The sequence below is a fragment of the Psychroflexus salarius genome (assembly GCF_900129035.1).
Lineage (GTDB): Bacteria > Bacteroidota > Bacteroidia > Flavobacteriales > Flavobacteriaceae > Psychroflexus > Psychroflexus salarius.
Window position 1 is genome coordinate 1 of the sequence record NZ_FQTW01000009.1, and the last position, 57,671, is coordinate 57,671.

Below are 57,671 nucleotides of genomic sequence, written 5' to 3' on the forward strand. Positions count from 1 at the left end.
AAAAAGTACCTCAGGCTCATAATTGTCCAATAGAATTATGAAAATAATCAAATAGTATATTAACCAAAACGGTCAACGCTATTTAGGGAAGGTCAAACTTCCAACTACCAACTACCAACTACCAACTTTAATTTTAATTTTTTTTCTGCCTTTTCTTACATTTTCTCAAGATGATATTTGTGGTATAAGTATCGTGAATGTTCAAAGTCATTCAAGCTCAGATATCAACTGCAATGAGTTTTATCCTTCTAACCAACCATTCTTAACTGACACTAAAAACTCATTAAAAACTAAGCATCATGAAAACCATTATTAAACTATTAATTATTTGCCTGCTTGGGCAAAGCTTGACCAGCTTAGCCCAAACCACTGCGATTCCTGATGAAAATTTTGAACAAGCTCTGATTGATCTTAATATCGATTCAGATGGTATGATTAATGGGCAAGTTTTGACCGCTGATATAGAAACGATTGTAGAATTAGATTTTTCAATTTTGTACGATTCATTTTCTAGTAGTACCATAACAGATTTTACAGGTATTGAGGCGTTTTCAGCACTAGAAATTCTTAACCTATCTAATTTAACTGTTATTCTTTCTGAAGAACAGGCCGGCGTCTTCAATTCAAACTTAAATCTTAGAGAGTTTATAGCCGATACGCAGAGTGCTGATGTTGGCCCATATATTAGCATTGCCTACCTAGATTTTAGTAATCTTAATCATCTAGAATATATTAGTTTAGAGACTAGTTTTCAGCTTAATTCCATCAACCTAAATAACCCTAATTCTTCTTATGAAAACTTAACCATAGATTTAGATCACGAATATTGGGATCCGCCAAACACTTATTCGGTTTGTATCAATGTTAGTGATGCCCAAGCGGCTTCGTCAAATCAGTTTCCATATAATACTTGGACCATAATTACACCTGCACCAGATGTGAATGGCTATGTTTTTAGGGATTATAATTTTTCATCGACTTGTAATTTATCGACAACAGCTTTTGAGCGTTTAAGTGCGCTATCGGTTTATCCCAACCCTGTGCAAGATCAATTATGGCTAAAGAACCCTACAAATCTAGACATCAATAAAGCTGAAATTTATACTATTTCAGGACAAATGATTAAAAAAGTTGAAGTCGTAGATAGGTTTATAGATGTAGAGTTATTAGATACAGGTGTTTATTTTGTAAAGCTTTATAGTGCTCAAACTTCAAAGACATTTAAAGTCTTAAAACAATAGCCATTATTCCAATCTATTAAAGCAGTAGTGCTAAAAGCTTAGTTCACCACTAATTGTACGGTTTCTCGCGTTACTTGTTTTAAGAGCACAGATTTATCTTTTTCAATCCGTTGTATGGCGGCATCATTAAAATGTCTAATGGTAAATAACGATACGTCTTTATTGTAAGTCACTTTAAACTTAGCTTTTAATTCTCCAATTAATTTATCGACATTATTAAATTTATTATCCACGCAAACCGAAAATGAAATGGCTGAATTCTGAATTAAATCGACTTTAATTTGATAACGGTGGAACAAGGCAAAAATTTCAGAAATATTTTCTTCCACAAAAAATGAAAAATCTAAACTAGATAGCGATAATAACACCAAATTAGGCTTGACGATATAACACGGGACTAAAGGTTGAATTTGCTCTCCTTTTTGAACGCAAGTTCCTTTATCTGTTGGATTGAAAAATGATTTAACCAACAAAGGAATTTCTTTTTTCTGCAAGGGTTGAAGTGTTTTCGGGTGAATGACCGATGCCCCATAAAACGCAAGTTCAATCGCTTCTTCGTAAGAAATTTGATGTAAAAGTTGTGTGTTGTTAAATACATTTGGGTCACCATTAAGCACGCCAGGCACATCTTTCCAAATCGTTACACTTTCAGCATTTAAACAGTATGCAAAAATCGCTGCCGTATAGTCACTACCTTCACGACCTAAAGTTGTGGTAAAGTTATGTTGGTCTGAGCCAATAAAACCTTGTGTAATATTTAATTCACTCGTATCTACATGAGCATTAATTTTTTCTTGGGTGCGTTCCCAATTTACGCCTGCATCGCGATAAACACTTGTCGTATCAATTAAATTTCTGCAGTCGTGCCAAGTGTTGGCAATGCTAAGACTATTTAAAAATTGACTCACAATACTCGTGCTAATTAATTCGCCAAAACTTACGACTTGATCATATACAAAATCATAATTAGGCGATTTATTGCGATCTAAAAAAATGCGCAATTCATCAAAAAAATAATTCACTTTGGTGTAAGCTGGGTGCGACTTAGATTCAAATAAATCATTTAAAATTTGGTGATGTTTCTGCTTTAAGTCTGTGATGGCTTGGTCAAGTTTTTGATCATGATCAAAATACAGTTTAACAATATGTTCTAAGGCGTTAGTGGTTTTTCCCATCGCCGAAACCACCAATAACTTTTGGTCGGTTCCTGTAAGTTTTAAAACTTCAGCGACATTTCTAACACCTGCAGCATCTTTTACCGATGCGCCACCAAACTTAAAAATTTGCATAATTATGATTTAATAGACTATAAGTTAATATTTTTAATTTGAGCTTCATCTAATTGAACCGTTCGCCACTCTTTAAACACGGTTGCTCCATAAGACTCATAAAATTCGATAGCGTTTGAATTCCAATCTAAAACAACCCATTCTACACGTTTAATAGCATTGGTTTTAGCATGTAAAATAAGCGCTTCAAGCAAAGCCTTGCCGATGCCTTTACCGCGTTGAGATTGCGTCACAATTAAATCTTCTAAATGATAAGTTTCGCCTTTCCAAGTTGAAAATCTGGGATAAAATAAAGCCATTCCTACAATAGTGGCATCAATTTCAGCTACAAAACATTTAAATAACGCATCTTTACCGAAGCCGTAGGTTTTTAAATCATCTACACTAACTTCAACGGCATTGGGTTCGTTTTCAAATTCAGCTAACTCTTTAATTAAATTCAGCACTTGTGGCATGTCTTCAGCTGTTGCAAGTCGTATTTGAAATTCCATCTAACTTATTTTCAAGCAAAAATACGTTGTGTGAAATAAAAACATTCTTAAATCGGATATAAAAGCGGTTTTTTCCTATTTTTGCTGAAACTACAACGTTTTCGTAATGAAAAAAGCTAACCAAACCCTCGGTGAATTTATCATCGAAAATCAAAAGTCATTTAAGTACACTTCGGGCGAATTATCCCGATTAATCAACTCCATTAGGCTCGCCGCTAAAGTGGTGAATCACGAAGTTAATAAAGCCGGATTGGTCGATATTACAGGCAATGCAGGTGAAACCAATGTACAAGGTGAAGACCAGCAAAAGCTTGACGTTTATGCCAACGAACGCTTTATACAAACCTTAATTAACCGTGAAATTGTTTGTGGTATTGCTTCTGAAGAAAACGACGATTATATTACGATTCAAGGTCAAAATGAAGCGCACGATAACAAGTATGTTGTTTTGATGGATCCGCTTGATGGTAGCTCTAATATTGATGTTAATGTGTCGGTAGGCACTATTTTTTCAATTTATCGCCGTAAATCACCAGTTGGCCAACCCGTTGAAATAGACGATTTTCTTCAGCCAGGTAACCAACAAGTGGCGGCTGGCTATATTATTTATGGCACTTCAACCATGTTAGTGTACACGACTGGTCATGGTGTTAATGGGTTTACTTTAAACCCAGCGATTGGAACTTACTATTTGTCACATCCTAACATGCAATTTCCAAAAGAAGGCAATATCTATTCGATTAACGAAGGTAATTATGTGCATTTTCCACAAGGTGTTAAAGATTATATTAAATATTGCCAAGCTGAAGTTGAGTCTGACAACAGACCTTACACTTCGCGCTACATAGGAAGTTTAGTGTCCGATTTTCATCGAAATATGATTAAAGGTGGCATTTATATGTATCCAAAAACAGCTAAAGCGCCACAGGGTAAGTTACGCTTATTGTATGAGTGTAATCCTATGGCTTTTATTGCTGAGCAAGCTGGCGGTAAAGCTTCTGATGGTTATCAACGTATTTTAGATATACAACCGACTAAACTACATGAGCGTGTGCCCTTTTTCTGTGGAACGCAATCGATGGTCAATAAAGCAGAAGAATTTATGGCTAACTATAAAAACGATTAGTTTTTCGATTGAGATCAAGTTTCAGTTGAAGTTTTTGGACTAGGGTTTAACATCGCAAGTGCTTAAAAAAGCTTAATTTAACACAAAGCGAAAATTAAGCACTAATTTAAAAATTCCTACTGAAGTTTTAATTCAGGATTACTAACAAACTTACTGAAAGCACTATATGCGCTGTTAGCCACTTCCTTTCAAATATGTTTCTGGTGTCAATACTGCTAAACCACTATTTTTAAAATCTTTTATATTTCTAGTCAGAATAATATTGATCTTTCCATTTTGGATAGCAGAAAAATTTTGTAAAGCATCTTCAAAATCTTTAAACTTTGAATTAAGAGCATCCAAAACAACTTCCTTGTTCATTTCTGTAATTTCAATTATGTTTAAAAGCTGTTTTATTTTTTCTATTATCAATTGATGGCTTGCCGTCTTTCTTAACAGATAATAAACATTACAGATTATAACTGGTGTTGTAAATCCGTTTACTTTTTTCTCTTCGCATCGATTTAAAATTTCTGTGGCAAATTCAGCAAAAGGTTCACGGTCAAAGAAAAAATCCAATATTACATCGGTATCAATTAAAACCTTATCCATTACAAATATTTTTCTTCTAATCGGTTTCTGAGATCTTTTTTATAATCCATATTTTTAGGCATTTTAAAAGAGCCTTTTAAAGATTTTACGATAGGATTTAATTTTTTTAGTTCCTTAGCTTTTTCTTCTTTTGTTAGGATTTTAAGATAGTTTTCTATAATATCAGATAAACTCCTGTTTTTATTCTTAGCATATTCTTTTGCTCTTTGGATAATTTCTTGCTCTATTGTCAAAGTGAGTTTTGTGTTCATTTTTGATAACTTGAAATGATTAATAAAACAAAGATAAGAATTTACTTTATTGTACGTGTTATTTTTTATTATTTTACACGTTTATATCATCTTGTGGCTAACGATAAAAAATAATTATCTTATTTAGACTATTTGGTATAACTAGGGTTTAACATCGCAAGTGATTAAAAAAGCTTAATTTAGCGATATGCGAAATTTAAGCTTCATATTATTACTTTTTTTAGTCAATCTAGCTTGGACTCAAAATGCTAATTTGGCTCAAAATTATTTAGACCAAGGTCAATATGAAAAAGCCTTAGCTGTATACGAACAACTTCTTGAAGAAAATCCTAGAAATCAAAAATTTCTGTTAGGATTAGTCGAGGCTCATAAAAATTTAGAACAACTTCAAGCCGCCAAAAAAGCGCTTAAAACTTACCTCAATCGGCCAGGTAATTATCCTAATATAGAAGTTGAACTCGGCTATTTGTTCGATCAAGAACAACAAATCGATTCGGCAAAAATATATTACCAATCAGCTTTAGCTAAGGTCTCTGAGCGTCCTAATTATGCTTATATTGTTGGAAAAGCCTTTCAAAATTACGGACTTTTAAAATATGCTGAAGAAACCTACGAAATTGCTCAGAGCATTCGGCCATCAACTAATTTTTCAATTCAATTAGCACGCATCTATGGTGAGCAAAGCAAGTTTGAGAAAATGTTTACAAGTTATGTTGATATAATTGAAAAAAATGCGCGTTATTTTAAAATGCTAAGCCCAAGGTTTTCTGATTTTATCACCAAAGACCCTAACAATAAAGCCAATTTAGCCTTTAAAACCGTTTTATTACAACGTAACCAAAATGAACCTAGAAAGCTGTATAACGAAATGTTAAGCTGGCTGTTTGTGCAACAAGGCGATTTAAATTTAGCATTTTTACAAGAAAAAGCCATTTATGCCAGAAGCCAAACCAAACAGCTCAATAATATTTTTGAACTTGGACAAATTGCTTTTGAACAAGAAGATTACAGTCTAGCCAAACAAATTTTTAAAGAAGTTCAAGCCAAAACCAATCAACCTGTTTTGTTTTACCGCAGCGCTAGGTATTTATTAAAATTACTTCAATTTAACCCAGAAAATTCAGCTGAAACTATCAACCAAGCTTATCAAGATTTTTTTACAGCTGAGAAAATTTCAGCTTTAACACATGCCATTTATCTCGATTGGGCCAAATTCATAGCTAATCAATTACAAAATCCGGTACGTGCCATTAATTTACTAGATGAGGTTATTTCGTCACAAATTCGCCCTTCACAAATGGCATCAACAAAATTGTTAAAAGGTGATTTGTTACGCTTAGAAGGGCAATTTAATCAAGCTTTATTGCTGTATGCACAAGTAGAAAAATTAGTACCTAACTCAGATGAAGCTCGAGAGGCTAAGTTTAAAACTGCTCAAACCAGTTACTTTCAAGGCGATTTTGATTGGGCTTTAACGCAACTCGATGTCTTAAAACAATCAGTATCGCAACGCATGGCGAATGATGCCTTAGAGTTGGCCTTGCATATTCGCGAAAATTCTTATTTAGATTCTACCCAAACCGATTTAAAGCGCGTCGCTCAAGCCGATTTGTTAAGAAGTCAACAGCGCTACAAAAGTGCCATTGATACCTTGCAAAAGGTTCTAGAATCTTATAAAGATGTCGCTATAGCAGATGAAGCCTTGTATCGATTGGGTTTAAATTTTGAAAGTTTGTTTAACTTTGAAGCCGCTGCAGAAGCTTACAACCAATTGGTGACCGATTATCCTGATAGTATTTTAGCTGATAATGCCTTATTTGCACTAGGTTTAATTTATCGCGATCAGCTTAACGCGACTGAAAAGGCTAAATCAAAATTTGAACAAATTATTTTTAATCATCCCGATAGTATTTACTTTGTTGAAGCTAGAGAAATTTTTAGAACTTTGCGCGGCGATAAAATTGAATAATGATGTTTATTTACAATATTACAATGCAGGTTGAAGCTTCTGTACATCAAGATTGGTATAACTGGGTAAACACCAGTTTTATCCCTGAAATGCTATCGACTAAAAAATTTACCAAAGCGGTTTTAAGCGAGGTTTTACAAGATGAAAATCAGGATAGCTTTACTTATTCAGTGCAGTTTTTTGTGCCAACTGAAACACATTTAGAAGCGTATAAACAGGCTTACGCCTCAAAAATTGAAGCCAAAATTAGCTTGTTTAAAACACGCGTTGTTAGTTTTAGCTCAACTCTAAAAATTATAGACCAACATTAAGTTTATGCAAGTAAAAGCAAAAAAACACCTCGGGCAACATTTTTTAAAAGATCTAAATATTGCTCAACAAATCGCCGATAGCTTGAGTTATTCGGGTTATAAACATTTGGTTGAAATTGGTCCTGGTATGGGTGTTTTAACACAGTTTTTACTTTCAAAACCAGTGAACTTAGTGGCAATGGATGTCGATCGTGAATCAATTGCCTATCTTAATACTAATTTCAGAGCACAATTTTCTAAAGCTGAAATTAATCAGGATTTTGAAGTTGTAAATGCTGATTTCTTAAATGATGACTTAGTTGAGCGTTTTCAAGCTGAAGAATTTGCGGTTATTGGGAATTTTCCTTACAACATTTCAACACAAATTGTATTTAAAACTATAGAGTTACATGCTTATATTCCAGAGTTTGCTGGCATGTTTCAAAAAGAAGTCGCACAACGCATTTGTGCTGGTCCAGGAAGTAAAACCTATGGGATTACTTCAGTTTTAACGCAGGCCTTTTACGATACAGAATATTTATTTACTGTAAAGCCTAATGTTTTTAATCCGCCACCAAAAGTCGATTCAGGCGTACTTCGACTTGTCAGAAAAGCAAATTATCAACTTGAATGTGATCAAAAGTTGTTGTTTAAGGTGGTTAAAACCGCTTTCAATCAGCGCCGAAAAACAATCCGAAACAGTTTAAAAACACTTCAATTATCAGCGGATTTGACTTCAAACCCTATATTTAATAAACGCCCAGAACAGCTTAGTGTTTCAGAATTTATAGAATTAACAAAAAAAATCGACGAAGATGCAGTTTCAAATCAGTAAAGACTTTGTTGAAAAAATTCAACTTCTTGTTGAAGAGCATAATAATGATGAACTATTACTGCATTTAGAAGAATTACACCACGCCGATATTGCCGAAATTTTAGATGAATTAAGTCTTGATGAAGCAACTTATATCATTAAACTATTAGATTCAGATAAAACGGCTGAAGTCTTAATGGAAATTGATGAAGATGATCGGGAAAAAGTGCTTCAAAACTTAAATGCGCAAGAAATTGCCGATGAGATTGAAGAAATGGATACCGATGATGCAGCCGATATTATTGCCGAGCTTGACCGCGATATTCAGCAAGAAGTCATTAACAATATTACAGACCGAGACCACGCTAAAGATATTATTGAGCTATTGCGTTATGATGAAGACTCAGCAGGTGGTTTAATGGCTAAAGAGTTAATTAAAGTTAATGAAAATTGGAGCGTTACTGGTTGTATGGAAGAAATGCGCTCTCAAGGAGAGAATGTAACTCGTGTCCATTCAATTTACGTCGTTGATAATAAAGGTAAACTTAAAGGCCGACTGTCTTTAAAAGATTTAATCACCGCTCCAAAAGATGCTCATATAGCTGACGTTTATATTACAAAAGTAGATTATGTAAATGTGCATACAACTGGTGAAGAAGTTGCCAGAATCATGCAAAAATATGACTTAGAAGCGATTCCTGTTGTAGATGAATTAGGAAGGTTAGTTGGTCGTGTTACCATTGATGACATTGTTGATTTTATTCGAGAAGAAGCTGAAAAAGATTACCAAATGGCTGCTGGTATTTCTGAAGATGTTCAAGCCGATGATGGTTTAATACAACTTACACGCGCACGTTTACCTTGGTTAATTTTAGGCTTATTAGGTGGTTTAGGTGCTGTTTATGTGATGCAAGGTTTTGATGAAGCTTTAAAAGATTATCAGGTTCTATTTTTCTTTACACCTTTAATTGCAGCGATGGCTGGTAATGTTGGCGTACAATCTAGTGCAATAATTGTTCAAGGTTTAGCCAACGATTCTTTGAAAGAAAGCTTATTTAGTCGATTATTAAAAGAGGTTAGCTTGGGCTTAATAAATGGTATTGCTTTAGGCTTATTGGTTATGGTTTTTGGGTTTATAACAGCTTTACCACAATTAGTTAGTATTACTGTTGCAGTTTCTATTTTATCAGTGATTTTAGTGGCGGCTTTAATTGGAACTTTTGTCCCTATTATTTTACATAAGCGCGGTATTGACCCAGCTATTGCAACAGGACCTTTTATTACGACTAGTAATGATATTTTCGGTATTTTTTTATTCTTCTATATCTCAAAACTCATACTTGGTTTTTAGGTGAAGGCTAAAAAATTCACATACAACTATCAAATTACTTCTACTGACTTAGATGAACTCAATCACTTAAATAATATTCGGTCGATTGAGCTAATTTTAGATGCAGCAAAGCAACATTGGGAGCAGTTAGCTTCAACTAAGCTGAAGTCAGAGTTTGCCTGGTTTTTAGTTGAACACCACATCAAGTATAAATCTCAAGGTTTTTTAGGTGATCAATTAAAGCTTGTGACTTGGGTTGAAAACACATCTGCTATAAAATCAGTTAGAATTGTTGAAGTTTATCGTGATGATACACTTCTAACAACTTCAACCACAACTTGGTGTTTGGTTAATCAAGCAACTAAAACTTTAAGTAAAATTCCACCTGAGATTTTAAGCTTGTTCGATTAAACCTCATAAGCTTTCTTTAAAATGAAATCTAAACTCAATTTAAGATACTTACCTTTGTACTTCAATTTTAGTTATGAGTAAAGATGTCATTTTTCAAGATTTAGCATTACGTGATTATAAAGAAACTTGGGACTACCAAGAAGATTTATTTCAGCAGATACTTGATATAAAAATTAAAAATAGGCGAGAAAATACGCAATTACCTACTCAAAATCACCTGTTATTTGTTGAGCATCCGCATGTGTACACTTTAGGTAAAAGTGGCGATTTAAAAAATTTGCTTTTAAACGAAGCTCAGCTCAAAGAAAAAAACGCAACATTTTATAAAATTAATCGCGGAGGCGACATCACTTATCACGGTCCAGGACAATTGGTAGGTTACCCTATTTTAGATCTTGAAAACTTTTTTACTGATATACATCGCTACTTAAGAACTTTAGAAGAAGTGATTATTTTAACACTAAAAGATTATGGTTTAAAAGCCGAACGAAGTAAAGGTGAAACAGGCGTTTGGCTTGATGTAGGAACACCATTTGCGCGTAAAATTTGCGCTATGGGTGTTCGCGCATCTCGTTGGGTTACCATGCATGGTTTTGCGCTTAATGCTAATGCTGATTTAGGTTATTTTGATAATATTGTGCCTTGCGGAATTCAAGATAAAGCGGTTACTTCATTAAACGTAGAGCTTGGTGAAAAAGAGGTAAACATCAATGAAGTTAAAACTAAAGTTAAGCATTATTTTGAAGATTTATTTGAAGCTCAATTAACCCGAAAAACTTCAACTAATCGCTAAATTGATAAACTAAAATTGATTGCTCGTCACCTTGAGTTATAAATTCGTATTGATTTGGTGCTAGTTCACGTAATTCAATTTCAGAAGTAGCATAAATAGGGAAGCCATCTATTAATTCGCCCTCACTATTTAGTAAATATAGTTGCTGGCTCTGCTCATCAACCACCGAAATAAAAACAGTATTGCGCATTTCATGTAGCTTAGGCCTGAGATACAAGCCATAATCTAACTGAACTTCTTCTGTGTTAATTTGAAGTTTATTTTCAGACAAACTCACATAATGCTGTTTATTGGCAGTAAAATAGTGATTACTAAACCAATTTTGAGGACTCAAATTAACTTTGCCATCAGTCTCTATAGTGACCAATTCACTATTATTTGATGTTCCTATAAATTGGTTACCAAATTTATAAAAAGCATTGTTACTTGGTACAAACTTTTGGTTTGGTTTAACGCGAATGTCTCCGGTTCGATCTAAAATAAAAAGCTGATTTTCAGTTTGGGCTAAAATATAGTCTTTTGAATCAATTCTAATGTGTTTTGGTGCTTGTGTAATATTTGATTTAGGAACTTTAAACTCAAAACCTTTCACAAGTTTAGCATCTTTATTATATATTTTTATTTGGCTACCTTGTGTCACCACAAATCGGTGGCGACCATTATTGCTGTAATCAAATAATTGTAATCCTTTTGTGATGGGTTGTTTAAAACTTATAGGAAAACGACTAACCTCATTGCCATTTTTATCTAAAACATAAAGCTTATTTTGGGTTGTGAAAGCCAGTTGTAAACGTGTATTTTTATAAATATCAAGGCTTTTAATTTTGCCAACAATTTTACTGTCGAGTTGTTTTTGCCAAATTTCACGACCTTTAGAGTCAATAAGATGCAACACATTAGCTTGATCTTGGTATACAATGTCATGTTGTTGTGTACGCCAGTTAACAAAGTATTGCGGTGGCATTGCTAAGTTGTGCTGCTGTTTTAATCGATTAACCTTTAAACTAGTTTTAGAAGAATTTACCGCAGATTGACTGTAAGCATTGACTAAAGTATACTGGTCTTGGAGGTCTAGCTGAATTAAACTTAAATTAAAACCCTTAGGTTGAAGTTGTTTCCATGCGTTTGGGTGTTCTTGACTAATTGAAGCTAAATGCGGTAATAAATTTTCATTTAAGCTGCCCAGTTGAAGTGTGTAAGAAGATTTTAATTGATCGCGGCTGTCTTTAAAGTAATCGGTTTCAGCTAAAGTGGCATTATTTTTTATATTGACTAAGGTATTTTCTAAGGTTTCTAGATCTTTGCTAAATAAAAAATGTCCTTTAAATTTGGTTACAAATTTTGGTGTAAAATTTTTAATTAATGGGCTAAAGTGGGTGAATGCATCAAACTTATCTAATTCATAAATTTGTTCACCTCTAAAACCTTCATTAGGTTTTAAGTCATTTAAAAACTGCTCTTCAAAGCCAAGTACATCTTTTGGCATATAATCTATACAAATCGATGTATTAGTATAAGTAACACTTAGATCAGCCGGAAAATCTTCAATGGGGTGAGAGATGATTTCGCTTGTATAGCCTAGGTTTCTTCGGCGGTCTTGAAAACTTTTAAAATCAGATATGCTAAAATTGTAAAAATAAGTTGAATTTAACGGGATAGCTTCAGCAAATTTTGTGCTATTGTTAAGCTCATCACCTAAAACTTCAATTAAAACTTGTTGACCATCAGAAGGTAAAATAACACCATTAGCCATGATATCTTCAGTGTTAATTTCTAAATCTAAAACAGCCCATTCACCTAATTCACCATAAACTGAAGCAGAGCTTTTAAACAGATGTTGGTGGAGTTGTGGGAGTCGCGTTAGGTTTACAAACAGAGAATGTTGACTATTGCTACTTGCTTTTAAGGCTTTATAAAAACTCGCTTCTAGCTTAATATTATTATTGTGACTGCGAATAATATTTTCTAGCGTTAAACGCGAACTACTTATAAGTTTTATGTTATTAAGTTGCGTACTATAAAATGAGTCATTATCAATGCTAATTTCATTTAAATTAGTTCCGTCGTACTTTAAACTTTTTTGGTTGTTAATCAAACCTGTTTTAACGAGTGTTTCGGTTGAGTTGGTTATAAATGTATAGGCAAAACTATCACTGCCAATGCTAGAAATGCTTAACATTCCACCTAAACCTGAATTAACATGAGACAACAATTGAAGTTGTTGCTGAAGGTCAATAATCAATTTATTGTCAAGATTTTGCTTAATGAAGCTGTTAGTCGACAAATCGGTTTGAAGCTGCTTAACCGTTTCAAATTCAAAAACCAAGATACTTTTTGGTGGTAATGCATCAGCTAAAGCAATGGTTTTTGTAGATGTTGAGTTGCTACAACTTATTAAAAGTATAACTAGAATTAATTGAAAAAGCCTTAACATAATACTTATAATTAATCAACAAATTTACACATTCAAATTGCAATTTGGTCTGATATTAAACAGCATTTTAAGTCAACTTTTTTAAAAATCAAGACTCAATTGTTCCGGTAATAACTTAAAGCTTTTTCTGTGGTAGTCAGTTACGCCAAACTGCCTTATAGCATCGCGATGTGATTTTGTAGGGTAACCCATATTTTGTTGCCAAGCGTATTCAGGATGTTGCTGACCGATGTTTAGCATGTAGGCATCACGTGCGGTCTTAGCTAATACTGAAGCCGCAGCAATGTTTAAATATTTTCCATCACCTTTAATTACACATTGATGCATGATGTTTTTATAAGCTTTAAATTTATTTCCATCTACAGCAATAAATTCAGGTTGAGGTTGAAGTTGTTCAATTGCGCGATGCATAGCTAAAATTGAAGCATTTAAAATGTTGATTTCGTCAATTTCAGCCATCATCACATGAGCTATACCATAACTTATGGCTTCTTGTTTTATAAGAGGCTCAAGCTGTTCGCGCTTGGTTTTGCTTAGTTGCTTAGAATCGTTAAGCCATTCGTGTTTAAAATGTTTCGGTAAAATAACAGCAGCTGCAGTTACAGGACCAGCTAGGCAACCACGACCAGCCTCATCGGTACCACATTCAAGCAATTGCTGTTGATATTGAAGTTTAAGCATGATACAAAAATACATTTTATTCTATTTTTATAGCTTGTAAAACAAATCCCAAATGCATTCGTTAAAAATTGGTACTTTTGCGCTTTAATTTTTAATGATGAGGTTACTCTTTTTAGCTGTTTTACTTTTTATCGTAGCTCAAACTTCTGCCCAACGTAAGCTAGGTGGTAACGCTCAAGGAAAAACACCTGTTAAAGGACTTGATATTAATGAGAAAAAGGATGATGATAAAAATAAAAAAGAAATTAAAGATATTGACGTTAGTGTAAGCGATTACAAACAAATTTTAGCCAATGGCGATACGATTAGTTTAGATACGACATTAACTATTCGCAAGTACTATAAATATAATTATTTACGTCGTGATGACTTTGGTTTGTTGCCTTTTCAGAACATTGGGCGCCAATTTAATGCGCTTACTCGTGATTTTAGCACAGTGACACAAAACCCAGAATTCGGCGCCAGTGCAAAGCATTTCAACTTTATGGAAGCTCGTGATATTAGCTATTACCACGTACCAACACCACTTACCGAATTTTATTTTAAAACCGTATTTCAGCAAGGTCAAAATGTTGATGCCTTTTTTACAACTAACATTAAGCCTGAACTTAATTTATCAATCGCCTACAAAGGTTTAAGATCCTTAGGTAATTACCAAAACAGTTTAACGAGTACCGGAAATTTACGGATGACTTTGAGTTATCAATCTAAAGATGAACGTTATTTTGCACGAACACATTTTGTTTCTCAAGATTTAATGAATCAAGAAAATGGTGGAATGACAGCTGAAGCAGTTCAATTTTATATAGATCAGTTGCCTGAATATGATAACCGTTCTTCGGTAGCTATGCAATATGAAAATGCAGAATCAACTTTGTACGGAAAACGCTTCTACGTAGACCAAGCTTATAAATTGAAACCAAGTCTTGACTCGACGTCTTCAGCTGAAGTTACTGCGTTTCATAAGTTGAATTTTTCAGATAAGGAATATCAGTTCCAACAAACAGAAGCCACATCAATTTATGGTGAAGCTTTCGAAAACTCCAATCTTTACGATGAAGTTGAATATCAATATGTTCGCAATCAGTTAGGTCTGAGTTACCAACAGAAATTTTTAGGCAAACTCAGCGGATTTATAGAGCATACCAATTACAATTATGGGTTTAATTCTATTGTACTTCAAGATAACAGCAATATAATACCCAACCGAATTAATGAAGATGTTTTGGCAATAGGTGGCGACTATTTTACACAGTTTGGCAACTTCAATTTTAAGACCAATGCCACACTTAATTTACATGACACCTTCAAAGGTTATGATGTAAATGTATCCTCCAGTTATCAATTAGATTCAACATCTACTGTTTCAGCACGACTAAAAATAAATTCAGCATTGCCAAATTTCAATTTTTTATTGTATCAAAGTGATTATAAAAATTACAATTGGTACAATCCTAATTTTGATAATCAAAACTTACAGCAGTTACAACTTCAGCTTGCATCTGAACGTCTTGGAACTTATAAATTAAGCTATCAGCGCATTGATAATTATACTTATTTCGGATTGATAGATAATCCAGATGCCACAGCAAGTGCAGATACGCTGGTACGGCCAATGCAAAGTGAGGCACAAGTTCAATACCTTAAATTTAAGGTACAAAAAGACTTTAAAGTTGGTAAGTTTGGGTTAGCTAACGATGTGATTTACCAACAAGTTTTGTCTGGCGAATCGGCTTTTCGGGTTCCTGAATTAGTGACACGCCAATCTTTATACTACCAAGATTATTGGTTTAAAAAGGCCTTGTTTTTGCAAACTGGAATCACATTTAATTATTTCACAGATTTTCAATCTAATGCTTACGACCCGATTTTGTCTGAATTTTTTGTCAATAATCAAGATTTTAAAAGCTTTTATACAGCAGACATCTTTTTTAATGCAAAAGTAAGAACGGCAAGAATCTATTTCAAGTTTGAAAATTTTCCAACCATATTTCAAGGAAACACCAACTTTGCAGCACCAAATTATGCCTACCGCGATTTTGTTATACGGTTTGGTTTGGTATGGAATTTATTTTTGTGATAACACTAATTTAATATACTGCGTTACTGAAGTGTTTTGTGCTATGAGACCTAAAGCTTAATTTTACAAAAAAAAGCTTCAATGCCGCAAAAGCAACTTTTAATAATTGGTTATGTTTGGCCAGAACCGAATTCATCTGCGGCCGGAAGTCGCATGATGCAGCTGATTAGCTTATTTTTGAGCAAAGGCTTTAAAATAACTTACGCATCACCAGCAAAAACCACAGATTATACCGAAGATTTAACAAAGCTTGGTGTTGAGATTGCCAATATTAAAGCCAATGATTCTAGTGTAGATCAATTTTTAAAAGCTTTACAACCAACTCATGTATTGTTTGACCGATTTATGATGGAAGAGCAATTTGGATGGCGAGTAGCTGAAGTTGTCCCGGAAGCCATTCGAATTTTAGATACTGAAGATTTACATTTTTTTAGACGAGCAAGACAACAAGCATATAAGTCAAAACAAAGTTTTAAAACCAATTTTTTATTTACAGCTGAAGCTAAACGAGAAATCGCTTCAATTTATCGTTGTGACCTTAGTTTAATTATTTCTCAAGCCGAGTTAAACCTTTTAAAAACACAATTTAAAATAGATAAGCGCTTGTTGTTATACCTTCCTTTTTTAGTAGATTATAAGCGTTTAAAAGAACGAGATTTACCATTATTTCAAGAACGGCAAGATTTTATAAGCATTGGTAATTTTTTACATCCGCCGAATTACGACCAAGTATTATATTTAAAAGAAGATATTTGGCCTTTAATTAAGGCTGAGTTACCTGAAGCAAAGTTGCACGTTTATGGTGCGTACACCTCGCAAAAAGTAGAGCAATTGCACCAAGCATCAGAGGGTTTTTTAATTCATGGTCGCGCTGAACATGCCATAAACACAGTCAAGCATGCTAAAGTATTGCTAGCGCCATTACGATTTGGTGCGGGCTTAAAAGGAAAATTTATTGATAGTATGCGTGCTGGAACGCCTGCAGTAACTACAACCATTGGTGCAGAAGGTTTGTGCGGCGATTTACCTTGGTGTGGCGAAATAGCTAATGAAGCTAAAAGCTTTGCGGAACAAGCAGTAAAATTATATCAAAACGAAAAGCGTTGGCATAAAACACAGTCTAATGGATTTAAATTACTGGAAGAACGCTTTAGGTTGCAAAAATTTAAACCAACCGTGTTTAAACGCTTACAAAAAATTGAAGCAGAATTACATAAACATCGTCAGAATAACTTTGTCGGTCAAATGTTGATGCATCATAGCTTACAAAGTACAAAATATATGTCGCGCTGGATTGAGCTTAAATCTCAAACTTAAGTGAGATTTATTTACGCTTACATGTTTTTACACCTAGAATTGTATAAAGTGGACAAAAACTAATAATGCTCGTCAATACAAATACACCTGCAAAAACAAGTAAAATAACACCTAGCGTTCCAGAAATAATATCCTGCGTAAATAAACCAATAATCACAGCCGCAATTAAAAAGCGCACCAACTTATCGGCAGTTCCCATATTCTTATTCATATTAATTCAATTTAGATTTATAACTAAAGATACGAAAAAATGATAACTTCAGTTTAGATAGCTTTCAGTTGACTAAATACTTCTAAAATCAGCTATTTATTTTTATTTGAAAACTTCTGTTCTGAGTATTGTCCTAAAAAATAAAATCCTAACAAAGGCACAAACATATATTTAGCTGATGCTTCAAGTAAATTTAGCTCGTTTAAGCTTAATAATATAATTGCTATTAAAACAATGGCGATGCTGTTAAAAATGGTTTTGTTCATGATTGTGCTGTTTTTTGAGGAGTTCTATTTAATTTGATTCTTTTTTTTTGAAAAATAAAGCAATAATAGCCGACCAAAATACGCCAGTTGCTAAATTACCAAACATGGCTTGTCTTGTAAACGCTCCCATATTATATAAAGTCTCGGCTGAAGATTGTTCAGTTCCATTTTCAACAGCTGTAATTACGGCTTTATTAAAAAATTCTGGTGATACATATTCACCTAAAACAAAAACGGGAACAGGAGAAAACCCAGCTACAATTCCAGAAAAAATGGCACCTGAAATAAAGGCTTTTCGCCAATCGATTTTGTGATGATATATTTTTTCATTCTTCTCACGAATGCACAGATAAACGATGGCAATAAGTGGTAGGCTTAAAGCCATGGAGTAAATACTGTACATGCCAATACTTTCATCATGCCAACCTAAAGCTTTTTCAGCATAAAGCCAAAGTAAATTGAGCAATGTAAAAAACATTGCCCATTTAAACTCTATTTTAAAATTCTTTATCATTTTGATTTATGCTTTGCCTTTAAGCACCCATTCACCACGGTCAAGCAGTGGTGCAGCTTGTTTAAACTTTACTGTTTTTTCTTCACCATTAATAACATTTTTAATCACAACACGATCGTTACGGCCAATTTTTGGCTGTTCTCTTACAATGGTTTCTGTTACTTGTTGTTGCTGACTCGCTGATTCGCCTGCTTGACGGTTTTGCATGGCTTGTTCGTCAAGGTTTGGAATACTGTCTTTTTGAGTAGTTAGATTAGTCTCTTGTCGGCGTGTTTGCTTAGCTTCTTGAATATTGCTCGCATCGTTTTGAGGAATTTCACCTTTGAATAAGAAACTAATAACATCTTTATTAACCTCTTCGAGCATAACTTTGAATAATTCAAACGCTTCAAATTTGTAAATTAGAAGTGGGTCTTTTTGTTCATGGACAGCTAATTGAACGCTTTGCTTCAACTCATCCATCTTACGAAGATGGTTTTTCCAAGCTTCATCAATTATAGCTAAGCTGATGTTTTTTTCAAAATCAGTGACCAGTTCTTTTCCTTCAGATTCGTAGGCTTGTTTTAAATTGGTTACTACTTGTAATGTCTTTTGTCCATCGGTAAAAGGCACTGCTATACGTTCAAATTTTTCGCCTTGATTTTCATAGACTTGCTTAATAACAGGGAAAGCTTCTTCTGCATTTCGCTGCATTTTTTCTTGGTAATTTTTATAAGCCGCTTTGTAAATTAAACCTGTTAATTTTTGATCGGCCATTTTCTCAAATTCTTTTTCAGAAACTGGAGAGTTCATTGAGAAGAATCTGATGAGTTCAAACTCGAAATTACTAAAATCGTTGGCAGCTTTGTTGAAGTTGACAATTACTTCAGCTGTATCGAAGATTGTGTTAGCGATGTCGATACGCAAACGATTACCAAATAAGGCATTGTAACGACGTTTGTAAATCACTTCACGCTGGGCGTTCATGACATCGTCGTATTCTAGTAAACGTTTTCTGATACCAAAGTTATTTTCTTCAACTTTTTTCTGGGCACGTTCAATAGATTTAGAAATCATGGAATGTTGAATTACTTCACCTTCTTCAAGTCCCATGCGGTCCATGAGTTTTGCAATTCGTTCACTTCCAAATTTTCGCATTAAGCTATCCTCAAGTGAAACGTAAAATTGAGAACTTCCAGGATCACCTTGACGTCCAGCACGACCACGTAATTGCCTATCGACACGTCTTGAATCGTGACGTTCGGTGCCTATGATTGCTAAACCGCCAGCTTGTTTAACTTCTTTAGAGAGTTTAATATCGGTACCACGACCAGCCATATTAGTGGCAATGGTAACAATACCACTTTTACCAGCTTCAGCGACAACATCGGCTTCTTTTTTGTGAAGTTTAGCGTTTAAGACGTTGTGTTTAACGTTTCTGATTTTAAGCATACGACTTAAAAGTTCAGATATTTCAACTGAAGTTGTTCCGATTAATATTGGTCGGCCAGCTTCAGAAAGTTTAACGACTTCTTCAGCAATGGCGTTGTATTTTTCGCGAACAGTTTTATAAACTTTATCTTGCTTATCATCTCGCGCAATTGGTTTGTTGGTTGGTATTTCAACCACATCAAGTTCATAAATCTCCCAAAATTCACCAGCTTCAGTTACCGCTGTACCAGTCATCCCTGATAACTTATTGTACATACGGAAGTAATTTTGGAGGGTTACGGTAGCAAAGGTTTGGGTGGCATCTTCAATTTTGACGTTTTCTTTAGCTTCTATGGCTTGGTGTAAACCGTCTGAATAACGTCGGCCATCCATAATACGTCCTGTTTGCTCATCAACAATTTTAACTTTATTGTCAATGACCACATATTCAGTATCTTTTTCGAATAAAGTGTAGGCTTTAAGCAGTTGGTTTAAGGTGTGAATACGCTCACTTTTAATACTGAAGTTTCTGTAAAGTTCTTCTTTCTTTTCGGCTTCTTCTTCTTTTGAAAGATTTTGCTTTTCAATTTCGGCGATTTCCATACCAATTTCTGGCATGACAAAAAAGTCATCATCTTCAGAATTTGATAAAAATTCGATTCCTTTATCGGTTAAATCAATTTGATTGCTTTTTTCTTCAATCGTAAAATATAAGTCGGCATCTACTTTATGCATTTCACGATTATTATCTTGCATGTAGTAGTTTTCAGTTTTTTGAAGCAACTGTTTAACGCCTTCTTCACTTAAGAATTTAATTAGGGCTTTGTTTTTTGGTAAACCTCTAAATACACGTAGAAGTAAAAAGCCACCTTCTTTTTTATCGCCAGCTTTAATTAGCTTTTTGGCTTCAGCTAAGACGCCAATTAAGTGTTTACGTTGGGCTTCAACAATTTTGGCAATTTGAGGTTTAAGATTGTCAAATTCATGAACATCACCTTTTGGCACAGGTCCTGAAATAATCAATGGCGTTCTAGCTTCATCAATTAAAACGGAGTCAACTTCATCAACAATGGCAAAATTATGTTTACGTTGAACGAGGTCTTTTGGTGAGTGACTCATGTTATCTCGAAGGTAATCGAAGCCAAATTCATTATTAGTTCCGTAAGTAATATCGGCATTATAGGCTTGGCGGCGTTCTTCAGAATTTGGTTTGTAATAATCTACACAAGCCACGCTTAAGCCATGAAATTCAAATATTGGAGCCATCCAAGCGCTGTCACGCTTGGCAAGGTAGTCGTTTACAGTGACTAAGTGCACGCCGTTTCCTGTAAGTGCATTTAAATATACTGGTAAAGTGGCAACAAGTGTTTTTCCTTCACCAGTTTGCATTTCGGCAATTTTACCTTGGTGCATTGCGATACCGCCAATTAATTGAACATCGTAATGTACCATATCCCAGGTGACAGGTTTTCCTGCGGCATCCCAAGAGTTTTGCCAAATGGCATAATCGCCATCTAAGGATATGTAATCTTTTTGTGCTGAAAGCGCGCGGTCAAACTCAGATGCGGTAACTTTTAATTCGGTGTTATTTAAAAAGCGTTTGGCGGTTTCTTTTACGGTTGCAAAGGCTTCAGGTAAAATTTCGTTAAGAACTTCTTCAGAGATTTTGTAGGCTTCATCATCAAGATTGTCTATTTGGGTAAATAAGCTTTCTTTTTCATCAATATCTTCTTCTGCTTCTGCCTTTTGGCGAAGTTCATCTTGTTGCGTCCTTACTTCTTTAGTGGCTTCTTGAAGTTTAGCTTTAAACTTGGTGGTATTAGCTCTAAGTTCGTCTAGACTTAATTGTTCAAATTGATTTTCGAAGGATTTTATTTTGTCGACTAGTGGTGTAATTTGTTTCAAGTCTTTTTTAGTCTTGTCACCCACAAATACTTTAAGTACAGCGTCTAATATGCTCATAATGCCATTAATAAATTATAATTCAAAGGTAGTGAAAAAAAAAAGTCTCTGAGCGAGACTTTTTAAGCTTTTATAAGTTGAAAATGTTTAATATTCATCTTCATTCCAGAGGTAGTCTTCGTCAGTGGGATAATCTGGCCAAATTTCTTCAATAGAGTCGTAAGTATCTCCTTCGTCTTCAATAGATTGTAGGTTTTCTACAACCTCTAAAGGCGCACCAGTTCTAATGGCATAATCAATCAGCTCATCTTTGGTGGCTGGCCAAGGAGCGTCACTTAAATACGATGCTAATTCTAATGTCCAATACATTTTTATAATGTGTTTAATATTTTTGCAAATGTAATTTTTTTGCCGAAATAGTCAAGTTTTTTATGATTTATTTCAGCTTTGAAAATCAAATTGTTAGCACTTATTTTTGTTTTTCAGGAATCCATTTCACTTCATTAGCGTCAAGTTCTTTAGCTGTGGCTCTAGAGACTACAAATAAATAATCAGATAAGCGATTTAAGTATTGTAAAACTTCAGTATCAAAATTTTCGAGTTCAAAAAGCGCTGTGGCGTTTCGTTCGGCGCGGCGGCAAACGCATCTACAAATGTGTGCTTGAGAGACTGTTTTATGCCCGCCAGGAAGCACAAAATGCGTCATTTCAGGCAAGTTTTTGTTCATCTCATCAATACGATGTTCAAGATAATTAATGTCGTCTTGCGTAATTCGTTGAATATTAAGGCGTTTTTGTTTAGCTTCTTCAGCTTCGGTGGCTAGAATGGCGCCAACTGTAAATAATTGATGTTGAATTTGATTGATATCATCTTCAATTTGAGTGCTAACCTCATGGTCTTTTAGCATGCCTAAATGTGCATTTAATTCGTCTACCGTTCCATAGCTTTCAATTCGGATATGGTGTTTAGGGACGCGCGAACCACCAAAAAGTGAGGTTGTGCCTTTGTCTCCTGTTTTAGTATATATTTTCATAGCTTATAACTTTTTGTTTTTGCGTCTTTCGGAAACACTTTTACCAAAGGCTTTGTCCTTTCGGCTTTGGCGTTTTTGTTGGTTGCGTTTATGATTTAACATAACCAAAATAAATAAAACCGCTAAACCTATGATGACCGCTACCATTTGCATTTCTGGTGAAAGTTCGCTAAACATAAATTTGAATTTTCGGTCTAAAATAGCAAAATTAATTAGATTCTAATTCTAAAATGCTCTTTTGCTTGTTCGGGTCTTTTAAAGCAAATTCCCCAGTAAAAAGTATCTATACTAACATGAATTTCAGGCGAATTAGAAATGTCTTGCCAAGCTTTTGTCATTTCTTTAGACCAATGAATATCATCAAAAATAAAGATGGTTTGGTCATGTGCATGCGGCTTTAATTGATTGAAATAATGCCAAGTTGCCTCATAATTATGATGACCATCAATGTAAATTAAATCATAGGTTTTAGTTGGTGCAAGACTTTTGATCAATTGGTTGAAGTTACTCTTGTGCGTTGAAATTTGTGATGTACAGTTGAAGTTTTTGAACAAGATTTCAGCACGTTTTAGGGTATTTGGGCAGGCTTCTACTGTATCAAGCTTTACATGGTTATTTAGCGTCATGGCTAAACTTCCTAAACCTAAAGAGGTGCCGAGCTCTAATGCATTTTCAATTTTTAAATAACTACAAATGCGATTGAGCAATTGGGCTCTTTTTTGAGTAATGCCAACATTTTTAGCAATTTGGTTAACTGCTCTTTGGTTGGTTTTGAAAACACGAGAGCCAGCGCCAAAGTCTTCAACAGAAATTAAAGTTTTATCGTTTAAAAGTTCAAGTTTTGCAAGCTTCCATGTTTTATAGGCTTTTCGAGGCGATTTATCGTAAAAGCATTGTGTAACTAATTTGTAAACGAAAGGTGAGTGCACGCCATGCTGATTTTTAGAGTTCAGCAAAAAATTGAGATATGAATAAATTTGATGTTTCATCACATGGCTAAATTAAACTTTTAATTAAAATAACTCAAAACTGATTTTAATCATGTTTTAAGTATTGTTGAGCTGTTATTTTTGCTGTACAAAACATAAAGCTATGTATTCACTTTTATCAACTCTTTTAGTTAATTGGTCTAATGGTGCATTTATTATGACCGTAATTTTTGGACTTGTTATTTTAGGTTTAATAGGTGCTGTAATTATTTTTATCAATAACAGCATTAAAAAAGATCAACGTAAGAAAAAAGAGCTTGAAGAACAACAAAATTAGCCAAACGCATTAATGTTTAATCAACATTAATATTTCATAGTAATAGGATTTTTTTAGGCACCAGTTTTCTGGTGCCTTTTTAGTTAATTTAGGCATCAATCTTCATAGAAATCTCAAACCATTTTTCGGTTTTTTGGTCAATTTTATCGCTGATGTCTTGAAGTTTGATTGAGTTTTCTTTAATTTCTTCTGGACTTAAGTCGTTTAGGAATTTTGCTTCCAGTTGCTCTTTTTCGCGTTCAAGCTTTTTGATGTCACTTTCCAGCCGCTTATATTCTTTTTGCTCTTGATAACTTAGTTTAGATGTTGTTGATGCTTTTAGAGTAACTTCAGCAGGAGTTGAAGTTTTTTCATTAGATTGTGCATATTTTTCGTTTTGTTCTAATTGTTTGATGGCGCGATAATCAGAATAATTTCCGGGGAAGTCCGTGATTTTTTTATCACCAAATACAAATAAGTGATCCACAATTTTATCCATAAAATACCGATCGTGAGAAACCACAATTAAGCAACCTGGATAGTCGAGTAAAAACTGTTCTAATACATTTAAGGTAATAATGTCAAGATCGTTAGTAGGTTCGTCAAGAATTAAAAAGTTAGGATTTTGAATTAAAACGGTACATAAATAAAGTCGTTTTTTTTCGCCACCACTTAACTTTTCTACAAAATCGTATTGCTTTTTTCGGTCGAATAAAAACTGTTCGAGCAATTGTTGAGCTGAAATTTTTCGGCCCTTTTTTAGTGGAATATAATCGCCATATTCCCGTATTACATCAATTACTTTTTGTTGCGGTTTTGGCTTGATGCCGCTTTGGGTGTAATAGCCAATTTTAATGGTTTCACCGATGACCACTTTTCCTGAATCTGGATTATTTTTTCCGGTAAGGATGTTTAGAAAAGTTGATTTTCCTGTACCGTTTTTACCTATAATGCCAATGCGTTCGCCACGTTTAAATACATAGTCAAAATTTTGGAACAAGACTTTGTCGTCATAGGCTTTAGAAATTTTATGTAATTCAATGACCTTAGAACCTAAACGTTCCATGTTAATTTCAAGATTAACTTTGTGGTCTTTACGGCAATTAGTCGCTCTATCTTTAATATCTTGAAAATTTTCGATACGTGACTTAGATTTGGTTGTTCTCGCTTTAGGTTGCCGACGCATCCATTCAAGTTCTGATTTGTATAGCTGTTTAGCTTTAGCAAGATTAGTGGCTTCTGTTTCCATACGGTTGGCGCGATGCTCTACATAATAGGCATAATTGCCTTTATATGGGTAAAGTTGCTGTTGGTCAAGCTCAATAATATGGTTGCAAACACGATCTAAAAAATAGCGATCGTGTGTTACCATAAACAAGGTAAGCGAACTTGATTTGAGGTAATCTTCAAGCCATTCGATCATTTCTAAATCTAAATGGTTAGTCGGTTCATCAAGAATTAATAAGTCAGGTTGATTTAAGATTAAATTGGCCAATGCTAAGCGTTTACGTTGGCCACCAGATAAATCACTTATTTTTTGGTCTAAGTTGTCTAATTTTAATTTACTTAAAATTTGTTTATAATCTGTTTCAAAATCCCAAGCTTGTAAGGCTTCCATTTTATCGAAGGTTTTCTGCATTGCTTCAGCATTATCAGGATTTTTTAAAGCTTTGTTGTAAGCATCAATAGCTTTGAGAGTTGGGTTTTCAGCAGCAAATATGCTTTCTTCAACAGTGAGCGATTGATCTAGTTGTGGTTCTTGAGATAAATAACCAAGTTTTAAGTCTTTTCGTTTGACAACTTGGCCGCTGTCAGGTTCATCAAAACCAGCAATAATGTTTAATAATGAAGTTTTCCCAGAGCCATTTTTAGCGATTAAAGCCATTTTTTGACCTTGGTTAATGCCAAAAGATAAGTCGCTAAATAAAACTAAAGTTCCATAAGATTTTGAAATTTGTTCTACCGAAAGTAATGCTGATGGCGTTTCCATGTCAAATTTTTTGCGAATGTAGTGTAAATATCAATTGCTAAAAAATTCGATCTATGAATAAAGTATACCTAAATTTACCAGTTTTTAGCTGCTTTACTCTTCTTTTATTAAAGCAATGATTTGTTTGAAGCGTGAAAAGTTAATCTAAAGTTAGGATAATATTATAAACGATTTTAAACTTCAGTTGAAGTTAAACCGATTTGAACACTCGTCTTGCCAATGAATTAACATCAATAAAATACTGCAATCTTATTGATAAAGTATGTTGCGTATTTTGCTGAAACAATTGATCTAAACTCGTATTAAAGTCAGCTTCAGCCTGATTGGTGTTTCTAAATAATTGGTTGCGATATAAAGCGGTTAAAAAACTACCTGGTGCAAATTGCCAAGAATAACTCAAATCGATATTCCACGTGCTAAAATTAATATCTGGGCTAGAGTCTAAGTCTGTTTTAGGCAGATTGGGGTTTTCGATTAAACGCCCATTTGCTTGTAGATTATACATATTAATATCGTATAAAACGGTGTCCCAATAGTGTCTAAATTGAAGTTTTAAGGCGTTAAACGGATTAAAGGTGTAGTTTGCATTGATGCTATTTTCAATGATTTTTCGATCACGTTCACCAAAAATGGGTTGGTTATTAAAAAATGTTGCAAATCCACGATCGTTAATCGTTTCATTAATGGTAAATTCATAAGTCATAAAAAATGCATCATTAAATCGAAACCGCGGCTCTACGTTGATGCGGTATGATGTTGTGTTTCGGTTTTCTTCAAAAAAAGTTCCTGCATTTAAACGGAGATCTAATGCAAATGCACGGTTGTAATTACTTGAAATAAATCCGCCAACATCAATAACATTTTCGTAGATAAAATAACGGCCATCAACACGTGGTTCAAAATAATCATATTGTTTTCCAGGCTCTAAGCTGAAATTAAATCCGAATGAATCTAGCTTTAAAGTGTTTGCAAAAAAATTACCATTAACCTTTAAACCTGTAAATGTATTTGGGTTAGCCAAGCGTTCATAATTAACATCTAAACTGTATTGATAATTTTGAAAATACTGTGTTGGTTCAAACTCACGATAAGAAACTTCAGCATAGCTGTTATTGTAGTTATTTCTTAACAATAAACCTAAATCATTAATATCGAATTTTTTATCAGCATAATCTTGACCTAATGCAAATCTAAAATTACCACCAACCTTAGCGACTTCAGCTGTGGCACTGTAGCCACTTTTAGGTTGATTGGTATCACTTAATTGACTCGTTTTTGCTTCAGCTGAAATTGCATAGGTATTCGATTTATTAATTAAATTCAATAAGGCACCGGTCACATTAGCATCTCTAAAATCACCTTGTCTAGAAACATTCGTATTAATTAAACTCACCGATGAGTTTCGGTTAAATTGTTGGTCTAAAACCAAAATATTGTAATTGGTCAATGGCTCTACTAATTCACGCCGGTTTAAACCACTAATGGTATCTCTAATATTGACGTATGTTTTTTCAGTTAAAGCGTTAAAAACACCAATTCCTAGGCCATTTTTTAAACGACCAGATAACTTTGCAGCATTAATTAAGTCTACTTTTGAAGGTCTGCTTTGTAGTTGTTCACTTTCATTTAAATTGACTTGGCCTGTTGGTGCACTACCAATCCGACGTGAAAAAAACAGGTTACCTTTGGTAAACAAATCAATGCCTTCCATAAAAAATTGGCGTTGTTCTGCAAAGGTTTGTTCAAAAGGCCCTAAGTTAAGCACAACATCATCAAAACGTGCTTGGCTAAAATCTGGAATTAAAGTCGCATCAAGCGTAATATTATCGGTTATACCGTATTTAATATCCATCCCAAATTTTAAATCTGTTGAGGTTGTGTTGGTATTTTGGTTGACTAAGCCAGTTGTAAATGGATATAAATTAAGGCGTAAAGGCGGTTTAAGGTTTTTAATTCCTGTTAATTCGCCATGATAAATTCCTTCGTAAGCTTTGGTGGGATCAATGGCATTCCAGGCGTATTCAGAGCGTTTGCGTCTAAAAAATCGTTTAAATTGTACGCCCCAAGTTTGAATGTCATCTTTTGGAAAACGTAAACTGCGGTAAGGAATTAGCAGTTCAAGCTGCCAACCAAAATCAGTTAATTGTACAGCGCTTTCCCAAACCGCATTCCATCCGAAATCTTGCCCTAAACTTGGACTCGATAAAGCATCGGCTTGAACACCAGAACTAAATACAATAAATTGGGTATCGTTTTGGGCGTCGTTATTAGGGTTTAAAACAAGCGTAAAATAGTCGGTTTGGCCAAATTCATCACGTTTGGTGAGCTGATTCATCATTAAACTTGGCTCGTCATAGAGTTTAGCCGCAAGGTAAATGCCTTTTTTATTATAAAATAATTTGACTTCAGTTTTGATTTTATCATCAGCTTGAAGCCCTATGTTAGGGGTAAATTGAGTGAAATTGGTAGCCTTTGGTAAATTTTGCCAAATGCTATCACTCAAATTCCCATCGATGATGGCAGAAGCTTCGGTTGAAGTGATTTTATACTGCTTTTTTGTTTGTGATAAAACGCTAAAATTCAGTATTAAACTTAAAACAAATAGAAGTTGAAATTGCTTAAATGTAAAGTTCATTTGCTGAGTTTAAAATCATCTATATTTTGACCACAAGTTTAATTAAAAGTTGAAAAAACTTGGCTGAAATATTTTATAATCGTAATATTGCAATATATAATTTTAACGATGGGAATTACGAAATCAAATTTATTTACAGAAGACCAAAACCAATTAGCTAAAGTAGCCAAAGTTTTAGGACATCCAGCGCGAATAGCCATTTTAGATGTTTTATTAACAGCCGAAACTTGTATTTGTGGCGACTTGGTTGAAGAACTGGGTTTAGCACAAGCAACGATTAGTCAACACTTACGAGAATTAAAGTCGGTTGGTATTATTCAAGGAAATATTGAAGGTAAATCGGTTTGTTATTGTATTAATCCTGAACAATGGCAGTATATAAGCCATCAATTTACAAAGATGTTTCAACGTTTCCCATCATCACATTCAGATTGTTGTTAATTAAAAATAAAATTAAAATGACCTTACAAGAAGTTAAATCACATTTAGAAAACTTAGAAAGTTTAAAATTTCAACTGCCAGATGGCAGTATTGTTCCAGAGCATTTTCATGTGACTGAAGTTGGTGAAGTGACCAAACACTTTATTGATTGTGGCGGCACTATTCGTCATGAAAAAGTAGCGAATTTTCAGCTTTGGACGGCAGATGATGTTGATCACCGTTTACAGCCTCAAAAATTGAAAAATATTATTTCTTTATCAGAACGTCAACTTCAGCTGAATCCCAATTTAAACGTAGAAGTCGAATACCAAGGCAGCACAATAGGAAAATATCATTTAGAATTTAACGATGGTAAGTTCCAATTAGTTTCAACGCTAACAGATTGTTTAGCAAAAGACAAGTGTGGAATTCCTGAACCTCAGGAACAAGAAAAAGCTACAGCTTGTGATCCTAATTCTGGTTGCTGTTAAATTATGGGTTTTTTTGAGCGTTACCTTAGTATTTGGGTGGTCTTATGTATTGTAGCCGGTATAGGTTTAGGTTATGTCGCTGGTGACAGCATTTCCGTTATCAGCGACTTAACTTATGCTAATGTTAATTTGCCTGTCGCTATTTTAGTGTGGTTAATGATTTACCCAATGATGATGCAAATCGATTTTTCTTCCTTAAAAAATATACATCAACATCGTAAAGGTTTAGGCCTAACTTTAGTGGTTAATTGGCTTATCAAACCCTTTTCAATGGCCTTTTTTGCGTGGTTATTTTTAGATCAAATTTTTCATGCTTATTTAACACCAGATCAAGCTAGCCAATATATTGCAGGCGCTATAATTTTAGGTGCTGCGCCTTGCACGGCAATGGTTTTTGTGTGGTCTTATTTAACTAAAGGTGATGCTAATTATACCTTAGTTCAAGTTTCGATTAACGATTTAATTTTGCTAGTCGCTTTTATACCAATTGTCAAGTTTTTATTAGGTGTCACTAATATTGAAATTCCCTATGAAACATTACTAACGTCAGTGCTGATTTTTGTAGTGATACCACTTTTAGCAGGCTATTTATCCAATAAATTTTTAATTAAAAAATATGGTAAAGACTGGTTTGCTCATCGGTTTTTACCTGTTTTAAAACCACTTTCTATCTTGGCCTTGCTTACAACATTAGTTTTATTATTTGCTTTTCAAGGCCAAACCATTGTCGAAAAACCTTTTGATATTTTGTTAATCGCCGTGCCCTTAACCATTCAAACTTATGTAATTTTCTTTTTAAGTTGGTTTGCAGGTCGGTTTTTAAAACTAAAACATCGTATTTGTGCGCCATCGGCAATGATTGGTGCCAGTAACTTTTTTGAACTAGCTGTGGCGGTAGCTATTGCCTTGTTTGGTCTTAATTCGGGTGCTGCTTTAGCAACCGTTGTAGGTGTTTTAATTGAAGTTCCTGTTATGTTATCGCTTGTGGCCATTGCCAATAAATGGCGGTATTGAATATAAGCTAGGCTGAAAAAACCTATTACTTATGAAACAAATCGGAAATTATGGCGAACATTTTAAAGCTGAAGAATCTAAACTTTCACCTGAGCGAATTGCTTTATTAAAACGTGCGGCATCAGCCATTTCAGTTGAAGTAACCGAACAAAACACACCGGTTAAACTCATGTTTATTTGCACACATAATTCACGCCGGAGCCAGTTAGCGCAAGCTTGGGCGTTTGTTTTTGCAGAACACTATTTCCCAAATGTTTTTGAGGTGTATTCTGGCGGAACTGAAGTGACAGCTTGCCATCTGAATACTCTTAAATCCCTAATAAATCTAGGGTTTGATGTGCAAACCAGAGAAACTTCAACTGGAAACGCTAAACATGGCCTGAAGTTTCATAATCGTTCTTTAAGTTTATATTCAAAACTATATAATTCCGCTGAACATCCATCAAATCATTTTATCGCTTTTATGACTTGTGCTCAGGCATCTGAAAATTGTCCTGTAGTGTTTGGTGCAAAGCATCGATTCAATTTCAATTTTGAAGATCCTAAACGTTTTGATGAAACGCCAAATGCTATAATTGAATACGAGAAAACTGCACTAGAAATCGGACGAGAACTTCATTTTTTATTCAATTTAATAAAACATCAAACTCGCACTAATTAAGCTCACAACAAACAATAGACACGTTATTATGTAGAGAAATGCCAATAAAAAGCATTTAACCAATGTTTTGAAAAAGCCTTGTTTGTAAAAATACATCGAGGCCATAATATGGTAGATTATAAAAAGATAAATTGAAATTGAGTTAAAACTAGCAGAGTCGTTATTTACCATAAAGTTGATGCTAATTTCAAGGAGTAACAAAAGAAAAAACACACTTGTTTCGTGAAAGTTGAAGATGAGATGATCAACGTAAGTGAATTTTCGTCTGGCATATAACAGCCAAGAAAAAAGACTGAATATAGGGATAAAACCAAACAAGAAAAACGGTAGTTTAGGTAGGATGTAGGTTATAAAATCAGTTGGACTTTTTTCAAGCTTAAAGCTTCCATTAATTAATTTGACTTTGAGCTGGTTGGTCATAGAATCTTTAAAGCCAAGCTGAGTTCTGATGCTATCATAATTCGACAAACCGCTGTATTTAATATATTGGCCTGTTTTTTGAAAATCGAATGTTTTAGACTTTTGTCTAGCTAATGCCTTAGCTAAGGAGTCATTTGGTTTTACTAAAAATTCTTTATTGGTTTCATTAACTTGTTGTTGGATTTCATCTACAGGAATTAACCAGGTTAACATCAAAAAGAAAATGATAGCAATGCTTATAAAAAACCGAAATGGGTTAACGTATTTAATGCGTTTGCCATGTGTATATTCTAGTGAAATTTTACCTGGGCGTGTAAAAATAGCGCCGATTGTTTTTCTTAAGCGCGAATCGTATGAGAAAATACCTGCAAAAAACTCTTTTATTAAATCACTAAGACTTAACTTTTTGTTGGAATTGCGTTGACCACAATTTGAGCAGTATTGGTCTGAAACATCAATACTGTGCTGGCAATTTAAGCAAACTTCAGAACGAAACTCACGTTTAAAACGTTTTGGTTTACCAATTATTTTAGGCCATTTTAACATATGGTAAATATAGCAATGAAAATTAATTTGAGTAAATATTAATATGTTTTATGTATATGATATAAAGGATAAATAAACAATTATGATGTTTTTAAGATAATAATAATAGTAATACTATTAAATTTGCAAAGTAATGTTTCATAAATGGAAAGTTTACTTTCAAATATCAGAATTAATATCAGTGAATGCTTATACGTTAAGGATCCTGAAAGTTCAAAATTAGGGCAGCGTATTCTATCAAATAGTATTGTTTTGATAGATCAGCTAGGTTTTGAAGAGTTTAATTTTAAAAAGTTAGGTCAAGAAATACAATCTAACGAAAGTTCAATTTACCGATATTTTGAAAATAAGCAAAAGCTTTTACAATACCTTTCGGCCTTATACTGGGGAATTTTAGAATATCGTTTAGTGGTTGAAACAACTGCCATTCAAAATCCTGAAGAGCGTTTATATAAAGCGGTAGAAATTGTGACCAAAAACCCAGAAAGTATTTCCACACAACCCCATATTAACTTAAATAATTTGCGTAATATTATCATAGCAGAATTTACAAAGTCTTATCATCAAAAACATGTCGATGAAGATAATAGTGAGGGCAATTTTAGTATTTATAAACGTTTAGTATTACGCATAGCTGAAATGATTCAATTAGTCGATTCAGGTTTTAAATTTCCGAAGTCACTAGCTTCAACTATATTAGATGGTTCTTTACATCAATTTTTCATTTCGGCACATTTTAAATCGATTAGTGATACTGCTTCAAACAGCGAAGTTTTCGATTTTTTCAACCAAATGATTTCACGACTTTTAAACCGTATGACCAATGGCTCAAAATAATAACACTCCATGGCAACGCTTGCTTAGCTTAATGCAATTAGAGCGAGAAGATATTTATAAAATTTTGCTATACGCGGCTTTTGCCGGTTTAGTAGGTTTGTCTTTACCGCTTGGTATTCAAGCTATTATTAACTTAATTCAAGGCGGCCAATTTAACGCTTCAATAATGGTGCTCATCGGCTTGGTGCTCATTGGCGTTATTTTTCAAGGCATACTTCGATTTATGCAGTTACGAATTGCTGAAGATTTGCAGCAACGTATTTTTACACGCTCATCTTTTGAGTTTATTTATCGATTTCCAAAAATTAAATCTGAAGCTTTTGAAGGTTATTATCCACCAGAATTAGCTAACCGTTTTTTTGATACAATGATTGTTCAAAAAGGCGTTCCAAAAATGCTCATTGATTTTTCAGCCGCTTTATTACAAATTATTTTCGGACTCATATTACTATCGTTTTACCATCCGTTTTTCATTTTATTTGGCGTTTTATTGGTAATACTGCTATATGTTGTTTTTAAGTTTAGTGTGCCTGAAGGTTTGCAAACAAGTTTAAATGAATCTAAATTTAAATATAAAGTTGCCCATTGGATAGAAGAAGTAGCCCGCAGTTACGAAAGTTTTAAAGTGTCAGATAGCTTTTCATTGTCAAGTAAAAAAAATGACAAATTAGCACTAGATTACTTAAATGCCCGCGAAAGTCACTTTTCAATTTTAAAGTTGCAATTCTTTAAAATGATTGGTTTTAAAGCTTTAGTAACAGGTGCGTTATTAATTATTGGAGGTTTGCTAGTGATTAATCAACAAATGAATATAGGTCAGTTTGTCGCTGCTGAAATTGTTATTTTATTAATGATTACTTCAGTTGAAAAACTAATCTTAGGTTTAGAGAATGTTTATGATGTTTTAACTTCATTAGAAAAAATAGGTCAGATTACTGATTTACCACTTGAAAATCAAGCGGGTTTAACGCCATTTTCAAATTCAACTGATTTTAATTTAGAACTTCAAAACATCAATTTAGTATATGATAAATCTCAGCGTCAAGTTTTATCTAATATTAGTTTTGATTTAGCACCGAAACAGCATACCTATATTTATGGTCCAAGTGGCGCAGGTAAAACTACTTTTTTAAAGTTGTTAGCAGGTTTAATTATGCCAACTAGTGGCCAATTTTACATGAATGATCATAATATTCAAAATATAGATTTCGAGCATTACAGATCTTTTGTAGGTCATGTTCTACCAAATAATTTACCTTTCGAAGGAAGTATAAGAGATAATATTAGCTTCAACAATCCTGATATTACAAATGAAGCACTCAATGAAGTTCTTGAAAAACTATGCTTAAAAAGCTTTGTAAAATCTCAGCCTCAAGGTATAGAAACCATCATTTCAACCGACGGACAGCAATTATCGTATACCATTTCAAAAAAAATAATGCTGGCAAGAGCTGTTATTTCAAAGCCAAAGTTGTTGGTTTTAAAAGACCCACTAAACGAATTTGAGCCTAATGAGACTGAACAAATTTTAAGCTATTTGTTTGAAGAATCTCAACCTTGGACAATCGTGGTTGTAAGTCGTAAAGCCATTTGGAAACAATATTGCAAAAGACAGATTAATTTAATTAACGGAAAACTAGATGCTTAATCATGCTTAATATCTCTAAATCTAAAATTAATAAAGTTGCAGACTTAAACAAGACTAAGTCTATGCAATTTGTCCAGCAACGCTTGCGGTATATTACCTTTAACAAAATCATGACAGCTTTAGGGATTTTGTTTCTTATTGTTATGTTTTTGCCTTGGACGCAAAATGTAAGAGGTAATGGTTCTGTAACAACATTAAGTCCTGCTAATCGTCCACAATCAGTACAGTCCGCTATCGCCGGTCGGGTAGAAAAGTGGTTTATTGAAGAAGGTCAAGAAGTTAAAAAAGGCGATACAATTGTATTTATCTCAGAAGTTAAAAGCGACTATTTTGACCCTTTATTGGTTGAAAGAACTTCTGCGCAATTAAAGTCAAAAAGCTTCTCTCAAACTTCTTACACTTCAAAAGTAAAGGCTTTAGAACAGCAAATTATTGCTCTTAAAGAAGAACGCAAACTCAAACTTGAACAAGCACAAAATAAACTATTACAAGCCAGACTTCAGCAAAAAAGCGATAGCATTGATTTTCAAGCAGCTAAAACACAATTAAGTATAGCCGAAAGACAATTTAGACGAACTGCTCAACTTGAAAGTGAAGGCTTAAAAGCAGTGACTGACGTTGAAACCAAAAAACTGAAATTGCAAGAGAGCCAAGCAAAACTAATTTCACAAGAAAACAAACTATTGTCTAGCAAAAATAAAGTTATTAATGCTAAAATTGAAATTTCATCCATTAAGGCCAATTATCAAGATAAGATTTCAAAAGCCGAAAGTGATAAATTTACAGCACTTTCAGGCCAATTTGATACGGAAGCACAAGTTTCAAAACTTCAAAATCAGTTATCTAATTACGAAATGCGCTCTGGGTTGCGTTATATAACTGCACCTCAAGATGGGTTTATAAATCAGGCTATTCAAAAAGGGATAGGTGAGACCTTCAAAGCTGGTGCCGAAATTGTTAGTATTATGCCTACTGAAATTGATTTTGCAGTAGAAACTTATGTTAGGCCAATTGATTTACCTTTAATTCACCCAGGAGAAGACGTTCGTATTATTTTTGATGGTTGGCCAGCTATTTTTTTCTCAGGATGGCCAAACTTATCTTATGGTACTTATGGCGGTGAAGTTGTTGCTGTTTCACGTACGGTAAGTAAAAATGGTAAATACAGAGTTCTTGTAAAACCAGACCCAGAAGAGCAAGCATGGCCAGACGCTATTAGAGCAGGTTCAGGCGCTAAAACCTTAGCCTTGTTAAAAGATGTTTCAATCTGGTATGAAATATGGCGACAAATTAACGGCTTTCCACCAGACTATTATAGTCCAGCTGATGCAAAACAAAATCAAATGAAAGCCAAAAACTCGAAAAATTAATGCGTCACTTTTGTTTTATTATAGGTTTACTTTTAGGGTTAGTTTCTACAGCTCAAACACAAGAGCAACTTAGCTTAAATGAATATTTAGGCTTTGTAAAACAGTACCATCCAGTAGCCAAATTAGCCGACTTAAATTTAACAGCTGCTCAAGCTAAATTGTTAAAATCTCGCGGTGCATTTGACCCTAAGGTTGAAGTTGATTGGAAAACTAAAAACTTTGATTCTAAAGAGTATTACGATATTTTAAATTCAACCTTTAAAATTCCAACTTGGTTTGGTGTTGAGCTTAAAGCAGGATTTGAACAAAATGAAGGAGAGTTTTTAAACCCTCAAAATAATGTACCTGACGATGGCCTATATGCAGCTGGAGTTAGTGTACCAATTGGTCAAGGCTTGTTTATTAATAAACGTATGGCAGAGTTAAAACAAGCTAAGATTTTACAGAATTTGACTCAAGCTGAAATTGAATTACAAGTTAATCAATTATTATATGATGCTGTAAATACTTATTTCAATTGGTATTTGGCTTATCAAGAGGTCAAAGTCTTTGAAGAGTTTAAAACAAATGCCAAAGTTAGATTTGACGGTATAAAATCGAGAGCTTTAGCTGGTGATATACCAACAATTGATACACTTGAAGCTAAAATCATTGTTCAAAATAGAGACTTGAGCTTAGAGCAAGCCAATTTAGATTATACTAAGGCAAGTCTAGAGCTAGCTAATTTTTTATGGTTTGAAGATAACTTACCCTTAGAATTGGCTCCAAACGTAACACCTGAACAACTTGATAATCTTGCTATAGATGATGTTTTAGGGACAAATTTATTGCAACTTGAAAGTTTTGAGATTGAAAATCACCCTAAGTTACAAGCACTTAATCTTAAAATTGACCAACTTGAAGTCAATAAGCGCTTAAAGGCTGAAATGTTAAAGCCTCAACTTGATTTAAATTATAATTTTATTACTCAACCAGTAAACGAGTTACAGGGTTTTAATACCAATGATTATAAAGCGGGAATTTACTTCAAATTACCTTTATTTTTAAGAAAAGAACGCGGCGATTTAAAATTAGCTAAAGTTAAACTTAATCAAGCCGAATTAGATTTAAATTATCAGCGTTTACAACTTCGCAATAAAATTAATGCAACTCAACAAGCAATTAACTCTTACAATAAGCAATTAGAAACCTACCAAACTATCGTGTCTAACTATGGTCAACTATTAAGCGCCGAAGAGCGAAAATTTAGTTTTGGAGAAAGCTCTGTTTTTTTAATCAACTCTCGTGAAAATAAACTAATTGATGCTCAGCTCAAACAAATTTCAGCAGTTGGCAAGTTACTAAAAACTAAATCTAAACTTTTTAATGTGCTTGTTAATGAAATTAATCTGGATTAGATAAATTCTATTTAGTGCGGAAACTTCAACGGGAAACTAATTTAAGCACGATAGATTATATTCTACTTTTTAATCGTTAAGCTTTAGCACAGCCATGAAGGCTTCTTGTGGTATTTCAACATTACCAACAGCACGCATACGCTTTTTACCCTTTTTCTGTTTTTCGAGTAATTTTCGTTTTCTAGAGATATCACCACCATAACACTTGGCTGTTACATCTTTTCTAAGTGCTTTTACGGTTTCACGGGCAATAATTTTTGCTCCAATTGCCGCCTGTATTGGAATATCAAATTGTTGACGCGGGATAAGTTCTTTTAACTTTAAGCACATTTTCTTGCCGATGTCATAAGCATTATCTACGTGTAATAATGCAGATAAAGCGTCCACTTTATTGGCGTTTAGTAAGACGTCTACCTTGACCAATTTAGATGTTCGCATGCCAATTGGCGAATAATCAAATGAGGCATAACCTTTAGAAACGGTTTTTAAGCGGTCATAAAAATCGAATACAATTTCAGCCAATGGCATATCAAAACTAAGTTCAACGCGATCTTGGGTGAGGTAAGTTTGATTGGTAATTTCACCACGCTTTTCTATACATAACGACATAACTGAACCGACAAATTCAGCTTTTGTGATGATGCTTGCTTTGATATAAGGTTCTTCTACGCGATTTAAGGTCGAAGGTTCTGGTAAATCTGAAGGATTACTAACACTAATTGGTGTTTCAGGCTCTTTGTTGGTATAAGCTAAATATGACACGTTAGGAACAGTTGTAATAACCGTCATATCAAATTCACGCTCTAAACGTTCTTGAATAATTTCAAGGTGAAGCATCCCAAGGAAACCACATCTAAACCCGAAGCCTAAAGCAGCTGAGCTTTCTGGTTGAAATACAAGAGAAGCATCGTTTAGTTGAAGTTTTTCCATGGAGTTTCGAAGCTCTTCGTAGTCTTCGGTGTCAACTGGATAGATGCCTGCAAAAACCATTGGTTTAACATCTTCAAAACCAGCAACGGCTTTTGTAGTTGGGTTTTCGGCATCGGTAATGGTATCACCAACTTTAACTTCTCTAGCATCTTTAATACCAGTAATTACGTAGCCAACGTCTCCAGCTTTTATTTCTTTTTGAGGAAATTGTACCAATTTTAAGGTTCCGATTTCGTCGGCGCTGTAAGTTTTATTGGTCGCTACAAATTTTATTTTTTGTCCTTTTTTAATACTGCCATCAAAAACTCTAAAATAGGTTTCTACACCACGAAAAGGGTTATAAACCGAGTCGAAAACCAAAGCGCGAAGAGGTTCTTCTGGATTGCCTTTTGGTGAAGGAATTCGATCTATAATGGCGTCTAGAATTGTATCAATACCTAAACCAGTTTTAGCTGAAGCAGGAATCACGTCTTCACGATCGCAGCCTAACAAATCTACGATATCATCGGTAACTTCTTCAGGGTTGGCGCTTGGTAAATCTACTTTATTGAGTACTGGAATAATTTCTAAATCGTTTTCAAGCGCTAGATATAAATTCGAGATGGTTTGCGCTTGTATACTTTGTGCTGCATCTACAATTAAGAGCGCACCTTCACAAGCGGCAATAGACCTTGAAACCTCATAAGAGAAATCAACATGACCTGGTGTATCAATTAAGTTAAAGGTAAATTCTTCGCCATTGCGTTTATGATACATTTGTATAGCGTGGCTTTTTATGGTTATGCCACGTTCACGCTCAAGATCCATATTATCGAGTAGTTGTTCTTGTTTTTCGCGTTCGGTGACGGTTTGAGTAGCATCTAAAAGCCTATCGGCTAAGGTGCTTTTACCATGATCAATATGTGCGATAATACAAAAGTTACGAATGTGTTTCATAAAAACAGTGGCTTACTTATCTCTAGTTTAATTTCGCAAATATACAGATTAAAGTTGCTCAACCTTAGTTAAAATTATGGCTTATGTTTTATTTAGTAAATCTTACAACTTGTATAAATCGAGCTTATGTTATCGATAATCAACTTAAATAAATACTTGTTAGATCTTGTGTTATTTTTGTGCTTTATGAAAATCCCAAACGACTATTTTAAGCATCGAAAATTAGTTTTTGTGACCCAGCATCAAAAACACATCGCAGTTTTTCCTGTATTGGAAGATAAACTTGAATGCGAGCTAGTTTTATGTAATCAAATCGACACTAATCAGTTTGGTAGTTTTTCGGGAGAAGTTAAGCGTTTAAATGATGCTTATCAAACCGCTGTTTTAAAATGTGACACTGCTCAACAAGAGTTTGGTTTTGATTTGGTTTTGGCCAGTGAAGGTTCTTTTGGGTCACATCCTAGTATTCCTTTTTTACCCTCAAATCAAGAGTTACTTGTACTAAAAGACTATAAATACAACTTTACTGTTAGTGCTACTTTCACGAGCTTAGAGACTAATTTTTCAGCTGAAACTATTAGCTCAATGAATGGCTTAGAGGCGTTTGCTCAAAAAGTGAAGTTTCCTTCACATGCCTTAATTTTTAAAGATCGAAAAGATCAATTTAGAGAAGTTCACAAGGGTATTGATAATCAATTAGAACTAGAAAAAATTTTTGAACCATTACTTGTTAAGCATAGGCAAGCTTATATAGAAACGGATATGCGCGCTTGTTACAATCCTACTCGCCAAAAGGTTATTGCCCAAACAGCTCAAAAATTACTGAAGCAGTTATATTCAATTTGTCCAAAATGCTGTTTACCGGGTTTTCAAGTAACCTCTACTCAAAAAGGCTTAAAGTGTTCAGTTTGTCGGTTTCCAACCAATTCAATTTTATGTCAAGAATATGTTTGTCAAAATTGTAATTATGTTTTAAAGAGCTATTATCCTAATCATCAACAATTTTCTGATCCCATGTACTGTAATTTTTGTAATCCATAATTGATGAACACAAAACTCACTACCGATGTAGATTACTGTGCTAAACTACTTCAAAATGGCCAAAATATAGCTATTCCTACCGAAACAGTTTACGGTTTAGCAGCTATTATAACCAACGAAAAAGCACTGAAGCATATTTTCACTTTAAAGCAACGTCCTCAAAATAATCCCTTAATTGTACACATCCATGAGTTAGCTCAATTAGAAGCATTAGTGACTCATATTCCAGAACAAGCCGTACGCTTAGCCAAGGCTTTTTGGCCAGGACCGTTAAGTATGGTGTTTCCTAAATCTAAGTTGGTTAATCAGGTAATTAGCGCTGGCTTAGAAACTGTGGCGGTAAGAATGCCCAATCACTCCTTAACTTTAGCGCTTATAAAGGCAGTAGGCACACCAATTGCAGCTCCAAGTGCGAATCCTTTTACACGAATTAGCCCTACGCAGGCCCAACATGTTTTAACTTATTTTGACCAACAAATTCCCGCTATTTTAGATGGTGGTTCTTGTCAAGTCGGGTTAGAGTCTACCATTGTTGGTTTTGATCAAGAACAGCCTATTATTTATAGAAAAGGTGGTGTTTCTCAAGAAGCAATAGAAGCTATTATTGGCCAAGTACAAGTCGCAAAATCAAACTCAGCGATTAAGTCGCCCGGCATGCACCTAAAACACTATTCCCCAACTACACGGTTAATTTTAACTGAAGATATTTCAGCTGAAATAGAAGAGCAAAGATCCCATTATCAACATATCGGCGTTATAAGCTTTTCCAGTTTTAATCACGATAAAGCAGAAGTGATTAAAGTATTATCTCAAACAGCAAGTCTAGCTGAAGCTGCCCAACAACTTTACCAAACACTACATGACCTTGATCAACTTCAGTTAGATGTAATTATCACCAAAGCCTTACCCAGCCATGGGCTAGGCGCTAGTATTAACGATAGGCTACAACGGGCTAAATTTCAATAAAGCTATGAACAAAACACTTATTAAAAATGGCACCTTAGTTAATGAAGGGCAACAATACCAAGCAGATATCCTTATCGATGGTCAATACATTCAAAAAATAGATCGTGATATATCTTATGCTAATGCTAATATTATTGATGCTAAAGGATTACATGTATTACCAGGCATGATAGATGATCAGGTGCATTTTCGTGAACCGGGTTTTACTCACAAAGCTGATATTAGGACAGAATCTATGGCCGCTGTAGCTGGTGGGATTACCAGTTTTATGGACATGCCTAATACCTATCCCAATACTTTAACTCAAGATTTATTAGAACAAAAATATCAAATCGCAGAACATTCATCCTTAGCTAATTATTCTTTCTTTATGGGAATTAGTCAATCTAACCTAGAAGAAGCTTTAAAAACAGACTTAGAAAATGTGTGTGGACTCACCGATGATGGCTTGTATTTTGATAACGACCAGGGCATTATGGCTAACCATCCAGAATTCCTTGAAAAATTATTTAAACGTTCGCCACATATTATAACCTTACACAGTGAAAGCGATGCCATTATTGCCAAGAATACAGAGCAATTTATAGATAAATATGGTCTTGATATTCCACCAAGTGCTCATGCAGAAATACGAAGTGAAGCGGCATGTTTAGCAACCACAAATCAGATTTTAGAGTTAGCAAAAAAACATCAAAATAGATTACATATTTACCATATTTCAACTGCTAAGGAAGCCTTTTTATTAGATGCAGGTTCAGATGTTAAATCTAAAAGAATTACAGGAGAAGCTTGTATTCATCATTTATGGTTTTCGGCGGATGATTATGAGCGTTTAGGTTTTAAAATTAAATGGAATCCTTCAGTGAAATCTGAACTTAATCGACAAGAATTGCTTAGAGCAGTTAAGGATAATTACATCGATATTTTTGCGACTGACCATGCGCCACACACTCTAGCAGAAAAACAAGGTAATTATTTTGAAAGTATGTCTGGTGGTCCGTTAGTTCAACATGCGTTGGTGGCTTTGTTAGAGTTTTATCATCAAGGTGTATTTAGTCTAGAAACTATAGTTAATAAAAGCGCTCATAAAGTGGCAGACTTATACCGTTTAAGAAATCGAGGTTATCTTAAAGAAGGTTATTATGCTGATTTGTGTTTAGTGAATTTAAACAAACCTTGGAAAGTAATCGATGCCAACAGCTTTTATAAATGCGGTTGGACACCGTTTGTAAATACATCATTTAAAAGTCGAATTGAAACAACTTTTGTTAATGGTATTATAGTTTACAATAATGGTCATTTTAATACTTCAACTAAGGGCAATCGATTAATGTTTGAGAAAGATCGATTTAACTAGCTATTGTAAGATTTCAAAATCTTGACTACTGTTTAAACTTGCTTTGCGTACATTAAGAACACTGTTGTCTGGGTTAACTGAAAATTCAACAATAATTATAAGCTCTATATTAGTTATTATAATTTGTTATAGAATTAAATACAAAAAATTTAAAACTTGTTTTCATATCAAAAACTTCTCTTTACCTTTGTACCACATCTCAAAGGGGTGTTTTGCGAAAGTGAAACTGAGATTATACCCAATGAACCTGGGCAGGTAATGCTGCCAAGGGAATTGAATAGCCAGCTTTATAACCTGGTTAATCGCATGCGACACTCCTGTTAACCAAAGAGGTTATCAGGATTTTTTATTTTAATGTTTAACTTAAAGAATAATTGCCCCTTTTATTCGTAAATTTTTTACGAATGAAAACTAAATTATTGTTTTTAATGGCGATCTGTGCAGTAGGCCTTAATTACGCACAAAACTTGACGATAAGTGGTAAAATCACTTATCAAAACAAAGCCTTGCCTGGTGTGACTGTTTATGCCGAAGGTCAACCAAATGCAACAACTTCAGCAAAAGATGGCACTTATAGCCTGAACTTGAAAAAAGGTAATTACACGATTATATTCAGTTATGGTAATACTTACCAAACTGAAATTAATCTAACAGAATCAACTGAGTTTGATCTTAAATGGGAAAAAACCATTGAATCACTTAATGAAGTATTGGTGAATTCAGTTCGGGTCAAAGCCGATTCTCCGATCACACATACCAATTTATCAAAAGCTGAAATTGAAGAACGCAACTTAGGACAAGATATTCCAATCTTAATGAAGTTTATGCCGTCTGTTGTCTCAACTTCTGATGCTGGTAATGGTGTTGGTTATACAGGAATTCGAGTAAGAGGTAGCGATGCATCACGTGTAAATGTAACCATTAACGGCATTCCTTATAACGATCAAGAAAGTCAAGGTACTTTTTGGGTTAATTTGCCAGATTTTGCTTCTTCAACACAAAATCTTCAACTACAACGTGGTGTTGGGACTTCCACTAATGGCTCTGGTGCATTTGGAGCGAGTTTGAATCTATTAACCGAGGCGGCTTCAACCGAAGCTAATGCTAGTATTTCTAATTCCTATGGTTCATTTAATACCCGAAAACATAATGTAACCTACTCAACTGGTTTGCTTCAAGATAAGTTTGAAATTTCTGGACGTTTATCTCAAATTAAATCTGATGGCTATGTAGATCGGGCATTTTCAGATTTAAAATCTTATTTTTTGCAAGGGGTTTTTACTGAAGGTGATACCTATATTAAAGCCTTAACTTTTGGTGGCCATAACATCACTTATCAATCTTGGTTTGGGATTGATGCTCAAACACTTCAAAATGATAGAACTTTTAATCCTGCTGGCGAATATGTTGATGCCCAAGGGAATACAAAATACTATGATAATGAAGTAGATGATTATAAGCAAGACCATTATCAGTTGCATTGGCACCAAAATTTAAATAGTAATTGGTCTTCAAAATTAAGCTTAAACTACACCTATGGTCGCGGATTTTTTGAACAGTATGTAGATGAAGCTAACTTGGCTTTTCATAATATTTCTAATGCAGGTCGCACAGAATCTGACTTAATTAGACGGCGTTGGTTAGATAATGATTATTTTGTGTCGAGTTTAGATTTAAATTATCAAGACAAGAATTTAGTCCTTAATTCTGGCGTATTTTACAGTTTTTACACTAACGACCACTTTGGTGAAGTAATTTGGAGCCGTTTTGCTGGAGATTCTGAGATTCGTGATCCTTATTATAATGGCGATGGTACTAAAAATGAATTCACTATTTTCTCGAAAGCGACATACAAGTTTAACGAGCAATGGCAGGCGTTTTTAGACCTTCAAGGCCGATTTGTGAGTTATGAAACTTCAGGTTTTACCTCTGACAAAGTGGCGATGAATGTCGATCAAAACTATGAATTTTTTAATCCAAAACTTGGTTTAAGTTACCAGCTTGATAAGGCTAATCAATTTTACTTCTCATACGGAAAAGCTCACCGAGAACCACGCCGAACTGATTTTGAAAATAATATTACCAAAGCTGAAGAGCTAGATGATTTTGAGTTAGGCTGGCGTTATGTCACCGACAAGGTTGAAGTTAACACGAATGCTTATTATATGTACTACAACAATCAAATGGTGCTCACTGGTGCTTTAGACGATGTTGGTGCGCCAATTCGAGAAACGTCTGGCAAAAGTTACCGTTTAGGTTTAGAGCTTGATGCACAAATTAAATTATCTAAAAACTTCAGCTTAATGCCAAATGTTGCAGTAAGTCAAAACAAAAATATCGACTTTATTGCTGAATTAGATGGGCAGTTACAAAATTTAGGTAATACCAATATTTCGTTTTCACCAGAACTTATAGCTGCCAACCAGTTTGTGTTTCATCCCACTAAAAACTTTCAAATGGGCTTGTTGAGCAAGTTTGTTGGTGAACAATATATGGGGAATATCGATAGTGAAGTTTCTAAATTAGATTCTTTTTTTACAACAGATTTTAACTTGGTTTATCGTTGGGACAATGCACCGATGTTTAAAAGTATTGTGTTTACGGGCTTAGTGAATAATGTGTTTGACGAGCAGTATGTCTCTAATGGTTATTTTTATACTTACGACGTGGTTAACAATGGTAATACCGAAACAATTGGAGGCGCTGGATATTATCCACAAGCTGGTATTAACTTTTTACTAGGCGTTGAGTTAAAATTTTAAAATTTAATTAGTTTCATTACAAAAGCAGTTGCATCTTTGTAGCTGCTTTTTTTATTAAATAGTGAAACACGTAAAACAACTTAATAACTTAAAAAAGCTTTCGGGAGCAAAGGCTAATTTTTCAGAAGCCGACTTTACTGAAAAGCCCACTTTGTTTTTATTTTATAATAATCAATGTTTGGGTTGTACAGGTCGTGCCATTCCTTTTGCTTACAAACTTCAAAATGAGTTTGCTTGTCGTTTAATTTTAATCCATTCAGACTTTGGTAGGGTTTCAACCGAAGAAGAAATTAAATCAATTTTCACGGTAACTGAAATTCCTTTTGAAATTTATAAAGATGAAAATCATCAATTATACAATCACTTCAATTGTGAAGGCACACCACATTGGGTGTTATTTAATCAACAAGCTGAAGTGATTCAATCTATTTTTGGTTCGCAAGCAAATGCTCAAAATCGCTTATTTTATAGCTTAGATGAAGTCACACGATAATAGTTGAAGTTTTAGTACTTTAGTCACAAATTTATAACCTTTGTATTCCTTTTTGTTTCATAGAATTTTAGGCTGGAAAATTACAGGCCAATTTAACCCTCAAATTAAAAAGTCTGTTGTTATTGTTGCACCACATACACATTGGCATGACTTTATTATTGGGGCTTTAACTAGAGCTATTATTAATGTGAACATTAATTTTGTAGCAAAAAAAGAATTGTTTAAATGGCCTTTTGGTCTTTATTTTAGATGGATGGGCGGCACACCGATTGACCGTTCAAAATCTAAAAACACGGTTGCTCAAGTTGTAGAGGTTTTTAAGTCTAAAGCTGAATTTAGACTTGCTATTGCTCCTGAAGGCACAAGAAAAAAAGTGAAGCACTGGAAAACAGGCTTCTATTATATGGCACTTGAAGCCGAAGTTCCTATTATCTCAGTTGCGTTTGACTATCAACAAAGAGAAGTGAAAATTAGTGAAGCCTTTTATGTTTCAGGTAAGATTGAAGAAGACTTACCTGAAATTCGGGCATTCTATCAAGATGTTAAAGGGAAACTGTATTAAGATTTTAACTCCATTAAACGTTTCACGTATTTACCAATGACATCAAACTCCAAATTGACAGTATCTCCAGCTTTTAAATGTTTAAAATTGGTGTGTTCATAAGTGTAAGGTATAATAGCCACGCTAAAGCTATCTAACTCAGAATTTACAACAGTTAAGCTTACACCATTAACTGTAATTGAACCTTTTTCTATAGTTACATTGTGTAAACTTGTGTCGTAAGTAAAACGGTATTCCCAACTGCCATCAGTTTCTTTTACAAACTGGCAAGTAGCGGTTTGGTCTACGTGGCCTTGAACAATATGGCCATCTAAGTGCGCATTCATCCGCATACCACGTTCAAGGTTTATAATGTCACCAACATTTAGTTTGCCTAGATTGGTTTTGTCAAGTGTTTCTTGAATAGCTGTAACGGTATAGACATCGTTTTTAATATCTACAACAGTTAAGCAAACCCCGTTATGAGCAACACTTTGGTCAATTTTTAGTTCTTTAGTAAAGCTGGCTTTAATACTAAAGTCAACATTGGTTTGATGAGGTTGAATAGCAATTATTTCGCCAAGTTCTTCAATGATTCCTGTAAACATAGTTGTAGATTATTTCGTTACCTTTGTGCTACAAAAATAGTTTAATTTCATGAGAAATCAGTCCATTATAAAAGTAGGAATAAGTATCGGTGATATGAATGGTGTTGGGCCTGAAATCATTTTGAAAACCTTAGAAGATAAACGTATATTAGAATTATTTACACCTGTTATTTTTGCCAACTCTAAGTTGATGTCTTTTTTTGCCAAGCACTATAAAACCAAGTTGAAGTTTAACGGTGTTTTGAAAGCTAGTGATGCTGTAGAAGGCAAGATTAATGTAGTAAATGTTTGGCGAGAAGGTGTTGATATCAATTTCGGGCAAGAAGACAAAACGGTAGGTTCTTATGCTATAAAGTCTTTAAAAGCAGCTACTCAAGCTTTAATACACAACGAAGTTCAAACCCTTGTTACTGCGCCAATCCATAAAAACTCAATACAATCAGACGAATTTAAATTTCCTGGTCATACCGATTTTTTAGCGCAAGAATTACGTGGTGATAGCTTAATGTTTATGGTCTCTAACCAAATTAGACTAGGCTTACTGACCGACCATGTGCCTGTAAAAGATGTGGTTAACCATATTACCACTAAATCACTCAAGCAAAAAGTAAACGCCATTCACAATTCATTAAAAGTAGATTTTAACATTCGCGAACCCAAAATTGCAGTTTTAGGGGTTAACCCTCATAACGGTGATAATGGAGTTATAGGAACGGAAGACGATGAAATTATAAAACCAGCCTTAAAGTCATTTGTTGATGAAGGTAAATTTGTATTTGGCCCTTATGCCGCAGATAGTTTTTTTGGAAGCCAGAATTATAAAAAATTCGATGCTGTTTTAGCCGCTTATCACGATCAAGGTTTAATCCCGTTTAAAACCTTATCATTTGGTAAAGGTGTTAATTTTACAGCTGGTTTAAACCGAATCAGAACATCTCCAGATCATGGAACCGCTTTTGATATTGCAGGGAAAGGTGAAGCTGATCACTCTTCATTTCAAGAAGCTATTTTTACAGCTATACAGCTATTTAAAAACCGAATGGAGTATATTCGGCTGAATAAAAACGCTTTAGAAACACAAAAACCGCAAGAATATAGAAACAATAAATAGATTGTTGAAAAAATTTTAATATATTTGCACGCTCAAAACTGATGTTATGATGAAGGATTTAGAAGCTTACGTCATTAAATTTGTAGGTTTAAAGCAAGGGAAACACCAGTTTGAGTACAAAATTACTGACGAGTTCTTTGATTTTTTTGAATATGATGACTTCAACACAGCTGAAGTAAATATGACCATTTTGTTGAATAAAAAAGCTAACATGTTAGAGTTTAGCTTTACAGCTAAAGGTAATATCAACTTAAATTGTGATGTATCTACTGAAGCTTACGACCAACCAGTTCAAAATACATTTGAGTTGGTGGTTAAGTTTGGAGACGAATATAATGATGATAACGAAGACCTGTTAATCTTACCATGGTCAGATTACGAGTTAAATATCGCGCATTACATTTATGAAACCATCGTTTTAGCGATACCGCAAAAGCGCATTCATCCAGGTGTTGAAGATGGAACATTAGATTCAGAAATCTTAGATAAATTAGACGAATTACAGCCTAAGGCTGAAGAAGATAAAAATGAGGATGATATTGATCCTCGATGGGAAGATTTAAAAAAATTATTAAACGATTAAATAGCTGAGTAATGGCACATCCAAAGAGAAAAATTTCTAAAACAAGAAGAGATAAAAGACGTACGCATCTTAAGGCCGCAATGCCACAAATTGCTACAGATTCTACAACTGGTGAAGCGCACTTATACCATAGAGCGCACTGGAGTGAAGGTAAGCTTTACTACAGAGGCCAAGTGTTAATTGATAATACTGAAGAAGAAATCGTAGAGTAAACGATTTTCACCTTATAATCATCAACTCCTTTGTTTTTATAATAAAGGAGTTTTTTTGTTGTTTAACAATGTACATAAAGAATACAAAAAAACGCTAAACTATGAAGTTTAGCGTTTTTGAAAGTCTGAAAAATAAATTGTTTATATCAATTAGATTAAACGTACGTTAGCAGCGTTTAAACCTTTTCTACCTTCTTCTTCGTTGTACTCAACAGCGTCTCCTTCGTTAAGAGAATCACCGTTTAAACTTGTGACGTGAACAAAAATATCTTCTCCTGTTTCGTCGTTTGTAATGAATCCATAACCTTTTGATTCATTGAAAAATTTAACTTTACCTTGCATAATGTAATAAAAATAATTAATAATGCTACAAATGTAAGTAATAATATCGACGCAATGTTAGCTTAAGCTTAATTTATTTAAAATAGTTGGTAAACTTTTTTAATTTTAACCAATTGAAATTCTTGCAATTAAGCCACAATACTGAAAAGAGAGACTTAATTTGAATTGAAATATTTTTTAAAAATTTTCTTATTTCATTTGAAGTGATTAAGATGAGTTGAATATTAGTCACTTCAACTGTATATCTTCCCCAAACTGAGCCATCAATTATTATCCTTAGTTGATGATGGGAGCATTAAATTTACATACAAGCTGTAGTAAATTCGACCTTTAAAGATTAAATTATTAGAGTTGATCGTTATTACGCATTTTGTCCATGCGTTCTTTGGTTAAGGTGTAATCTTCAAGTTTTTTACCTTTCCATCGGTGATATAAAAACAATGGCATTAAAATAAATGAAGATGCTAAAACAGATAAACCAATAATAAGTTCACCTAATTTTTCGTCTTCAAACTCCCTAATGCCAAAACCAGTAATAAATGCGGCAAGAATAATAAAAAATACAATTTTAATAAGTGTTTTCATTTTAAACAGTAACTTCAATTAGTTTTTGACGGTAAGCCGTTAATAGTTTTGATTTAGAAATAAATCCAACATATTTTCCTTCTTTAACAACGGGTAAATTCCAAGCTTCGGTTTGCTGAAATTTTTGCATAATCAGTGACATTTTACAGCTGCTTAAATCAATTACATCAGGTGCCGACTGCATAAGGTCGTAGACTTTAACTTTGTTATACATATCTTGATCAAACATAATGGTTCTAATATGATCTAGCAAAATTATTCCTTTAAATTGTTGTTGATGATCAACAACTGGAAATATATTTCGAGATGATTTAATAACGCCTTCTTTAACTACTTCACCAAGCGTCATGCTTTCGTTAAGTATGCAAAAGTTAGTTTCAATAACTTGCTCAATTTCCATTAAAGTTAACACGGCTTGGTCTTTATTGTGGGTGACTAAGTCGCCACGTTGTGCTAGTTCTAAATGGTACACCGAGTGTTTTTGAAAACGTTGCGTAATCATATAAGAAATCGCAGCAGTAATCATAAGTGGTATAAATAAGCTGTAACCACTGGTGAGTTCGGCTATTAAGAAAATAGCTGTTAATGGCGCATGCATAACGCCTGCCATTAGTCCTGCCATACCAACCAAAGTGTAGTTGCTTAAAGCAATGTCATGATTTAAGATTTTAAGTTGATTAATAATCATACCAAAGCAATGGCCAGCAATACTTCCAATAAATAAAACAGGTGCAAAAATGCCGCCAACGCCACCAGCTGCAATAGTAATAGAACTGGCTAATATCTTTAAAAACAATAGTAGCATTAAAAATACAATAACAGTCCAAATATTTTCAAATTGATTAAAGGCATAATTTTCTGTAGCTGTAAAATGTTTACCAGCTAATAATTCATTAATCAGCGCATAACCTTCACCGTAAATTTGTGGTGTAAGTAGCATGAGTATTAACAGGCAACCACCACCTATTAAAGCTCTGTTTAGCTTAGAGGAAAACCGCTTAAACCGACTAAAAATTGAAATATAAATTCGGCTAAACATAATAGAGATAAAAGCCGTAAATATGCCAAGTATTCCGTATAAAGGCATATCGCTAAAACTAAATGAATCTGTAATTTGTGTTTGAAGTAAGTAGTCATTTCCGAAGAAAAAATAAGAGGTTAAAATAGCCGAAACTGAAGCGACTAAAAGCGGAATCATGGAAACAAGCGTCAAGTCAAGGCTAAAAATTTCAATAGCAAAAATAATTGCAGCAATTGGTGCTTTAAATAAAGATGACATCGCGCCGGCAGCTGCACAGCCAATTAATAATGTTTTGGTGGCTTGATTTAATTTTAAATATCTAGAAAATCGCGTGCTAAGCGAAGCGCTAGTAACAACCGTAGGTGCTTCAAGACCAGCCGAACCACCAAACCCAACTGTTATTGGCGCAGCAACTAAAGATGCATAAGTTTGAAAATATTTAAATAAGCCTTTTCGTTTTGAAATGGCATATAAGGTAGTTGAAATTCCTTGACCAATTTCAGATTTAATTAATCGTGTTTTAAAAACATATACTAAAACTAAACCTATAATCGGTAAACCTATTTTGTACATATGGTCGTAATAGCTAGAGCTTTCAATAAAAAAAAGCGACTGTACAAAATAGGTTAAGTTTTTCATTAACACAGCTACAGTTCCTGAAGCTAAGCCAACTAACCCACCTAAAATAACAAGGTATTGTTGCCGATTTAAATGCTTTTCTCTAAATCGGTTAAGCTTAAAAAAAAATCGCTGAAGCTTAGATGTTTCCATGCTAATTAATTTTTAAGCCACTATTATTCAGATTAAGTTAAGATTTTTTAATGAGACTTAAATGTAACTCTTTTAATTGTTCTTCGCTGATTTTTGCAGGAGCATCAATCATAATATCACGTCCTGAATTGTTTTTAGGGAATGCAATAAAATCACGAATGCTTTCTTGTCCGCCTAAAATTGCCACTAATCGATCTAAGCCAAAAGCAATTCCACCATGAGGTGGCGCTCCATATTGAAAGGCATCCATTAAAAATCCGAACTGTGCTTTTGCTTCTTCTTCAGTAAAGCCTAAAAAGGCGAACATTTTTTCTTGCATATGACGATCGTGAATTCGAATAGAGCCGCCACCAATTTCATTACCATTTAAGACTAAATCATATGCATTAGCTCTTACTTTTCCAGGATCTGTTTCAAGTAAATTAAGGTCTTCTAGTTTAGGCGAAGTAAATGGGTGATGCATGGCATGAAATCGTTCAGTTTCTTCATCCCATTCAAGTAACGGAAAGTCAACCACCCATAGCGGTGCAAATTCATTAGGATTTCTTAAGCCTAAACGTTCGGCCATTTCCATTCGCAAGGCACTAAGTTGAGCGCGAGTTTCATTCGTTTTTCCTGATAATACAGCAATTAAATCGCCTGGTTTTGCGCCTGTAATTTCAGCCCATTTTTTTAAGTCGTCTTGATCGTAAAATTTATCGACAGATGATTTAAAACTGCCATCTTCATTACATTTGACGTATACCATACCTTTGGCGCCAACTTGTGGTCGCTTTACCCAATCGATGAGTTTATCAATTTCTTTTCTGGAATAACTTGCTCCATCGGGAATCGCAATGCCTACAACCAATTCCGCTTGGTTAAATATTGAAAATTCTTTATGTTGTGCAACTTCATTGAGTTCACCAAACTTTATCCCAAACCTGATGTCTGGTTTATCATTTCCATAAGTTCTCATGGCTTCATCATAAGTCATTCTCGGGAAGTCTTCAATGCTTACGCCATTAATTTCTTTTAGTAAATGCTTGGTTAAGCCTTCAAACGTTTGTAACACATCTTCTTGTTCAACAAATGTCATTTCGCAATCTATTTGTGTAAACTCTGGTTGGCGGTCAGCTCTTAAGTCTTCATCTCTAAAACACTTGACAATTTGAAAGTACTTGTCGAGTCCGCCTACCATCAACAATTGTTTAAAGGTTTGTGGTGATTGCGGCAAGGCGTAAAATTGATTGGTATTCATACGGCTTGGTACTACAAAATCGCGGGCGCCTTCTGGTGTAGATTTTATAAGGTAAGGTGTTTCAACATCTATAAAATCTTGTTGGGTTAGGTAATTTCTGACGGCCATTGAAACTTTACTTCTGAAAATCAATTTGTCTTTAACAGCTTGGCGTCTAATGTCTAAGTAGCGGTATTTTAATCTTAAATCTTCGCCACCATCGGTTTTGTTTTCAATAGTAAAAGGCGGCGTTTTAGAAGTGTTTAAGATGTTTAGTTTTTCGACTAAAACTTCAATTTCTCCTGTATTAATATGCGTATTTTTTGATTCACGCTCAATAACCTTTCCTTCAACTTGGATCACAAATTCACGGCCGAGTGTTCTGGCTTGTTCAACAAGTTGCTTGTTAGAGCGTTCGGCATCAATAACCAATTGTGTAACGCCGTAACGATCGCGTAAGTCAATCCAGATGATAAAGCCTTTATCCCTAATTTTTTGTACCCAACCTGATAATTTTACTGATTTATTAACGTGGTTGATATTTAATGTGTTGTTATTGTGCGTTCTGTACATGGCTTTTAACTCGTTAAAATAAGTCTGCAAAAATAATCAAGATTCTGGTAATATAACTTTTTATAGCTTTAAAGTTAGGGGTTCTTTTTTAGTACAATTATTTATAAATAAGCAATCAAAATATATGAAGGTATTAAAATTATTAAAATTTATATTATTGAAAATGAATTATTTATGATTTTAATGTAAATTTAATGTTAACTAAATGTGTTTTAAACGTAAATTTAATGTATATTTGTTGTTAAATATTGAAGTTATGAAGATGTTAGGAACCTTATTTATGGCGTTATTAATGAGTTTTTCACTTTTTGCTCAGGAAAATGTCCAGGTAAAATTAGAAAAAGAAGGTGATTTAGTAAAAGCGACTTATTTTCACGATAACGGAGAAGTTAGTCAAATAGGTTATTTTAAAAATGATAAGCCTCACGGAGAATGGAAGGCTTTTGATATCACTGGAGATAAAATAGCTCAAGCTAAATATGATGAAGGCAAAAAAGTTGGCAAGTGGTTCTTTTGGAACGATGGCAGCCTTTCTGAAGTTGATTATCGTAACAATGCTGTTGCTAAAGTTAGCTCGTACCAAAAAAATGAAACTTACGTTGTAAGCAATTAATGCCCAGCAATTAATGAATTTTAAAGCCTCATTTTTTTGAGGCTTTTTTTATGTTTATTTTTTGAAGCAAGCGTTTAAATGATCGTTTATAATGCCACAACTTTGTAAAAAAGCATAAACCGTTGTAGGCCCTAAAAACTTAAATCCGTAGGTTTTTAAATCTTTTGAGATTTTTTCACTTAAATGAGAAGTCGATGCAACACTGTTTAAGTCAGGAACATTATTAACTATAGGTTGGTGATTTACATAACGCCAAAAATAATAGCTTAAACTGTCGTATTCAGATTTTATAATTAAACTGGCTTTAGCATTGTTAATTGTTGCTTCAATTTTACCGCGATGTCTAACAATGCCTTTATTATGGAGTAATTTTTCTACTTTAGCAGAGTCGTAATTAGCAATTTTTTGAATGTCAAATTGATCAAAGGCAGCTCTAAAGTTGTTTCTTTTTTTCAAAATAGTCAGCCAGTTGAGTCCTGACTGAAAACTTTCCAGGCTTAATTTTTCAAATAATTCTTGATCATCAAAACAGGCTTTTCCCCATTCGTTATCGTGATAATCGATGTACAAAGAATTTGTTAAGCACCAGTTACAACGCTGAGGTTTTGTTAAGTTTGCCATTTTAAAATTAATATGGAATCAAAACTAAGCATAATAAAACAATATTTATCAGACGCTATGTCTTATAGCGACTATAAAAATTTGGTTAAGCAATTATTAGACGAAGGTAAAGCAACTGGTCACAACCAAAGTGAAATGTACTTGAACTATTCTAAACTAGGGTTTAGCCGAATGAAGCGCTGGGAAAAAACCTTTAAACTTGACCAAGAACAAATTCAAGCTATTAAGTCGGTTTCTACGCCACAAACTTGGCTAGTCATTTCTGAAGGTTGGTGTGGCGATGCGGCACCAGCATTACCCATTATGAAAAAAATTGCTGAAATTAATAAGAATATCGATTTTAAAGTAATTCTTCGGGACGATTTTCCTGAAGTTATCGAGACATTCTTAACTAATGGCGGAAAATCCATACCAAAGTTAGTTAGCTTTAATCTTGAAAAAGAAGCACTTTATTTTACGTGGGGTCCAAGACCATCAACAGCTACTCAAATGGTTGAAGATGAAAAAAAGAAAGAAGGTCAACTTTCAGCAGAGTTTAAAGAAAAGTTACAATACTGGTATAATACTGATAAAGGAAAAACGACGGCGAGCGATTTAATTGATTTACTGAAATCAACGGCTTAATTGCTGCTCAAAGTCTTCAATAGTTAGTGCATTTTCAACTTTATAATTCCCAATAGCAGTTCTTCTTAATGCGCTTAAATGGCTGCCAGAATTGAGTGATTTACCAAAATCATGCGCTAAACTTCTAATATAAGTACCTTTACTACAAACCACTTTAAAAGTTACTTTTGGTTGTTGATTGCCTAAGTCTTTAATTGATGTTATCTTAAATTCTTCAATAAAAACCTCACGTTTTGGTATATCGACCGATTTTCCTTCTCGAGCAAATTCATATAATCGCTTACCTTCTTTTTTTAAGGCTGAAAATATAGGCGGTTGCTGCATGATTTTACCAGTAAATTTTGAAGTTGCTTCGTGTAAAAGCTGTTCAGTAATATGCTGTGTTTCAAAATACTGGTTAATTTCAGTTTCTAAATCGTAAGATGCTGTTGTGGCTCCAAGTGTAATTTCACCTGTGTAAATTTTGGTTTGCCCCATTAAATCTTGAATGGTTTTGGTTTTTTTTCCAGTGCAGATAATCACCAGCCCAGTTGCCAGCGGATCTAAAGTTCCGGCATGACCAACTTTAATTTTTTTAATCTCAAACTCGCGCTTAATTAACCACCTTACCTTGTTGACAAGCTGAAATGACGTCCAATTTAAAGGTTTATCAAAGCATAAAACCTGACCTTCTTTGTAATCGTTTAAATCTAATTTAGGCATGAAATTGAGTAATAAAAATTGCGGCTAAACCAACGATAAAACAATAAATAGCAAAATATTTAAGTTTACTTTTTTTAACAAGGCTAATCATCCAAGTGCAAGCAAACAAGCCTGTTAAAAATGCGGTGATAAATCCAGCTGAAAGTGCTAAAATATTTGGTGTTTCTGCAGATATTTCACCACTACTTAAATCTTTAGCAATTTTCCCAAAAATGAGCGGTACAACCATTAAGAACGAAAAACGGGCGGCTTTTGACTTATCATTACCAAGCAAAACCGATGTTGCTATGGTAGCGCCACTTCTTGAAATGCCAGGTAAAATTGCAACGGCTTGTGAAATGCCAATAATAATGGCATTGCCATAAGTTACGTTTTTTTCAGTAGGCTTTGCTTTGTCCGTTAAAAACAATAATAAACCTGTAACGACTAACATAAAACCGACTAAGATAATATTGTCGGCAAAAAGTAATTCCATTTCAGTTTCAAAAAAGAAACCTACTAAAGCCGCAGGAATCATTGATAATACAATTTTTGCAGAAAATTCAAATTCGGCATTCCACTTTAGTTGAAACAGGCCTTGAAAAATTTCAAAAATATCTTTTCTAAAAATAACAACCGTACTCAAGGCTGTTGCAAAATGTAAAACCACGGTAAATAACATCGATTCTTTAGGTACGCTTTCATCACTCAGCAAAACTTTTCCAAGCTCTAAATGGCCACTTGACGAAACAGGTAAAAACTCAGTTAACCCCTGAATAATACCTAAGATGGCAGAATCTAAAACATCCATTAATTTCGTTTAGGAGAGGTTAAAATGGCGTAAACTTCAACTGCAAACCCAATTAAAATTAAGCTTGGTGCTAGTCTAATTCTTCGCCAACTAAAAATTTCAGGATTAAAAACATTGGGATCATCACTGCCACCGCCTGCCATCAAAATAAAGCCTAGGGCAATAATAGCAAGACCAATCACCATAAATTTATAATTTCGCTGACCGAAAATAAATGTATTTTGATGCTTGTTTTTGCGTTCTCGTTTTAATTTACTTTCTCCCATAAGTCCTAATTCATTAGGTGTTTTAATAATATAGTTCGTCCGTTTTCAAATTTAAAAAACGCTGAGTAGCAAAAAATGTGCTCAACCATGAAATGATTAACCCCAATAAAAATACAGCACCAAAAAGCGCTGCTAAAATCGGTTTATTAGCAATTAAGTACAATTCAGGAAAACTTTGGTCTAGGTAATAAAGCACAACTGCCATCCCGATCAGTGATAATATACCGCCAATGCTACCAAGTTTTATACTTTTCCAAATAAAAGGACGTCTAATAAAGCCTTTTGTAGCACCTACCATTTGCATGGTTTTAATGGTAAAACGCTTAGAATAAACCGAAAGTCTAATAGAGCTATTAATCAATAAAACGGCAATAAACGTAAATACACCGCTAATTACAAGTACCCAAAAACTCAATTTTTTAATATTATCATTAAGCAGAGCAATTAAAGGTTTATCATAAACAATCTCGTCAACAAATTCATATTCCTTTAAATCGCGTGAAATTTCAGCCAATTGTACTTCAGAGACATAATCGGCATTAAAATAAATATCAATTGCATTTTGTAAAGGATTATAACCTAGAAAATCCATAAAATCCTCACCAATTTCCTCGCTGTAAGCTTTGGCAGCTTCGTCTTTAGAAATAAATTCAATCGATTTTGTATAGTCAGACAGTGCAATCGATTTTTGAAGTTGATTAATTTCAACTTCTTTAGCCGTGTCGTCTAGATAAATAGTAAGTGCAATTTGTTCTTTAAAATGGTCAGCAACTTTTTGGGTATTTAAAACTAAAATGCCTAGCAAACCAACCAGAAACAATACCAAAGCAATGCTAATTACCACCGAAAAATAGGAAGTAATCAAACGGCGTTTTTGGTATTTTTC

The 57,671-nt window shown here is 34.1% G+C and carries 58 protein-coding genes (1 of these 58 running past the window's edge); 30 read left to right on the top strand and 28 right to left on the bottom strand.

Going from position 1 to position 57,671, the window contains the following annotated elements; translation table 11 throughout:
* Positions 1-299: 299 nt before the first annotated feature.
* Positions 300-1,241 carry a T9SS type A sorting domain-containing protein gene (locus BUB82_RS09970; RefSeq protein ID WP_073193478.1) on the top strand — a complete coding sequence of 314 codons (942 nt, stop codon included), beginning with the start codon at positions 300-302 and terminating at the stop codon, positions 1,239-1,241.
* A 38-nt stretch (positions 1,242-1,279) separates the two neighbouring features.
* Here the strand turns inward: BUB82_RS09970 and BUB82_RS09975 are convergent, their stop codons facing one another.
* Together BUB82_RS09975 and BUB82_RS09980 are read right to left on the bottom strand one after the other, a co-directional pair.
* The gene (locus tag BUB82_RS09975; RefSeq protein WP_073193479.1) at positions 1,280-2,530 is read right to left on the bottom strand and encodes an aspartate kinase; all 1,251 of its coding nucleotides are present in this window, start codon (positions 2,528-2,530) and stop codon (positions 1,280-1,282) included.
* A 17-nt stretch (positions 2,531-2,547) separates the two neighbouring features.
* Positions 2,548-3,021, bottom strand: a complete 474-nt coding sequence (locus tag BUB82_RS09980; RefSeq protein ID WP_073193480.1) for a GNAT family N-acetyltransferase — start codon at positions 3,019-3,021, stop codon at positions 2,548-2,550.
* Between the two features lie 106 nt (positions 3,022-3,127).
* On the opposite strand from BUB82_RS09980, the gene fbp reads away from it, so the two are divergent.
* Positions 3,128-4,147, top strand: a complete 1,020-nt coding sequence (gene fbp, locus BUB82_RS09985) for a class 1 fructose-bisphosphatase (protein WP_073193481.1) — start codon at positions 3,128-3,130, stop codon at positions 4,145-4,147.
* 174 nt (positions 4,148-4,321) lie between these two features.
* Here the strand turns inward: fbp and BUB82_RS09990 are convergent, their stop codons facing one another.
* Together BUB82_RS09990 and BUB82_RS09995 are read right to left on the bottom strand one after the other, a co-directional pair.
* Positions 4,322-4,738 carry a type II toxin-antitoxin system VapC family toxin gene (locus tag BUB82_RS09990; protein WP_073193482.1) on the bottom strand — a complete coding sequence of 139 codons (417 nt, stop codon included), beginning with the start codon at positions 4,736-4,738 and terminating at the stop codon, positions 4,322-4,324.
* Positions 4,738-4,989: a DUF6364 family protein gene (locus BUB82_RS09995; protein ID WP_073193483.1), complete on the bottom strand. Its 252-nt coding sequence runs from the start codon at positions 4,987-4,989 to the stop codon at positions 4,738-4,740. The genes BUB82_RS09990 and BUB82_RS09995 overlap by 1 nt, the downstream gene beginning before the upstream one ends.
* Before the next feature lie 187 nt (positions 4,990-5,176).
* Between BUB82_RS09995 and BUB82_RS10000 the strand changes: the two genes are divergently transcribed.
* From BUB82_RS10000 to lipB, 6 genes are all read left to right on the top strand, one after another.
* Positions 5,177-6,958: a tetratricopeptide repeat protein gene (locus BUB82_RS10000; RefSeq protein WP_073193484.1), complete on the top strand. Its 1,782-nt coding sequence runs from the start codon at positions 5,177-5,179 to the stop codon at positions 6,956-6,958.
* Positions 6,958-7,269, top strand: a complete 312-nt coding sequence (locus tag BUB82_RS10005; RefSeq protein ID WP_073193485.1) for a DUF4286 family protein — start codon at positions 6,958-6,960, stop codon at positions 7,267-7,269. The genes BUB82_RS10000 and BUB82_RS10005 overlap by 1 nt, the downstream gene beginning before the upstream one ends.
* Before the next feature lie 4 nt (positions 7,270-7,273).
* Positions 7,274-8,083, top strand: a complete 810-nt coding sequence (rsmA, locus tag BUB82_RS10010) for a 16S rRNA (adenine(1518)-N(6)/adenine(1519)-N(6))-dimethyltransferase RsmA (protein WP_073193486.1) — start codon at positions 7,274-7,276, stop codon at positions 8,081-8,083.
* Positions 8,064-9,413 carry a magnesium transporter gene (gene mgtE, locus BUB82_RS10015; protein ID WP_073193487.1) on the top strand — a complete coding sequence of 450 codons (1,350 nt, stop codon included), beginning with the start codon at positions 8,064-8,066 and terminating at the stop codon, positions 9,411-9,413. The genes rsmA and mgtE overlap by 20 nt, the downstream gene beginning before the upstream one ends.
* Entirely contained in the window at positions 9,414-9,803 is a 390-nt protein-coding gene (locus BUB82_RS10020; protein WP_073193488.1) for an acyl-CoA thioesterase, read from the top strand.
* Positions 9,804-9,876: 73 nt separating this feature from the next.
* Positions 9,877-10,596 (top strand): lipoyl(octanoyl) transferase LipB, encoded by a 720-nt coding sequence (lipB, locus tag BUB82_RS10025; RefSeq protein ID WP_073193489.1) that lies wholly within the window; start codon positions 9,877-9,879, stop codon positions 10,594-10,596.
* Here the strand turns inward: lipB and BUB82_RS10030 are convergent.
* Positions 10,586-13,030, bottom strand: a complete 2,445-nt coding sequence (locus BUB82_RS10030; RefSeq protein ID WP_073193490.1) for an NHL repeat-containing protein — start codon at positions 13,028-13,030, stop codon at positions 10,586-10,588. The genes lipB and BUB82_RS10030 overlap by 11 nt on opposite strands.
* Positions 13,031-13,111: 81 nt before the next feature.
* Positions 13,112-13,711, bottom strand: coding sequence for a ribonuclease HII (locus tag BUB82_RS10035; protein ID WP_073193491.1), 600 nt, complete (start codon positions 13,709-13,711; stop codon positions 13,112-13,114).
* A 97-nt stretch (positions 13,712-13,808) separates the two neighbouring features.
* Here BUB82_RS10035 and BUB82_RS10040 point away from each other — a divergent pair, with 97 nt between their 5' ends.
* Positions 13,809-15,791, top strand: a complete 1,983-nt coding sequence (locus tag BUB82_RS10040) for a putative porin (protein WP_234949782.1) — start codon at positions 13,809-13,811, stop codon at positions 15,789-15,791.
* 81 nt (positions 15,792-15,872) lie between these two features.
* Entirely contained in the window at positions 15,873-17,108 is a 1,236-nt protein-coding gene (locus tag BUB82_RS10045; RefSeq protein ID WP_073193493.1) for a glycosyltransferase family 4 protein, read from the top strand.
* A gap of 7 nt (positions 17,109-17,115) precedes the next feature.
* Here the strand turns inward: BUB82_RS10045 and BUB82_RS10050 are convergent, their stop codons facing one another.
* The 8 genes from BUB82_RS10050 to BUB82_RS10075 all read right to left on the bottom strand — a co-directional run bounded on the left by BUB82_RS10050 (position 17,116) and on the right by BUB82_RS10075 (position 23,433).
* Positions 17,116-17,319 (bottom strand): YgaP family membrane protein, encoded by a 204-nt coding sequence (locus BUB82_RS10050; protein ID WP_073193494.1) that lies wholly within the window; start codon positions 17,317-17,319, stop codon positions 17,116-17,118.
* A gap of 92 nt (positions 17,320-17,411) precedes the next feature.
* On the bottom strand, positions 17,412-17,585 hold the full coding sequence (locus BUB82_RS11780) for a hypothetical protein (protein WP_159432034.1): 174 nt from the start codon (positions 17,583-17,585) through the stop codon (positions 17,412-17,414).
* A gap of 28 nt (positions 17,586-17,613) precedes the next feature.
* Complete coding sequence (locus tag BUB82_RS10055) at positions 17,614-18,099, bottom strand: DUF4199 domain-containing protein (RefSeq protein ID WP_083574514.1); 486 nt, start codon at positions 18,097-18,099, stop codon at positions 17,614-17,616.
* A gap of 6 nt (positions 18,100-18,105) precedes the next feature.
* The gene (secA, locus tag BUB82_RS10060; RefSeq protein WP_073193495.1) at positions 18,106-21,471 is read right to left on the bottom strand and encodes a preprotein translocase subunit SecA; all 3,366 of its coding nucleotides are present in this window, start codon (positions 21,469-21,471) and stop codon (positions 18,106-18,108) included.
* A gap of 87 nt (positions 21,472-21,558) precedes the next feature.
* The gene (locus tag BUB82_RS10065; RefSeq protein WP_073193496.1) at positions 21,559-21,780 is read right to left on the bottom strand and encodes a DUF2795 domain-containing protein; all 222 of its coding nucleotides are present in this window, start codon (positions 21,778-21,780) and stop codon (positions 21,559-21,561) included.
* Between the two features lie 100 nt (positions 21,781-21,880).
* Positions 21,881-22,444 (bottom strand): cob(I)yrinic acid a,c-diamide adenosyltransferase, encoded by a 564-nt coding sequence (locus BUB82_RS10070; protein WP_073193497.1) that lies wholly within the window; start codon positions 22,442-22,444, stop codon positions 21,881-21,883.
* A gap of 3 nt (positions 22,445-22,447) precedes the next feature.
* Entirely contained in the window at positions 22,448-22,621 is a 174-nt protein-coding gene (locus BUB82_RS11785; RefSeq protein ID WP_159432035.1) for a hypothetical protein, read from the bottom strand.
* Positions 22,622-22,656: 35 nt separating this feature from the next.
* A complete protein-coding gene (locus BUB82_RS10075; RefSeq protein WP_073193498.1) occupies positions 22,657-23,433 on the bottom strand; it encodes an O-methyltransferase in 777 nt (258 codons plus the stop codon).
* A gap of 103 nt (positions 23,434-23,536) precedes the next feature.
* Here BUB82_RS10075 and BUB82_RS11845 point away from each other — a divergent pair, with 103 nt between their 5' ends.
* Entirely contained in the window at positions 23,537-23,710 is a 174-nt protein-coding gene (locus BUB82_RS11845; protein WP_200796298.1) for a hypothetical protein, read from the top strand.
* An 88-nt stretch (positions 23,711-23,798) separates the two neighbouring features.
* On the opposite strand, the gene BUB82_RS10080 is transcribed toward BUB82_RS11845, so the two are convergent.
* Together BUB82_RS10080 and BUB82_RS10085 are read right to left on the bottom strand one after the other, a co-directional pair.
* Positions 23,799-25,679 (bottom strand): ABC-F family ATP-binding cassette domain-containing protein, encoded by a 1,881-nt coding sequence (locus tag BUB82_RS10080; protein WP_073193499.1) that lies wholly within the window; start codon positions 25,677-25,679, stop codon positions 23,799-23,801.
* A 190-nt stretch (positions 25,680-25,869) separates the two neighbouring features.
* Entirely contained in the window at positions 25,870-28,314 is a 2,445-nt protein-coding gene (locus BUB82_RS10085) for a DUF5916 domain-containing protein (RefSeq protein ID WP_073193500.1), read from the bottom strand.
* Positions 28,315-28,422: 108 nt separating this feature from the next.
* Between BUB82_RS10085 and BUB82_RS10090 the strand changes: the two genes are divergently transcribed.
* The 4 genes from BUB82_RS10090 to BUB82_RS10105 are packed head-to-tail and all read left to right on the top strand — an operon-like array spanning position 28,423 to position 30,900.
* Positions 28,423-28,755, top strand: a complete 333-nt coding sequence (locus BUB82_RS10090; protein ID WP_073193501.1) for an ArsR/SmtB family transcription factor — start codon at positions 28,423-28,425, stop codon at positions 28,753-28,755.
* A 17-nt stretch (positions 28,756-28,772) separates the two neighbouring features.
* Positions 28,773-29,225 carry a DUF6428 family protein gene (locus BUB82_RS10095; protein ID WP_073193549.1) on the top strand — a complete coding sequence of 151 codons (453 nt, stop codon included), beginning with the start codon at positions 28,773-28,775 and terminating at the stop codon, positions 29,223-29,225.
* 3 nt (positions 29,226-29,228) lie between these two features.
* On the top strand, positions 29,229-30,239 hold the full coding sequence (arsB, locus tag BUB82_RS10100) for an ACR3 family arsenite efflux transporter (RefSeq protein ID WP_073193502.1): 1,011 nt from the start codon (positions 29,229-29,231) through the stop codon (positions 30,237-30,239).
* A gap of 31 nt (positions 30,240-30,270) precedes the next feature.
* Entirely contained in the window at positions 30,271-30,900 is a 630-nt protein-coding gene (locus tag BUB82_RS10105; RefSeq protein WP_073193503.1) for a low molecular weight phosphatase family protein, read from the top strand.
* Here BUB82_RS10105 and BUB82_RS10110 read toward each other — a convergent pair.
* Positions 30,871-31,866: a DUF3667 domain-containing protein gene (locus tag BUB82_RS10110; RefSeq protein ID WP_073193504.1), complete on the bottom strand. Its 996-nt coding sequence runs from the start codon at positions 31,864-31,866 to the stop codon at positions 30,871-30,873. The two genes, BUB82_RS10105 and BUB82_RS10110, sit on opposite strands and share 30 nt — an antisense overlap.
* A 144-nt stretch (positions 31,867-32,010) precedes the next feature.
* Between BUB82_RS10110 and BUB82_RS10115 the strand changes: the two genes are divergently transcribed.
* The 4 genes from BUB82_RS10115 to BUB82_RS10130 are packed head-to-tail and all read left to right on the top strand — an operon-like array spanning position 32,011 to position 37,118.
* Positions 32,011-32,703 (top strand): TetR/AcrR family transcriptional regulator, encoded by a 693-nt coding sequence (locus BUB82_RS10115; RefSeq protein ID WP_073193505.1) that lies wholly within the window; start codon positions 32,011-32,013, stop codon positions 32,701-32,703.
* Positions 32,690-34,351, top strand: coding sequence for a peptidase domain-containing ABC transporter (locus BUB82_RS10120; RefSeq protein WP_073193506.1), 1,662 nt, complete (start codon positions 32,690-32,692; stop codon positions 34,349-34,351). The genes BUB82_RS10115 and BUB82_RS10120 overlap by 14 nt, the downstream gene beginning before the upstream one ends.
* A 2-nt stretch (positions 34,352-34,353) precedes the next feature.
* Positions 34,354-35,721 carry an HlyD family secretion protein gene (locus tag BUB82_RS10125; protein ID WP_073193507.1) on the top strand — a complete coding sequence of 456 codons (1,368 nt, stop codon included), beginning with the start codon at positions 34,354-34,356 and terminating at the stop codon, positions 35,719-35,721.
* A complete protein-coding gene (locus BUB82_RS10130) occupies positions 35,721-37,118 on the top strand; it encodes a TolC family protein (protein WP_073193508.1) in 1,398 nt (465 codons plus the stop codon). Before BUB82_RS10125 ends, BUB82_RS10130 begins: the two co-directional genes overlap by 1 nt.
* A 69-nt stretch (positions 37,119-37,187) precedes the next feature.
* On the opposite strand, the gene lepA is transcribed toward BUB82_RS10130, so the two are convergent.
* Complete coding sequence (gene lepA, locus BUB82_RS10135; protein WP_073193509.1) at positions 37,188-38,984, bottom strand: translation elongation factor 4; 1,797 nt, start codon at positions 38,982-38,984, stop codon at positions 37,188-37,190.
* 126 nt (positions 38,985-39,110) lie between these two features.
* Between lepA and BUB82_RS10140 the strand changes: the two genes are divergently transcribed.
* The 6 genes from BUB82_RS10140 (at position 39,111) to BUB82_RS10165 (ending at position 46,165) form a co-directional block, all read left to right on the top strand.
* Positions 39,111-40,025, top strand: a complete 915-nt coding sequence (locus BUB82_RS10140; protein WP_143185677.1) for a DUF6671 family protein — start codon at positions 39,111-39,113, stop codon at positions 40,023-40,025.
* 3 nt (positions 40,026-40,028) lie between these two features.
* Positions 40,029-40,991, top strand: a complete 963-nt coding sequence (locus tag BUB82_RS10145; RefSeq protein WP_073193511.1) for an L-threonylcarbamoyladenylate synthase — start codon at positions 40,029-40,031, stop codon at positions 40,989-40,991.
* 4 nt (positions 40,992-40,995) lie between these two features.
* Positions 40,996-42,348, top strand: a complete 1,353-nt coding sequence (locus BUB82_RS10150; protein WP_073193512.1) for a dihydroorotase — start codon at positions 40,996-40,998, stop codon at positions 42,346-42,348.
* A 404-nt stretch (positions 42,349-42,752) separates the two neighbouring features.
* Positions 42,753-45,110 (top strand): TonB-dependent receptor, encoded by a 2,358-nt coding sequence (locus BUB82_RS10155; RefSeq protein WP_073193513.1) that lies wholly within the window; start codon positions 42,753-42,755, stop codon positions 45,108-45,110.
* A gap of 61 nt (positions 45,111-45,171) precedes the next feature.
* Positions 45,172-45,603, top strand: coding sequence for a TlpA family protein disulfide reductase (locus tag BUB82_RS10160; protein WP_143185678.1), 432 nt, complete (start codon positions 45,172-45,174; stop codon positions 45,601-45,603).
* Positions 45,604-45,655: 52 nt separating this feature from the next.
* Positions 45,656-46,165: a 1-acyl-sn-glycerol-3-phosphate acyltransferase gene (locus BUB82_RS10165; protein ID WP_234949783.1), complete on the top strand. Its 510-nt coding sequence runs from the start codon at positions 45,656-45,658 to the stop codon at positions 46,163-46,165.
* Here BUB82_RS10165 and BUB82_RS10170 read toward each other — a convergent pair.
* Positions 46,162-46,752, bottom strand: coding sequence for a riboflavin synthase (locus tag BUB82_RS10170; RefSeq protein ID WP_073193516.1), 591 nt, complete (start codon positions 46,750-46,752; stop codon positions 46,162-46,164). The genes BUB82_RS10165 and BUB82_RS10170 overlap by 4 nt on opposite strands.
* Positions 46,753-46,801: 49 nt before the next feature.
* On the opposite strand from BUB82_RS10170, the gene pdxA reads away from it, so the two are divergent.
* The 3 genes from pdxA to rpmF are packed head-to-tail and all read left to right on the top strand — an operon-like array spanning position 46,802 to position 48,658.
* Positions 46,802-47,863 carry a 4-hydroxythreonine-4-phosphate dehydrogenase PdxA gene (gene pdxA, locus BUB82_RS10175; RefSeq protein ID WP_073193517.1) on the top strand — a complete coding sequence of 354 codons (1,062 nt, stop codon included), beginning with the start codon at positions 46,802-46,804 and terminating at the stop codon, positions 47,861-47,863.
* A gap of 46 nt (positions 47,864-47,909) precedes the next feature.
* A complete protein-coding gene (locus BUB82_RS10180; RefSeq protein ID WP_317041058.1) occupies positions 47,910-48,446 on the top strand; it encodes a YceD family protein in 537 nt (178 codons plus the stop codon).
* 11 nt (positions 48,447-48,457) lie between these two features.
* Positions 48,458-48,658: a 50S ribosomal protein L32 gene (rpmF, locus tag BUB82_RS10185; RefSeq protein ID WP_073193519.1), complete on the top strand. Its 201-nt coding sequence runs from the start codon at positions 48,458-48,460 to the stop codon at positions 48,656-48,658.
* A 150-nt stretch (positions 48,659-48,808) separates the two neighbouring features.
* Here the strand turns inward: rpmF and BUB82_RS10190 are convergent, their stop codons facing one another.
* The 4 genes from BUB82_RS10190 to aspS form a co-directional block, all read right to left on the bottom strand.
* Positions 48,809-49,000: a cold-shock protein gene (locus tag BUB82_RS10190; RefSeq protein WP_073193520.1), complete on the bottom strand. Its 192-nt coding sequence runs from the start codon at positions 48,998-49,000 to the stop codon at positions 48,809-48,811.
* A gap of 345 nt (positions 49,001-49,345) precedes the next feature.
* Positions 49,346-49,585, bottom strand: a complete 240-nt coding sequence (locus BUB82_RS10195; protein WP_073193521.1) for a hypothetical protein — start codon at positions 49,583-49,585, stop codon at positions 49,346-49,348.
* A 1-nt stretch (position 49,586) separates the two neighbouring features.
* Positions 49,587-51,377: a chloride channel protein gene (locus BUB82_RS10200; RefSeq protein WP_073193522.1), complete on the bottom strand. Its 1,791-nt coding sequence runs from the start codon at positions 51,375-51,377 to the stop codon at positions 49,587-49,589.
* A 37-nt stretch (positions 51,378-51,414) separates the two neighbouring features.
* The gene (gene aspS, locus BUB82_RS10205) at positions 51,415-53,169 is read right to left on the bottom strand and encodes an aspartate--tRNA ligase (RefSeq protein WP_073193523.1); all 1,755 of its coding nucleotides are present in this window, start codon (positions 53,167-53,169) and stop codon (positions 51,415-51,417) included.
* Positions 53,170-53,425: 256 nt separating this feature from the next.
* Here aspS and BUB82_RS10210 point away from each other — a divergent pair, with 256 nt between their 5' ends.
* The gene (locus BUB82_RS10210; RefSeq protein WP_073193550.1) at positions 53,426-53,782 is read left to right on the top strand and encodes a toxin-antitoxin system YwqK family antitoxin; all 357 of its coding nucleotides are present in this window, start codon (positions 53,426-53,428) and stop codon (positions 53,780-53,782) included.
* A 54-nt stretch (positions 53,783-53,836) separates the two neighbouring features.
* On the opposite strand, the gene BUB82_RS10215 is transcribed toward BUB82_RS10210, so the two are convergent.
* A complete protein-coding gene (locus tag BUB82_RS10215) occupies positions 53,837-54,403 on the bottom strand; it encodes a DNA-3-methyladenine glycosylase I (RefSeq protein ID WP_073193524.1) in 567 nt (188 codons plus the stop codon).
* A 12-nt stretch (positions 54,404-54,415) separates the two neighbouring features.
* Here BUB82_RS10215 and BUB82_RS10220 point away from each other — a divergent pair, with 12 nt between their 5' ends.
* A complete protein-coding gene (locus BUB82_RS10220) occupies positions 54,416-55,027 on the top strand; it encodes a thioredoxin family protein (RefSeq protein ID WP_073193525.1) in 612 nt (203 codons plus the stop codon).
* Here the strand turns inward: BUB82_RS10220 and truB are convergent.
* The 4 genes in view from truB to BUB82_RS10240 are tightly spaced (at most 22 nt apart) and all read right to left on the bottom strand, a layout consistent with a single transcriptional unit that may run on beyond the window.
* Positions 55,016-55,729: a tRNA pseudouridine(55) synthase TruB gene (truB, locus tag BUB82_RS10225; RefSeq protein WP_073193526.1), complete on the bottom strand. Its 714-nt coding sequence runs from the start codon at positions 55,727-55,729 to the stop codon at positions 55,016-55,018. The two genes, BUB82_RS10220 and truB, sit on opposite strands and share 12 nt — an antisense overlap.
* Positions 55,722-56,519 (bottom strand): undecaprenyl-diphosphate phosphatase, encoded by a 798-nt coding sequence (locus BUB82_RS10230; protein WP_073193527.1) that lies wholly within the window; start codon positions 56,517-56,519, stop codon positions 55,722-55,724. Before BUB82_RS10230 ends, truB begins: the two co-directional genes overlap by 8 nt.
* Entirely contained in the window at positions 56,519-56,785 is a 267-nt protein-coding gene (locus tag BUB82_RS10235) for a DUF3098 domain-containing protein (RefSeq protein WP_073193528.1), read from the bottom strand. Before BUB82_RS10235 ends, BUB82_RS10230 begins: the two co-directional genes overlap by 1 nt.
* A gap of 22 nt (positions 56,786-56,807) precedes the next feature.
* On the bottom strand, positions 56,808-57,671 hold the 3' portion of the coding sequence (locus BUB82_RS10240) for a cell division protein FtsX (protein WP_073193529.1). The gene runs 15 nt beyond the window's last position; only the last 864 of its 879 coding nucleotides appear in the window; its start codon lies off the right edge, out of view; the stop codon is at positions 56,808-56,810.

Excerpts from the sequence above, each read along its gene's own strand:
- BUB82_RS09970 (WP_073193478.1), top strand. The coding sequence starts at position 300 with ATGAAAACCATTATTAAACTATTAATTATTTGCCTGCTTGGGCAAAGC.
- BUB82_RS09975 (WP_073193479.1), bottom strand. The coding sequence starts at position 2,530 with ATGCAAATTTTTAAGTTTGGTGGCGCATCGGTAAAAGATGCTGCAGGT.
- BUB82_RS09980 (WP_073193480.1), bottom strand. The coding sequence starts at position 3,021 with ATGGAATTTCAAATACGACTTGCAACAGCTGAAGACATGCCACAAGTG.
- fbp (WP_073193481.1), top strand. The coding sequence starts at position 3,128 with ATGAAAAAAGCTAACCAAACCCTCGGTGAATTTATCATCGAAAATCAA.
- BUB82_RS09990 (WP_073193482.1), bottom strand. The coding sequence starts at position 4,738 with ATGGATAAGGTTTTAATTGATACCGATGTAATATTGGATTTTTTCTTT.
- BUB82_RS09995 (WP_073193483.1), bottom strand. The coding sequence starts at position 4,989 with ATGAACACAAAACTCACTTTGACAATAGAGCAAGAAATTATCCAAAGA.
- BUB82_RS10000 (WP_073193484.1), top strand. The coding sequence starts at position 5,177 with ATGCGAAATTTAAGCTTCATATTATTACTTTTTTTAGTCAATCTAGCT.
- BUB82_RS10005 (WP_073193485.1), top strand. The coding sequence starts at position 6,958 with ATGATGTTTATTTACAATATTACAATGCAGGTTGAAGCTTCTGTACAT.
- rsmA (WP_073193486.1), top strand. The coding sequence starts at position 7,274 with ATGCAAGTAAAAGCAAAAAAACACCTCGGGCAACATTTTTTAAAAGAT.
- mgtE (WP_073193487.1), top strand. The coding sequence starts at position 8,064 with ATGCAGTTTCAAATCAGTAAAGACTTTGTTGAAAAAATTCAACTTCTT.
- lipB (WP_073193489.1), top strand. The coding sequence starts at position 9,877 with ATGAGTAAAGATGTCATTTTTCAAGATTTAGCATTACGTGATTATAAA.
- BUB82_RS10030 (WP_073193490.1), bottom strand. The coding sequence starts at position 13,030 with ATGTTAAGGCTTTTTCAATTAATTCTAGTTATACTTTTAATAAGTTGT.
- BUB82_RS10035 (WP_073193491.1), bottom strand. The coding sequence starts at position 13,711 with ATGCTTAAACTTCAATATCAACAGCAATTGCTTGAATGTGGTACCGAT.
- BUB82_RS10040 (WP_234949782.1), top strand. The coding sequence starts at position 13,809 with ATGAGGTTACTCTTTTTAGCTGTTTTACTTTTTATCGTAGCTCAAACT.
- BUB82_RS10045 (WP_073193493.1), top strand. The coding sequence starts at position 15,873 with ATGCCGCAAAAGCAACTTTTAATAATTGGTTATGTTTGGCCAGAACCG.
- BUB82_RS10050 (WP_073193494.1), bottom strand. The coding sequence starts at position 17,319 with ATGAATAAGAATATGGGAACTGCCGATAAGTTGGTGCGCTTTTTAATT.
- BUB82_RS11780 (WP_159432034.1), bottom strand. The coding sequence starts at position 17,585 with ATGAACAAAACCATTTTTAACAGCATCGCCATTGTTTTAATAGCAATT.
- BUB82_RS10055 (WP_083574514.1), bottom strand. The coding sequence starts at position 18,099 with ATGATAAAGAATTTTAAAATAGAGTTTAAATGGGCAATGTTTTTTACA.
- secA (WP_073193495.1), bottom strand. The coding sequence starts at position 21,471 with ATGAGCATATTAGACGCTGTACTTAAAGTATTTGTGGGTGACAAGACT.
- BUB82_RS10065 (WP_073193496.1), bottom strand. The coding sequence starts at position 21,780 with ATGTATTGGACATTAGAATTAGCATCGTATTTAAGTGACGCTCCTTGG.
- BUB82_RS10070 (WP_073193497.1), bottom strand. The coding sequence starts at position 22,444 with ATGAAAATATATACTAAAACAGGAGACAAAGGCACAACCTCACTTTTT.
- BUB82_RS11785 (WP_159432035.1), bottom strand. The coding sequence starts at position 22,621 with ATGTTTAGCGAACTTTCACCAGAAATGCAAATGGTAGCGGTCATCATA.
- BUB82_RS10075 (WP_073193498.1), bottom strand. The coding sequence starts at position 23,433 with ATGAAACATCAAATTTATTCATATCTCAATTTTTTGCTGAACTCTAAA.
- BUB82_RS11845 (WP_200796298.1), top strand. The coding sequence starts at position 23,537 with ATGTATTCACTTTTATCAACTCTTTTAGTTAATTGGTCTAATGGTGCA.
- BUB82_RS10080 (WP_073193499.1), bottom strand. The coding sequence starts at position 25,679 with ATGGAAACGCCATCAGCATTACTTTCGGTAGAACAAATTTCAAAATCT.
- BUB82_RS10085 (WP_073193500.1), bottom strand. The coding sequence starts at position 28,314 with ATGAACTTTACATTTAAGCAATTTCAACTTCTATTTGTTTTAAGTTTA.
- BUB82_RS10090 (WP_073193501.1), top strand. The coding sequence starts at position 28,423 with ATGGGAATTACGAAATCAAATTTATTTACAGAAGACCAAAACCAATTA.
- BUB82_RS10095 (WP_073193549.1), top strand. The coding sequence starts at position 28,773 with ATGACCTTACAAGAAGTTAAATCACATTTAGAAAACTTAGAAAGTTTA.
- arsB (WP_073193502.1), top strand. The coding sequence starts at position 29,229 with ATGGGTTTTTTTGAGCGTTACCTTAGTATTTGGGTGGTCTTATGTATT.
- BUB82_RS10105 (WP_073193503.1), top strand. The coding sequence starts at position 30,271 with ATGAAACAAATCGGAAATTATGGCGAACATTTTAAAGCTGAAGAATCT.
- BUB82_RS10110 (WP_073193504.1), bottom strand. The coding sequence starts at position 31,866 with ATGTTAAAATGGCCTAAAATAATTGGTAAACCAAAACGTTTTAAACGT.
- BUB82_RS10115 (WP_073193505.1), top strand. The coding sequence starts at position 32,011 with ATGGAAAGTTTACTTTCAAATATCAGAATTAATATCAGTGAATGCTTA.
- BUB82_RS10120 (WP_073193506.1), top strand. The coding sequence starts at position 32,690 with ATGGCTCAAAATAATAACACTCCATGGCAACGCTTGCTTAGCTTAATG.
- BUB82_RS10125 (WP_073193507.1), top strand. The coding sequence starts at position 34,354 with ATGCTTAATATCTCTAAATCTAAAATTAATAAAGTTGCAGACTTAAAC.
- BUB82_RS10130 (WP_073193508.1), top strand. The coding sequence starts at position 35,721 with ATGCGTCACTTTTGTTTTATTATAGGTTTACTTTTAGGGTTAGTTTCT.
- lepA (WP_073193509.1), bottom strand. The coding sequence starts at position 38,984 with ATGAAACACATTCGTAACTTTTGTATTATCGCACATATTGATCATGGT.
- BUB82_RS10140 (WP_143185677.1), top strand. The coding sequence starts at position 39,111 with ATGTTATCGATAATCAACTTAAATAAATACTTGTTAGATCTTGTGTTA.
- BUB82_RS10145 (WP_073193511.1), top strand. The coding sequence starts at position 40,029 with ATGAACACAAAACTCACTACCGATGTAGATTACTGTGCTAAACTACTT.
- BUB82_RS10150 (WP_073193512.1), top strand. The coding sequence starts at position 40,996 with ATGAACAAAACACTTATTAAAAATGGCACCTTAGTTAATGAAGGGCAA.
- BUB82_RS10155 (WP_073193513.1), top strand. The coding sequence starts at position 42,753 with ATGAAAACTAAATTATTGTTTTTAATGGCGATCTGTGCAGTAGGCCTT.
- BUB82_RS10170 (WP_073193516.1), bottom strand. The coding sequence starts at position 46,752 with ATGTTTACAGGAATCATTGAAGAACTTGGCGAAATAATTGCTATTCAA.
- pdxA (WP_073193517.1), top strand. The coding sequence starts at position 46,802 with ATGAGAAATCAGTCCATTATAAAAGTAGGAATAAGTATCGGTGATATG.
- BUB82_RS10180 (WP_317041058.1), top strand. The coding sequence starts at position 47,910 with ATGATGAAGGATTTAGAAGCTTACGTCATTAAATTTGTAGGTTTAAAG.
- rpmF (WP_073193519.1), top strand. The coding sequence starts at position 48,458 with ATGGCACATCCAAAGAGAAAAATTTCTAAAACAAGAAGAGATAAAAGA.
- BUB82_RS10190 (WP_073193520.1), bottom strand. The coding sequence starts at position 49,000 with ATGCAAGGTAAAGTTAAATTTTTCAATGAATCAAAAGGTTATGGATTC.
- BUB82_RS10195 (WP_073193521.1), bottom strand. The coding sequence starts at position 49,585 with ATGAAAACACTTATTAAAATTGTATTTTTTATTATTCTTGCCGCATTT.
- BUB82_RS10200 (WP_073193522.1), bottom strand. The coding sequence starts at position 51,377 with ATGGAAACATCTAAGCTTCAGCGATTTTTTTTTAAGCTTAACCGATTT.
- aspS (WP_073193523.1), bottom strand. The coding sequence starts at position 53,169 with ATGTACAGAACGCACAATAACAACACATTAAATATCAACCACGTTAAT.
- BUB82_RS10210 (WP_073193550.1), top strand. The coding sequence starts at position 53,426 with ATGAAGATGTTAGGAACCTTATTTATGGCGTTATTAATGAGTTTTTCA.
- BUB82_RS10215 (WP_073193524.1), bottom strand. The coding sequence starts at position 54,403 with ATGGCAAACTTAACAAAACCTCAGCGTTGTAACTGGTGCTTAACAAAT.
- BUB82_RS10220 (WP_073193525.1), top strand. The coding sequence starts at position 54,416 with ATGGAATCAAAACTAAGCATAATAAAACAATATTTATCAGACGCTATG.
- truB (WP_073193526.1), bottom strand. The coding sequence starts at position 55,729 with ATGCCTAAATTAGATTTAAACGATTACAAAGAAGGTCAGGTTTTATGC.
- BUB82_RS10230 (WP_073193527.1), bottom strand. The coding sequence starts at position 56,519 with ATGGATGTTTTAGATTCTGCCATCTTAGGTATTATTCAGGGGTTAACT.
- BUB82_RS10235 (WP_073193528.1), bottom strand. The coding sequence starts at position 56,785 with ATGGGAGAAAGTAAATTAAAACGAGAACGCAAAAACAAGCATCAAAAT.